Raw genomic sequence first — 57,671 nt, forward strand, 5'->3', positions numbered from 1 at the left:
ATTTCAACGGGGAATTTAAAGGGAACATTGTAACTTTAGATGGGCATCTTGCTGAAAAACAAGAGCAAGAACATTGGTCAGCGGAAATTAGTTAATCCCTATATGTGGCAGAGTTAAGGTTTAAACTTTATCCAGCCCTGTTCCCTGAGTTATATAGCCTTCGCAACTCGGTTAGAATTTCATGAAGCTCGCCAACCAGTTCCTCTGCACTTGCATCTTCCAGGAGCTTCAGGAACCCGTACTCTTCTCCTACACTCAGAAGTTCGTCCTTCATCAATTCATCGAGCAGGTCATCGGCAACCAGCTTTTTAATCGGACTTTCCGAAGGTGGTGACAATACCGGGATTCCGGTGTCAGGCTCCTCGTTCTGAAGTTTTACTTCGGCTCCGAGAGTTTCCGGAAGGATTTCCGGGCCTTCGTCTGGAGCCAGTAATTTTTCGATCTCTGGATCTATTTTTTTCTTTCTCTTTATCACCATAATTATTTTTTTAAGCAGATTCATTCAATCACCTCTAATTGCCCGGTCACCTCCCAGAAAGGCCAGAAACCAGACCCTCATATCTCAAATATAAAAACCTTTGATACCACAAAAGGCACGCATATCAGCACAATACCCGAAAGTACGAACATCACAGCCCCGTAAAAAAAAAGCTTGTAGTTTCCACCTCCATCTGTTACTTTTACGGCTATTGCATCTGAAAGAGTTAAAATAAAAACGGCTGCAAGGGTAAACATGTGTAATAATTCAATATCTTCCCCTACCCCGAAGAGGTTCATCGGTATCCCGATAGAACCCATGTTCTCATCAGCCATATCCAAGAGATGAGAACTGTACATTTCATCCATTATCATGGAAAAAAAATTTATGATTTCAAAGATAAAGACCAGAAGCCCGCTCATTACCGTGTGGAGCACAAAGATCATGCCTGTAAAACCGGTACCGATCAGCTTTCGTTTCATCCGGAGCAGCACGATAGCAAGGCTCGAGGAAGAAACGATCTGCCCTACATCCGCGGGGTTTCCTCCAAGGTCTATTGCGTCATTGAAAATCCTTGAAGACCTGTTTATCAGTTCCGAACCGCTTTCTCCGATGAAACTTTCCCAGCAAAAAACCGGTTTAAGGTCAAGGGACAGGCTCACGTAAAGTTTTTCAACAAGAGGCTCCAGAAACCCCACGGTTTCCTTATCAAGCTTTTTCATTGCACTCGATGTTGTAATCCCCATGGTGCCTGCAAGCGAGCCCAGGGTTTTTATGAATACAGGAAAATTTGCATCCCTTTTATCGATATTTCTGTCATTAATCAAGGCATAGATCCCGGAAGGGAGCATAAACACCGCAAGGGTCAGGAAGAGATACCCGATCTCGACGCCCTTGACAAAAAGCAGAACTGTTATGACTCCTCCGGCAGGGAGCAGGATTCTTGCCAGGAATTCGCTTTTCTTCTGTTCTTTTGATTTGTGTTTCAGGCGATGGGTTTTTTCTTCACATGGAGCTGAGCAGTATAAAGCAAAAATCCCGATTCCGCAGATAGCGGACAGCAGAAGCAGGACCATAAAACACATTATGCGGAGGTTGCCCATCGGGTATATCATTGAGGAGATGAGGATGATCGTTACCACGAGGGTCGTTGAGATAAGAAGAGCAGTGTACCCATCCGTCCATGTTTTAAGTTCTTCGATATTTCTTTCGTACTGGTTGGAGAAAATTTCCCCTCCCACCTTCATCTCGTTTTTAAGAAACTCCTTTTCGGGCTCCCCGGAGGCCAGAGCTGTTGCCATCCGCCCGAGAAGATCCGATAACCCCTCATCCTTTACTTTTTTAGAGACATACTTGCAGGCCCGAGAATACTCATAGCCCCACTTTGAAGCCAGGACGTATACCTGTCTGAAATATATGGAGATCGGGTACCCCTTTTGCTCCGAAGTATACCTGAAAATCCTGTCCCTTTCAATATCGGTCGTTGAGATGGAAGCCATATAAGTGAGCAGAAACAGGAGATCATAACTGTTTTTCTTCTCTTCTCTCATTTTGTCAGGCCCTCCTCTCCTAAACGCACAATCATAGAGAACAGCTCATGAAAGCCTTTTATTCCGGCCTTATGGAGCTTTCTGAGAATTTTTTCCCGCTTCTGCAGCTCTGTATAGACTTTTCTCCGTTCGTTGTCAGGGATTCCCCATTTAGGAGCAATCTTGTTCTCGAGCAGGTAGGAATTCAGGTTTCCGGTAAAACTGAAGGTGTCAGTTGAGGGTTCCCAGCGAAAAACTTCGATGAAAGTGTAGGATTGAGAGAGGGGGTCGTACCCCACGATCTCGTTTATACTTGTGACCCGCCTTAGCATTCCCTTCTCGGGCAGATGCACGGCATTCTGGCAGATAACAAGGTTAAGGTTATCGATATATGCCCTCGGAACGTTGATCGGGTCGCCTGTCAGTCTCTGGATCAGCTTCTCAACGGAAGCCGCATGGAAAGTGGACATAACAGGGTGACCCGTCTGCATAGCCTGAAAAGCTATGTTTCCCTCCACACCACGGATTTCTCCGATGATAATCTCATTAGGGCGCTGCCTGAGAGCCGCTTTCAGAAGGTCGAACATGGATACCTCGGACCCGCTGTCATCCCTGGAACTCCTTGTGGCTTCCCTTGTCCAGTTTTTGAGAGGGACCTGGAGCTCCGGGGTATCCTCAATTGATACTACCTTTCCATCTGGGGGAAGAAAAGTTGTAATTGCATTGAGCGTGGTGGTTTTTCCGGAAGCCGTTTCCCCGGCAACGAAACAGTTCATGCCTTCCTTGATGAGGATCCAGAGGTATGCCGCAATCGTGTAGTCCAGGGTCCCTAATTCGAGCAATTCCAGGATAGACATCGGCGTACCCGCAAATTTTCGGATTGTAAAGTTGCTGCCCCTTCTGGAGATATCTTCTCCAAAGACGATGTTGATCCTGGAGCCGTCCGGAAGTGTAGCGTCCACTATGGGGTTACGGTAGGTGATAGGCTTTCCGATCTTTTCGGAGAGGCGGATGACAAAAGAGTCCAGATCGCTTATTTCCTTGAACGAAATTGTTGTCTTCAGACCCGAAAAGATCTTGTGCTCCACAAAAATCTGCCCGAGCCCACTGCAGGTGATATCCTCAATGTAAGGGTCGAGGAGCAGGGATTCGAGCACGCCCATCCCGACTTTGTCTCTCAGGATGAGATATCTGATTGCCCGGTATTCCTCAGAGGTTACATTTACGACCCTGTATTTTTTGGTTTTGAGGATGTTTTTTAGCTTTCCTAACAGCCTCGAAAGAAAGCCCAGCTTTGTGCCCTGCTTTTCCCCGTCTTTAATGACACAGATCCTTTTCAGGACCTCTTCCAGGAGTTTTTTCCTTTCATCGAGGTCGTCGGTTTTGATCTCAAGCATGTTGACAAGGTCTACAAGCAATTCTTCGACCTCCAGCAGGAGGTCGTCAATTTCCTGGAACAGGATGGGTTCCACAGGGATATAGTAATCGCGGATATCCTCCTCGTCCGGGAAAACATGAATTGAAATCCCATTTCCCACAGGATAGAGGAGGTTTGGGTGGTTTAGCTTTCTCAGGTCTCTTGTAAGCGTGGAGTAAAAGGTAGGGACCCCGATTTTTTCAAGGGGGATCATGTGCATGTAGGAAAGCACATGCTGGTTTTCAGTTTTGCTGATAAATTTTTTATACTCTTCCGGAAGCGTGCGGAAAAGGCCGCATTCCATAAGGTCACTGCCGTGGGTATGCACGGTTTTCGGAGTGAAGGGGAGGTATTCCATTCACTTGCCTCAGGCTTTTGCTCGTGAAACAGGGATAATCCTGAGGCCAAACCCGGGTTCGACATCAAAACTGATTATATTTCCTGTAGTCTTCTGGGCGCCTCTGATCTTTGCGACTTCCATCGTTTTGACAAGCTGGTCTCCCACCTGCTCGATTTTCAGGTGGAGATGGGTGTCACAGATCGAACGGATCCGGATCATGAGCATTTCCGAAAAAGCATAACTGTGCACGGTGATCAGGATCGTTTTTCCTTCATCGCTCAGTTTTTTGCATTCTGCGAAGAAGTTCAGGATTTCATGTTCTGTGGAGTTGACTACAAAAACAGTAAGAGAGTCAATAATGATTATGTCTTCTTTGCGGCTGGAAAGGCTTCTAAGCATCAACTTAAGCATGTTTTCAGCTGCCTCCCCTTTTGATTCTATAAGTTTTTCATGGATAGGAAAAATCGTTGAATTTCCGATAATAAAATAGTCAGAAATGTCAAGGGAAAGGCTCTCCATCTGTTTTAAGAGGCTTTGTATAGTGTTTTCTGTTGTGAAGGTGAGCACTGTTCTGTTTTGCTGCATGGCTCCCCACATGATCTGCTGGACCAGCACTGACTTCCCACTGTCATTTACCCCTTCCAGCAGGCAGAGGGAACCTGCAGGAATTCCACCGCCCATTTTTCGGTCTATTTCAGAGTTTCCAGAGGATATGATCTTTTTCTGTAAACGAGTTTTTTCGGTTCGTTTTTTTTCTTCGGCCATGTATTTGTTTGCGTCCTCTGTGTTCGCAACTTCTGGCACATCTATATCTGGAACTGTACTCATCCCTGCAATTCTCCGTTTTCTTTACACTGTTCATTTTTCCAATAATGCCGTGCCCCACTGAATCACCATTTCCGATACTGCGGGGAAAATCTACCTTACTCTGGAATTACCCGTCAAAATATTTCGATGTGCTGACCCCATTCGGAGTTGTGACCTGAAGCCAGTTGTTCTGGCTCCCTGTTTTCACGGGCCTGCTCACTTTTATCCATATGCTAAGTTTTTCATCCGGGTCAAGCACCCCGGGATTTATATTGTCCGGGCTTATCCCCGCTACTGTCCATTCATCATCACTCGGGGAGGATTCAGTATACTGTAGCCTGCCCGGAAGCTCCAGGATGCCGGAGGGACTGTAGTAGCGGACAAATACGTCCATGCTCGGATAATCCCTGAGTTTTTCGTGCCCGGTATTCTCAAGGGTCACGTAAATGTTTACACCATCGGGGACAACATCGACGATCCCAATTTCGGTTCTCAGAAATCCGGCTTTTTCGTTTTGAATGTCCCGGGTTGAGGTCGTTAAAGTATCAGCCGTATAAAAAGCCCCTATTACAAAGATATAAGAGGCGACCATTATACCAGCAACTGCAACGAGCGCGGCAATGATATTTCCGAACCCCATCATCACACCGTGAAATAGTCATCAGTTGAGATGCCATTATACGATATAAACTTGACAAAATATTCCGATCCTGACGAAAGTGGGACATGCACCGTGATCCTGAGGGTCTCACCTATGTCCCACGTACTGTCATCCCCGGTTTCGAGCGTGTAGGTCCAGGTATTGGAAGCACCTGTGGCATTGTAAGGCACTCGCAGGAAATTTCCATTTTCCCCAAAGAAGAGGTCCGAGTTCATGATCTGGGATTCAAAAATCCTGTTTGTTCCGACACTCTTCACCCAAATGTATACTTCGGAGTCACCGGAGTTATACTCTTCATGAATTATCTTGACTTCTGTTTTTATCCTGTCACTGAGCGCATCCGTAGAGCTTATCACCGGGGTGCTTGAACCCAGGATAGGAGGAAATACTGCTGCAACGAACGCCGTAGCACATATAACAGAAGCTATAGTAATTATGGCAGCGCTGATTGTCTCCCCGCTCATGCCCCCTTCCTCTGTGCATATTCAGGGTCTTTCTCATTTCTGTTGTTTTCCCATGGCATCATGTCCTAGCCGCGGGACAAAACTTTCCCGGAAAAAAAGGCTTCTTCGCCTTTACTTTCAACTTTTCTCCAGGGCATTCCCTCGTAGATAAAATGCATGAGCTGGGGGTCAAATTTCCCTGGATTCAGGATCGTGTTCAACTGAGCCAGTGCGGTGATGTAATCCTTCATAGAGGTCCTGTATTCGTGCTCAGGATCTTCGTCCGAGAGTTTGACAATTTTCAGGACAACGTCTTTAATTCTTTCTTGAAGATGGCCAGTAAGCTCATAGAATTCCAGGGCCTCTTTCAATTTTTCCCTCTCTATGGTCCTGAGTGTATAATCAGTCCACCTCATCAGTTCAATCAGCGTAAAGAGATCAATTTTTTCTAGAGAAGCTGTTGCCGGAGAAAAAGTTTCAGGGGGATTTTCGGGACTTATCTGAACCTTTTTTTCCGGAGATGCAACCGGGGACAGACCCGCATATTTTCTTAACAGGACCATAAGATCCGGGTTTCCTTCAAGCTCTGCGGAGTTCGCTTTGGGACCTTCAGGACCCTGGCCCTGGGATAATCCGGGACTGCAGCCAGGCAGGGGAGTATCTGCCCTGTTATCTTTGGAAGTAATTTCCTCTTTTTCTTCAGCGACCAGGGATTCTGCTCTGACCGGGACTACTTCAGAGGATCTACTGAGCAGTGCAGAAGCATTCCCCGTATAAAACGGATTCTCGGAATTGTTCATCATCTCCCTGAGATCCAAGAGTAGCTTTTTAATCTCGCCCTTCACAATTCTGAACTCAGACTCCAGAGATATTATTTTTTTCTCAAGCTCCATACTCACCACTTCAAAAAAGGATAAAATGAATACCTGCAGAAGAAATTAACTGCAGGTGAAAAATTATAATTATTAATTATTCAGTTCAGCAGCATGACTGCGTCAACCTGAGGGGGAATTGTCCTTGTGATAGGAAGAGTTGCCCCTACAGAGGGTTTTATTTGAAGGTTAAATTCCTTGTTTGATGCATCCGAACTATTGATATTTGATCCAGTCGGAACGTCGATTGTTAGTTCTACTTTCTCAAACTCTTCTAACAGAGCATCAGTGTCGGAGTTTCCAATGAAAGAAGATTGCCAAGTGGTGTTCGCTGTGTAGAGTGCACTGTCCTGATAAGAGATCACCATTTTGTTAGCAGAGGAATTGAGCCCAATGTCGACAGGGGTACCACCTGCAGTCAACTGAAGGGTTACAAGAATCTGCGTGACATTCGCACCACTAGTTCCCTTGGCAACTACATCACCACAGAGTTCTACGGAAGAAGTTGCCTGCTTCACACCTGTGTGAATTGTCTCTTTTGCAGTGTCAGACGTGAAAAAGCCAGCCCCGAGGACCACATATGAAAAAACTGCCGCGACCACAACGAAAGCAGTTAACACGATTGCGGCTTCCAGACCGGTGAACGCGTTCTCATCTTTTTTGAATAAGGTTAAAATTTTATTTTTCAAGATAACCACCTTTTCAAGTATAGAGAAGATCAAATCCTTTTTAGTAACTATTCAGATACCAAATAATCAGTATCAATAATAGGAAGGAGTTTGAATCGTCACTTATTTTATTTATTTAATAACTATATATGAAATATCTTATTAATATATTAAACTTAGCATAGAAGTTTAAAAATATTTGATAGTTGAAATGTAGCTACTAATACAGTTTTAACGGTATAATAATATATTAATAATCTAATTCAATAATATATTAACAATCAAATTCTCTTCTAATGCAAAGATAAAATTTTAAGTGAAACACATATAAAACAGATTTATTTTTTTAAGTTTTGAACTGAGATATTATATTGCAATATTATTTTAACAGTCATGTGAATTTATTAGTCGTCCGGAATTTCCAGATTGATGTGTTATCAAACTCCCGAAGACCAGATAGTTGAATGAACTAAGAAAAATCCAAATTTGGAAAAGAGTCTTTTTAATTTTTTCTGGTTTTTCTTCAATTTCAAAAATAATCATAAAATTTCATCCGAATTTGAGTAAACCAATCTACACATCTTGGAAAAGTTGATCCATTCAGATGCACAGTTTTAAACATTTTTCAATTATGGACTGATTATTGTGGGATTTTTCAATAGCTACGACTAGAAGACTTCAAGTTTAGGTTCTAAGTTTCCATTTTTCCTTTACTTTTATCCATATTGGAATCTTGCCCTCATTAAGGGTGAGAATCCTTTCCATTTACCAGTACTGAAACACCGTTTGTTGAAATAAGTAAATAAATTATAACAAAAATTAGTTAGGCCACTATCGGTTTTAAATGATCTTGCTTTGTCTACGATATCACATATCAAAGAAAATATCTGTTCCATTGTATTATCCGTCTCAGGTGTAAAACCTTTTTTCAAGAAGCTTACATTCTTCTTGAAAATCTCTTCTGCATAAGAAATCGCTTTATGAGACGCTTCTGAAAGTTCCAGATTAGAGTCAAATTCTCGTATCTTTTGAATATATGCAACAGCACTGATGGTCGTATCAGAACGGATCAACTGACAGATCTCATTGTACACAACCCTGTCATTATCTGAGATCTCTTCAATAGAGTTGAATTCCTCATAATATCTCTTGCTAACGTTTTTTAATTGATGAAACACGCAAAAAGAATGAGCCACTTCAGGGAACACCCTCTTTACGGCTCCAATGATTGCTTTGTCCTCATCAGAAACAATCTTTTGTATTTTGCCTTCGGGAAATCGATTCTTTATTCGTATGAAAAGAGGCATTAGAGCTTCAATTGTTGGTAATCTGTCAGTTACCTCAAAATCTAAAATTACCTTTTCTTCGGTAGCAACAACGTAAACAGATTAATATCACATCTTCTTCCATTCTTTCTTTGAAATCTCTCTTCCCAATAGATTTTCAAACTTTTTTTTCCAGCCTTTTTTGATCCAATCTCCATCAACATACAATGTTTCGCGAAAGGCAACTTTTTGATCCAAAAGTTCTTGCTTTGAAAGTTCTGCTAGTTTTTGTTCATATAACCATAGTGAAGTTGCACAAGGAGCTCTTCCACAGAAGGCTATCAAGCCTTATGTATATGTTTCTCCAATTCTTCGAGAATTGTGTAGACTACATCGTCCATCATATCTAACATTCATTTGTTTATCTGAATATTCAGAACTGTAATTCGCAGAACCAGGAACGCCAATAATCTGATCATGAAAAGGTTTCTTACAAGCAGGACAAAACCAGTATCTAACATTGCGAGCTATAGTGCCGTAACTTGATAGAATAAAGCGAGTGTAGTGAGAGTTCACATGTAATTTACTGCCACAATCATTACAATGAGTAGGAGAACATATGGAGAACATAGGATAGTATCGATTTTCAACCAAAACATTTGGTAAAGGAATTATTATTTTCCCGTCAACCACCGTTTTTATCATTGACTTGTCTATTACGATGTTACCTTTTCCCATTCACAAATGTATTATCTCAATATAATTAAAATTTTATTGTTTTTCATGATGAGAGAAGAAAACAAGAAGACCAGAAAATAATAAAAAGTCTCACAATTCTTGTGATAAAACTTTTAGATCGAAGTCTTTAGATATCGAATATTGATTTTGATTAAAGACCGGATTTTTCTTGCAAGACCGGATTTTTCTTGCGAATTCAGAATTTCAATCAAGAAATGCAAAAATCACTAGATTTTGGAACAGAGTTTATATAATATAGATGATACTAGAAGAAATAGATCATCTAAAATATGGATGATACTATAAGAGATATACCATCTGAAAATACATTATATATTAGAGCCTGTCTAAATTGGCTCTTCGCTGTTTTGTATGGGCTGAAAAAATTTATTAGTTAGAAGTTTATCCAGCTAAAAAGAGAAACATTGAGCTTGATTTTGATTCTTGACAACAGGTGCTTCTGAATTTTATGCATGTTATTTCCATATTTAGGAAATGGATGAAATTACCCACTCGAAACAGCGAAGAGCCGAAAAATTCAACTAAAAATATAATAAATTTGTCTCATTATTTTTTTCCATCAGTCTTCAAGATAAGTGCAGTAGATGCGAACCATAGGAGGATTTGATATTCTTAGGGAAAACACGAATCCAAATCTCGATTTTTTATTGAGTATCCCAACCTGTCGACACCTCATTTCCATATATAACGATGTGGAAGAGCAGACCGAACTACTCACTTCTTATTTTAAAACGGGTATTGGCAAAAATGAGTACTGCTTATGGATTGCATCTGATGCATCAACTGCTGAAAAGGTAAATAAGGAACTTGTTAACACCGGAATCAATGTTAACTCCCGAATACGGTCAACCTAGCTTGAAGTAATACAGGAAGGCGGCATGCAGGAAGAAGAGCTGTCTCCTTCGGGAGTTGCACGATTCCTGAAGAAGAAATATGATCAGGTACTTTCAAAAGGGTTTCCCGGGCTTCGGGTAAGCCTCGATCTCAAGATTAGCAAAGGGTCCGCACTTTCAAGCATTGAAAATTACGAGAAAGTTCTCAATGACATTATTCCTGGAATAAATATAACTGCTTTGCTTTGCCTTCCTTTTCAAAATTTATCTCTTCAGGAAACGTTCGACCTGACAAGCAGCCGGGAAGATACTATAATCAAAATAGATGGGAAATGGACGTCCCCTAAAAAGCCTGCAAATGGGAAGTTATGCAATCCTTCAGGGGACCTTGCCAAATTTATGAATACGGACAAAGAACTTGAATCAATTTACCAGAACAGCCCTGTAATTGCTTTTATATGGAGAGCAGATAAAGGTTTTTCTGTTGAATGTGTGTCAAAAAATATTATCCTGTTGGGGTACACTCCAGAAGATTTTACCTCTGGAAAGTTTCGATTTGAGGACATCATACATCCTGATGACCTTGGAGATTTACTCAAACCATTTTTAACACACAATGGAAAAAAGGATCCTTATTTTCAGAGGGAGTACCGAATCCTGGCCAGATCCGGAGATGTAAGATGGGTTGATGAAAGATCCCTGATCAAACGCATTGAAGATGGTAAAATAACTCATTATCAGGGTATAATAGTTGATATTACCAGCCAGAAAAAAGCACATGAAGCCCTACAAAATTCAGAACAAAAGTTTCGAAATATCTTTGACAACACTAATGATGCGATCCTTATCTATGACATGAGGGGTAGGATTCTGGAGGTAAATCGGGTTACCTGTGAACTCATGGATTATAGCCGGGATAAAATCCTCCAAATGTCAATTATGGACCTGAATGTCCCAGGCACCACACCAGAGATAACAGATCAGATAAACAAGCTGCGGCAATCGGGACATGCTGCATTTGAGATTGGATCTCTTCGAAGGGACGGCTCAATTGTTCCTTTAGAAGTCAGCAACCGTATAATTGAATATGAAGGCAAACAAGCTGTGCTTTCAATTGGCAGGGATATCAAAGAGCGCAAAAAAGCAGAGCAGGCTTTGCACGATTCCGATAAGAAATATCGGATGCTTTTTGAGGGGTCCCCTGTTGGAATTATTCACTTTGACCAGAACGGGGTCATTACTCACTGCAACGAAAGTTTCGCAGTCATTGTAGGGGGCAGAAAAACAGACATAATTGGCTTGAATTTCAGGAAGGCTTTAAAGAATGACAAAATGAAAAAAGCTCTTGAATCGGCCCTTTCCAGGGAATCAGGCTATTATGAGGGTGACTATTGTTCCGTTACGGGCAATAAAGCCATAACAGTTAAAGTAAATTATAGTCCTCTGATCTCGGATGAAGGCGCCCTGCTGGGCGGCATTGGGATTTTCGAAGATATCACCGAACGCAAGAAAGCAGAAGAAGCCTGGAAGGCCTCGGAAAAAAAGTACTCAACCCTTGTCGAAAAGGGAAGTGACGGAATTCTTATTGTCCAGGACCAGCGGATAAAGTTTGCAAATCAAAAAATGCTTGAAATGGCAGGCTACTCTGAAAAAGAAGCAATTGGAGAGCCCTTTACAAAATTTATAGCTGGAGAGTACAGGGACATATTACTTGAGAGATGTGAAAAGAGATTTAAAAAGGATCCGACTCTTTCCCAGAGATATGAACTGGAATTCTTAACGAAAAATAAGAGAAGGATCCAGGTTGAACTAAATCCTTCTCTCATAGAATATGAAGAAAAGCCTGCCTTGATGGCTATTGTTCGGGATATCACTGACCGTAAACGTGTAGAGGCCCTGCAGCAGGAAAAAACACGTTTCCTGCAAAACCTTGTTAATTCTATCCCTGCGCCGGTTTACTATAAAAACAAAAAAGGATTTTATGTGGGCTGTAACAGAGCTTTTGAAAAATTCATGGGAATGGGAAAAAAGGATATTGTCGGAAAGCCAGGTTACGATTTTATTCCGAAACAGGAAACTGACGTGCATTATCCATCAGATCTGGAATTGATTGACAAAAAAGGCAACCTGATCTATGAAATCCCTCTTGGGGCAGCGGATAGTAGAATACACCACATGATTTTGCACAAAGTAGTATTCAGCGGCTTATCTGAAGAAGATTCGGTATTACTTGGAGTTATGTGGGATATCACTGAATATAAGCAGTTAGAAAAAAACCTCCTCAAAGCAAAAGAGGACGCTGAAGCTGCCAGCCGTGCCAAGAGCGAATTCATAGCCAACACGAGCCATGAACTACGTACCCCACTGAATGCCATCATAGGCTTTTCGGATCTCCTGCTTGAAGAGGTCTTCGGAGCTATCAATCCGACGCAAAAAAAGTACGTCAATAACGTTTCAAAAAGTGGAAAACATCTCCTGGAGATTGTTAACAATTTACTGGACCTCTCAATAATTGAGTGTGGGGAACTCAAACTTCAATACGAAGCCGTATCCGTCAACATAATTGTTGAGGAAGTAAAAGTAGCGTTATCTTCCATCACTTCAGGAAAAAATATAAGCATAGAGTTCAACCTTGACTCCAGGTTGAAATACATATTGGCAGACAGGGGCCGGATCATACAAATCCTGTACAACCTCCTGAACAATGCCGTTAAATTTACCCCCGCAGGTGGACTTGTAACCGTCAAGACCCGCAAACTAAAGGGTATGACAGAGATCAGTGTCAAAGATACCGGAATTGGCATATCCAAAGAGCATCTGGAGAAAATCTTCCAGCCTTTTATACAGATTGATTCATCCACATCCAGGAAATATGAAGGCGCAGGCATTGGACTTTCCATCGTCAAGAAGTTTGTGGAACTCCACGGCGGGGAAATCCGGGTGGAATCCGAACCTGGAAAAGGGAGCACATTTACGTTTACCCTTCCCTGCCAAACATAATGTACTTCTTTCTCTATCTTTAGCATATCTATGAACTTGCTATCTTTGTGTTCTGATTCCCAGGGTGATGTATCCTTCGTTACGTTTCAGGTCGTATATGCCATGTGGAATTACAACACCATTTGAAAATGTATTGAAGTCGTGGTCATATACCTTTACTGCCTGGGTACAATATCCTTTGCCATCACGGTAGAAATTGCCTATGAATTCTTTTTTTTCACATCTGAGCTTATGCCATTTTCTTTAAAATTACTTATTTTTCAATAATATTCACTAATAAGTCTTATTTTGTCAAAAATTTATTTTTAATCAACTTTTAGTCTATTTAAAGCTATAATATTTCATTATTTCTAATTATATTTGTTTTTATTTCTTAAATAATTGAATAATGGGTTTATAGATTTTTAATATTTTCTGAGAAATAATACACGGATCAATTTATAAGTTAAAATTCAAATTCTATCATATGTTTTTTACTAAATATCTTATTTATTATGTATTTTAGTGAAATTATACTTAATAATTCGTGGAGTAGTGTTTTTTAAAGGCTCTAAACGTAATTTTTAGACTAAATAAGCATTTATGTGTCATTTTTTGGGTTTTAAAGCATTTTTGAAGTTTTTGGCATAAGCTCATCTATATTGATAATCGGATTTTCGTTTTCAGAGTACTCTTCTTTCAACTCGTTAATCCTCTCAAATTGCTCATTTCTGTCTTCACAATCTTTCATTGCAACGGTTTTTTGCATTTTTCTCTTTACAAAACCATGTTTCTTCAAAAGCTGCTTTACTACATGAGGTGTTACATTCATACCCCTCAATTTAAAAGCATTTGAAATTTCTTTGTGATTCAGGTTTGTCCATTTGATTTTTTCATCCACAGGACTTCCAGCAGTATGGTCTTTTAAGACCTCAAAGAAAATTTCATCGATATTTTCCACAGTGTCGATGATTTTCTTTTTGCCCCCTCCAGGCTTTCGAATCCTGTCCTCTGGTGTTTCTGTACCATTAGTGAGTTCAGCAATTCCAGCCATGACAGTCTGAAAATGGCAGCTCAGCACATTACTTATGTAGTTTTGTCCCCCATGACCTAATTTCATTGCTTCTATAGCTGCATATCTTCTTCTGTCTTTCTCGTTCAATGAATCATAAAATGCTTTCATTTGCTTTTCAATTTCTTCCGAATATTTTGTGCGCAGCATCAAATTCAATTTCCGTTTTCATTTGTAATCGAGTTGAACCAGAATTATATATTGGGAATAAAAATACTCGGTATTATATATTTATTATTCCTAACGTCATGAAGTGTCCCCTCAATCTTGCCTGGGGATGCCTTCCAAAAATAAAAAAAGAGTGCTTTTCAGATAGCCTTAATTCGGTTTTATACACTTAAGATTCTTTCTGTTGTTTTTACTTTTCGAGCCAGGAATTGATTTCCTGCCATAAAAGCATCAACCATGTAAGGTAGACAACCAGCTTGCATTAAAACTTGATAACTTCAGCCAAATGGAATTTCAAAAAACTCGGGCTCTATAATCGGCCTTTTACATTATAAATTTTTTGAGGGGATCGGATTTAGATCTTATTATAGTTAAAAAGTAACTGCATGCTTCCAAGCTGCGATAGAATTATCTAAATAATTTACAGGTCTAAAGATCCTGTCATTTTCCGAAGGGATGAACAAAATTATTTAAATAAAGTAAAAAAATGTGTATACCCTTGTTTTCAATGTGAAACTTTATATACATCCAGGTAATCTGTTTCAGAAAAGTATTGTTCAGACCTGGGGTTCTTATGACAAAAGTCGAAAAGGTATTACTGCTACTCAAAAATATGGTGTACGAAAGCACCAGCCCGCAGGAAACTCTCAAGTTCGCGAAGTATTATAGAAGTAAAGGGCTCGACGTTCTGGTAATTCTGTGGGGACCTATGGGAGTATTGCTTGCAAAGAAAGATAAAACAAGAGGGTCACCCAAGTACGATGCCTCTGTTCAGGAATGCATCGAGATGGGAGTAGAATTCCGATGCTGTCAGCTTGCCTCAGATATGATCGGCCTTAAGAAGGAAGAATTGATCCCGGGAATTGAGTTTATTTGCTCAAAAGACGTGGCTGAACTTTTTCTGACGTACAGCGAGGAAAACCAGCTGATTATAAACTTCTGAATCTGGCAGTTTAGTCGAAAATCAACTTTAAAGAATGGTTAAAATTCCTTTAAAATATATTTTAAAATAATTATCTAAAGTTGTATTTTGATAACTGTCTTTTTAGATCACCTTTTTAGATCACCTTTTTAGATCACCTTTTTAGAAATATTTTAAAATTTGATTAAAAACTATTGTTCCATTGTAATGAGATTTCTCTCAACGATCTAATTCTCGAATGTCCTGATCTTTGAGTGATCCACCGTTGAACAATTTAGCACTTTATCTCGGACCTCTCATTCAATATTATTTATACTATATTGGCTATTTTTTCATTAATTTTAAGGAATTTTATCTTCAGTTCGTACCGGGATCCTTTATAGGATGCTTTATAGATGTTTTATAGATGCTTTATAGGATGCTTTATAGATGCTTTATAGGATGCTTTATATTAACCTGCAATATTCCGAAGATTTTATGCTTGAGATTACCGAGTGAACTACCATGTCAGGTACAGATTCTACAAATAATAACTGACAGGAAAAAATAATTATTAAGCTATTTTTGTAAACGGCTGCTACAAAACAGACAAGAATTTTTATGCTTTCCAATATATCTTGATTGACTTTGTGAGGTAGTCTGAAAACTACTTTTGAGGAATGAATTATATGCTAATATGCAGATATTTAAGGTAAAAATGGACCTTAATACAAAGGCCATATTCAAACGAGCAAAACATTCGAATTAGCGTATCTTACTGTAACACTATAAAATATTAATATTAAGTAAGAAAATAAAAATATCAACTGGTGGTTTCATGTTTTTAAAAGATTATGAACTTAGTGAGGAAGAAAAGCTTCTTTTACAGAAGGTTCTCGACGGAGATATAGCCTTTCGTAAGATTGAAGAGTTTGCAGACCCGTTAACAGCCGTAAAAATCCGGAGACTTGCCATTCAGGAGTACGCAAAACTCGAATTTGAACACATCCAGAACTTCTCTTTAGACGTGGAAACTGTAACAAAGAAGAATATTGAAAACATGATAGGGGTAGTTCAGATTCCTCTTGGGGTTGCCGGACTTCTGAAGGTAAACGGAGAATATGCGGACGCTGAATACTATATACCTCTGGCTACAACGGAAGGTGCCCTTGTTGCCAGTGTAAACCGCGGCTGTTCAGCCATCACAAAGTCAGGTGGGGCAAATGTCAGAGTTTTTGAAGATGAAATGACCAGGGCACCAGTCTTTAAGCTTGAGAGCCTCGACAGAACCAAAAAATTTTATGATTGGGTGAAGCGTCCTGAAATTTTTGAGCAGATGAAAGAAGTTGCTGAAAAGACGACCAGATTTGGAAAACTGCTCTCTGTAAAGCCCTTCGTGACCGGAACGTATGTTTATCTCAGGTTTTCCTATGACACAAAAGATGCAATGGGCATGAATATGGCAACCATAGCCACAGATGCGGTGATGCACCTCATAGAAGACGAGTTTGGCGCACATCCTGTTACCCTTTCGGGAAATATGTGCACTGACAAAAAACCTGCATCCATAAGTACCATTCTTGGGAGAGGAAAGACTGTAGTTGCCGAAGTAACCATTCCTGAAGAGGTAGTCGAAAAAACCCTCAAGTGTACTCCAGACTCAATGTTTGAAGTAAATTACAGTAAAAACCTGCTTGGTTCGGCAAGAGCAGGAGCCATGGGATTTAATGCCCATGCTGCAAACATTATCGCTGCCGTTTACCTTGCCTGCGGGCAGGATGCGGCCCATGTTGTCGAAGGCAGCACCGCAATTACGAGTATGGAACTTACAAAATATGGGGAGATTCACTGTTCAGTCACCCTGCCAGCCCTTCCTGTAGGTACAGTCGGAGGAGGCACTGGCCTTGGAACCCAGAGAGATTGCCTGAACATACTTGGCGTGGCAGGAGCAGGAGATGTCCCCGGGATAAATTCCAGAAAGTTTGCAGAGATTGTAGCCTCTGCCGTACTTGCAGGAGAAATTTCCCTTATAGGAGCACAGGCTGCCGGACACCTCGCCCGCGCACATGCCCAGCTCGGTCGTGGAAAATTCTAAAGCTGCGAAATGAAAGATACAGAGAAAAACTTAGTCCGATAGGGAAAACTTAGTCCGATCCGCTCGGAAAAATAAAAACATACTCTGACTCTGCACTAAAGCAAGAAATCCCCTTCCTTAATGAAAGCAGCAGGGAGGGGAGTTACATTTTTCGTTTTGCTTACCGCTTTAGAGATTCAGGTTACTTCTTAAGGTCTTCAGGCTACTTTTCAAAACTCAGGTGACCTTTTAAGTAATTCAGGTCACGATTAAGCATTTCAACTATTTTTGGTTAAAGAGTTATTTCCGAAATATTATACTTTAGAATATTATTAAATTTTTATTCAAAGTAGAAATGCTTATCATGATGTGAATTTATAAACTTGATACGGAGGCAGGCATGAGCAATCCAGTGGATATTCTGGCCTGTGCGGTCACTTCAATAATTTGTTTTTTTATATTATACACTGTACTTCAGTCGGATATACTTATACTGGGGATTGTTTTGATAGGCTGTATTCTTTTGGGGAAGCTACTTTACCTGTTTTAAAAAATTGAATATCTGAGTTTTTCCAGCCGGGACAATTACCGTATTTTCATCTTTTATTCACTTTTGTGTATCTCACTCCTGTCGATTATCTCCACCAATCTCATTTTCATCGACCTTTGCCCCGGGCAGTTCTCTCCCGATTACTTCATCTTCACTTTCCTCTTCGTTTTCAATAACATAATCACTCATCGTGAGAAAAACGATCCCAATAGTCACTGTAACCAGGCCCAGGATTTTGTGAACCGTAAACAAAACAGCTCCCAGGAAGATCAGGGGAAACCCCAGTAAAACGCCCCTACCTTTAATAAAAAAATTTTTTACTGCCTCTATAATTGCCATTTTAACTGATTCTCCTTGCAAACCGCCTTACCTGTACTTTCTTCTTTACATCCCGGAGTTCACGAATAATTTTGCGTCACAGTTCCAGAAGAGTATCGGTTCTTTCCTTATTTCCCCAATGTATGACTGTCCCTGTACTGTCCCTATACTGTCCCTGTACTATCCCTGTACTGTCCCTGTACTGTCCCTATACTGTCCCTATACTGTCCCTCTGGATATGTGAACTTCTTCCAGGTACTTGAAATCACTTTTTACTTAGCAGTATATCACATCTTTTTAGTATTGACTTTTTCCATATTAGATCAGGCGTGGAGGCAAGAGTATAGCAGAGTATATAAGGTTTAATTATAATACAACCTTAGGGGACTGAGAAAAGAAAAGATAAGGAATAGCCGGATAGAATTAAAGTGTTAGAATTTATTATTTTGTATAAGTTTTCGAATAATATACAAGCCTTGTTCCGGCGTGATCTATTTAAAATATTTAGTCAGTATTTTAGTCAGTATAAACCTGAGATAATAATAGATAACAAACTGAGTTGTTTAAATTGAAAATTCTCAATACCTACTTAAATTAAGGAACGCTGAGCTTTCAAACTGTAAATCTGTCCGGACAGATACAAAAAAGGAAAGAAATTAAGGGGGTTTAATTTCTGGACTATACACTTCGAGTAGGAGGAGAAGCCGGGCAGGGGCTACAAACGATAGGAGGAGCCCTTGCAAAGATCTTTTCCAGAACAGGATACCAGGTATTCACGCACCAGGACTATATGTCCAGGATCCGCGGCGGGCACAACTTTTACCAGATCCGTTTTTCCGACCAGGAGGTATCAGCCTCCAGGGATATGGTCGATATTCTTCTCGCCCTTGACCTGAACACGATCGAAATTCACAAAAAAAGCGTAAGGGACGATGGTTTTATCCTTTATGACTCCAGGACTATCAAGAAGAAATTTGAAGGGCCTGAGTTTATAGACGTTCCCTTCAAAAAAATCGCCCTTGAGGTCGGAAAAAGCAGTATCATGGCAAATACCGTAGCAATCGGGGCAGTGCTTGGCCTGCTGGACCTCGGGCTCAAGACCCTGACAGAAATCCTGAAAAGCACTTTCAAGAAAAAAGGAGAAGAGGTAATTGAGAAAAACGTAGCCTGTGCCGAGGCAGGGTACAATTACGTCATCTCAAACTGTTCCCGCTGCGAGACCGTTAAAATCCGGGAGCCGGAAGAAAAAAAACTTCTGCTTATAGACGGACTTCAGGCAATCGGGATGGGAGCTCTCATATCCGGCTGCAAATTTTATTCTGCATATCCCATGACGCCTTCAACAGGGATTCTGAATTACCTTGCCTCAAAAGCAGAAGAATATGGCCTTGTTGTAGAACAGGCTGAAGACGAAATTGCAGCCATTAACATGGCAATAGGAGCCTCTTTTGCAGGCGTGAGGGCAATGACCGGAAGTTCGGGAGGAGGGTTTGCCCTTATGGGAGAAGGCCTCTCCCTGGCAGGGATAACCGAAACCCCGATTGTGATCGCCGAAGTGCAGCGTCCGGGGCCAGCTACGGGTTTACCCACACGCACCGAACAGGCGGATCTGCTTTTCATTTTGTACGCAGGGCACGGAGAGTTTCCAAGGGTAATCTTTGAGCCGGGGACCCCAAAACAGGCTTTTTACCTCACTAACAGGGCTTTTGAACTTGCAGAGAAGTACCAGATCCCCGTATTTATCCAGTCCGACCAGTACCTGGGGGATTCCGAGTGGACCTTTGAAAACTTCGATTTCGAGCACTTGATCTACAATGATTATCGTTTGAGGGAAAAAGACCTGGAAGAGGTAGAGGAGTACAAACGCTACAAATACTCGGATACGGGGATTTCCCTACTTGCAGTTCCCGGAGAATCTGGAGAGCACCTTGTCGTAGCTGACAGCGACGAACATGATGAAGAAGGGCACATTATAGAGAACGCCGAAACCCGCATCAAAATGACCCGGAAAAGACTGCAAAAAAAACTGCCGCTTATAAAATCAGAAATCGAAGCTCCGTTGCTGTACGGAGACCCTTCTCCTGAAATAGTGCTTCTGGGACATGGCTCGACTTACGGTGTGATTAAAGAGATGGTGGATATCCTCTCAAAAGACAGGAAGATTGCCATGATGCATTTCAGCCAGGTCTACCCACTCCCCGAACGGGACAGATTCGATTACATTGAGCTTCTCGAAAATGCAAAGCTTGCCATCTCCATAGAAAATAATGCCACGGGCCAGTTTGCAAAGCTTATAAGAGCCGAAACGGGATTTGAATTTACCCATCAGATCTTAAAGTTCGATGGAAGGCCGTTTACCATTGAGAACCTGAAGGAGGAAGTAGATGCCTACCTCTGAAGATTATGAAGGCCAGGTCCCTGCCTGGTGTCCCGGATGTGGAAACTTCCAGATTCTCTCAACCCTCAAGCAGGCACTTGTTGAACTTGGGATCGAACCGTGGGAAGTCCTGCTGGTTTCGGGAATAGGCCAGAGTGGAAAACTGCCCCACTACATGAAGTGCCACACCTTCAACGGGCTGCACGGAAGGACCCTGCCTGTTGTCACGGCTGCAAAACTTGCCAACTATTCCCTGCACGTGATTGCAGTTGCCGGGGACGGAGACTGTTACGGGGAAGGAGGAAACCATTTCCTTCATGCTATCCGCAAAAACCCGAATATCACCCTTTTAGTGCACGACAACCAGATCTATGGGCTTACCAAAGGGCAGGCCTCGCCTACAACAGCCAGGGGAACTCACACAAAAATCCAGCCTTACGGGGTCCCTGCTGAGCCCCTGAACCCTCTTGCTATGGCAATCTCCCTTGACTGCAGCTTTGTAGCCAGAGGTTTTGCAGGAGACCGGGAGCACTTAAAAGAGCTGATGAAAGCTGCCATAACACACAAAGGCTTTTCTCTGCTTGATATTCTTCAGCCCTGTGTCACTTTTAATAAAGTGAATACCTTCAAGTGGTACCGGGACAGAGTTTACAAACTCGAAGATAACTATGACCCTTACAACCGCATAAAAGCTTTCGAAAGGTCTCTTGAATGGGGAGACAAAATCCCTAACGGCATATTTTACAAAAACGATAAGAAAACACTGGAAGAAATGGTGCCGACAATTCATAAAGAGCCCCTTGTGAGGCAAAAGTTTTCAATCGAAGACGTGAAGCGCGAGATTGAGAAATTTTATTAAAAAACCTCACTTACTTTCTTTTTAGGATATAAAATCAGTATGAGATTCTTTACATCAAATCATTTAAACTCAGTCTGGGAATCTTTCGATTAAGTATTGAAACTCAGTCCGATATTCTAATTTTTACCTCAAAATACTCTGCCCGAATATCTGTGATTCTCTAAATAACCTCAAAAATTTAAATAGACACTAATATAAAAACTGTATAATTTATTGGCAAAAGTTAATAAATTAGAAGGGGAATAGTATCTGTTGTAAAATTATAAGTATGTGTATGGGGGGTCAGTTAACTGGGAACCATAAGTATCAGCTCCTGAGCAGATAGCTACTATAACAAATTACAATAAGAAATGTAGAATATCGGGCGCTGGGGAATGGAGCCTTTTGACTTTTCTATATACTTTTCATAGGGAAATAAAGTATGGAGTGAAAACAGAATGAAAGGGATTTTTAGCATATTCAGGAAAGATGAGAAAGCCTTTACAGGGCTGGAATCCGCAATAGTGCTGACCGCTTTCGTAGTGGTGGCAGCAGTATTCTCCTATGTAGTTCTTGGGGCCGGGTTTACCACCTCCGATACCGCCAAGAAAACCATTGACGAGGGTGTCAAACAGACTACTTCTTCCGTTGAGCTTGCAGGCGATGTGATCGCAAAAGGTAGTATTACTGCCCCTGGGGCGGTAGAAAACCTAACTGTTACCCTTCAACTCACAGCAGGCCAGTCCCCGGTGGATATAGGAGCAACCAATACTTCAGGATTGATGATTGTATCCTACACTGACAACGCGACCTATGTTCCGGACGTAAGTTGGACATCGACCTTCATCGGGGCAAGCGACGGAGATAATTTGCTGGAACATCACGAAAAAGTGCAACTCACCATCATTGTCCCAGAAGGCTCAATGCTGAACGGGGGAACTGCAACTCAAGTGGTTAACAGAGAGTTCAGGATTGAACTGAAACCGAGTGTCGGTGCAATCGTGCCTGTCACCAGAATTACGCCTCCACAGATAGATGCTGTAATGAACCTGAGGTAACCCCTAAATCTTTAGGGGATACTTCCCCTTCTTTTACTGTTACGAAAACGGGAAAATTTATCTTCGTTTTCAGGTGGTCAGTATGGAACTGGACAAAAGAGTAAACGAAATAGAAACCGAACTGAAAATAATGAAAGGGGAGATTAAGGAGTTACTCGTGGACATAAGGGACCTGGTGAATAAAAATGAAAATCCTTTCTGCAGCATCCCGAGCCTTGAAGCACTGAAGATTGAGGTGCCGGAAAAAGGGGAGGCAGTAGATAACCAGTTAACTGAGACTGGCAATGGAGAAAACGGACTCAAGCCCAATGAAGAAGTTTCGGATTTAGGGGATCAAAGTGTAAAAAACAATGAAAGCTTCTTGAAATCCGCCAGGTCCAGCCAGGAAAATCCTGTACAGAATATCCCGATAAAAGAAATGAACAGGCCTGAACCTGAAAAATTCAGAAAAATTGACACATTCATGCTTGTCGAGCTTATGCGGTGGGTGGATTATGCTGTCAGAACAATAGGACACAGCAACCTCGAAGGACTGCTGAACCTCTATGCTATTACCGGACAGCTCCCTGAAGAAACAAAAGGGATTATTGAAAACATTGCAAATCTTTCAATCGAAGAGCCCGCAGAAGAAGACAGGATTAGCATGAAGGACAACATCATGGTGCTTTCGCAGTTAAGCGCAATCCTGAGCCCGGAAGATTTCAGAAAGAATATTCCACCGCTTTATGAAACCTCCTCAGGCTGGAAAGAGAAAGAAAAAGAGAAGAAAGAAAGACTTGTCTTCAACTGAATTTGAAACTGAGAAGTTGAAACTAACTGCTTCCAGATAATCTGAAACAATATCACCTTCATTAACAGCATCATTTGACATCATTAACAGCATCATTTGACATCATTAACAGTATCATTTGACATCATTAACAGTATCATTTGACAGTATAACATTTGATGTAACTCAATATCATAATACATTAACCAGTTTGATAAACTGCTTAATTAGAAATCAACATCAAATAAACATCAATTTATCCGGTTTGAAAAAACTGGAAAGTAAAGCGGGGGTCGAAAAATGAGTGGGGAATCGATAAGCTCTGCGATTCTAACAATAGCATCCGTTATCTGTGCATTTGGGTTTGCTTCAGCCGTGTACCCCTCGGTCATCTCTGCAGGAGACCCGATAATGAGCCGTTCGGACTCTATGGGAGACCAGATCCTGACAGATATAGAAATCCTGCATGAAACAACTGGGGCTGAAGGTACCGAGATTCATGTATGGATAAAGAATGTGGGATGCAAGGAAATATCTTCAGGTATAATCCCCGATTCTGACCTCTTTTTTGGAGAGGCAGGAAACTTTGAGCGCATACCCTATGATGAAAACGGAAGTATGACTCCGGGGTGGAGCTACCTGATCGAACAGAATGGGGACGAGAACTGGGATAAAGGGGAGACTCTACGCATAAAAATTAAACCTGTAGATTTGCCTGTGAGCGGAAAGAAATACTTCATCAAGTTCAGTACATACAACGGGGTTTCCGAAGAGGCCTATTTCACGGTGTAATAATGGGGTTCGGGTCAATAATTGCAGCAATGATCTCGGTTGCAACCATCCTCCTGGCATCGTATGTCTGCTCGAAGGGAGGGTTCTACATGGCAGACGGACTCGCTAATTCAGTCATTGAGATGCAGGAAAATAAGAACGAGATGTTAAAAACAGAAATCGAGGTTACAGATGCCTCCATTGACACGGCAAATATTTCGGTCTTCCTGCAGAACACAGGCTCGACAAAACTCGGGGACTTCGCTTACATGGACGTGATCGTTACCTATCAAAATGAATCAGGTGACATGAAGACTGTCTGGATTCCCTACCAGGAAAGCGAAATTATTTCAGAGGACAGGTGGAAGTGGACAAAAATGGATATTGTTCCTGACCTGATAAACCCGGGAGTCTTTGACCCGGGAGAGAAAATGAAACTGCAGGTCAGGCTGGATCCCTCAGACCCACCTGGGAACTCCAGCGCAAACTGGCTTCTGGTAGCTGCCCCCAATGGGATAAAGGCTTCACGGTATTTCAGTGAGTAATATTTCAGTGGATAATATTCAGTGGATAATATTCAGTGGATAATTACGTATCAAGGAAGATCCTGATAAGCAAATAAACCGGAACAAATGGATCAGGATGCTACAAGAATTCAGGGATTTGTGGGGAAATCCCGGAGAAGGGGGGGAGAGAAATGGAAGGAAGTAAGGATGAGGGAGCACTGTTTGAAAAAGAGTCGCTCGATGAAGAAATATTCAGCGACCTGAAAGAGGAAGAAAAAGCATTACTGGAGTTCATATCTACCGGAAACATGGAAATCGACAGGAAACTGGAGGGAGGAGTTCCTGTAGGTTCACTTTGCCTTCTAGAAGGAGGAAACGATAGTGGGAAGTCTATTTTACTACAGCAAATAATGTGGGGAGCCCTGAACCAGGATAAAAGAGTTCTTGCTTTAACAACGGAAAAGACCTCAAAAGAACTTCTAAACCAGATGGAGAGCCTGAAGCTCGGGATTTCGGAATATTTCATAATAGGGAGATCAAAAATATTTGAGATTAATGCAAGCTATGTTGAGGAAAATCCCCAGTTGAGCGAGAGCCTGCTTCAGGTACTTCTGGAATGTATAAAAAAATGCGAAGAAGAACTGATCCTTATAGATTCCCTGACGATCTTTGCGGTGAACGCTTCGGAAAATGCAGTGTTAAACTTCTTTACTGAATGCGTAAAGCTGTGTGACAGGGGAAAGACCATTCTCATTAGTGTGCACGGGTATGCATTTTCCCAGGTGGTGCTTTACAGGCTAAGGTCAGTTTGCAGTGCCTGCCTTGAACTCAGGATAGAGCAGGTTGGGGACCAGAGAGTAAAAACTATGGAAATCCAGAAACTGAGGGGGGCCAGGAAAATTACCGGAAATATGGTGAGTTTTAATGTGGACAGTGAGTTTGGACTGAAGATCATTCCGGTTTCAAAGGTTAAAGCCTGAAAAAAGAAAAAGCCGGAAAGATGGCAATCAGAAAAAAAAGCCGGAAAGATGGCAATCGGAGAAAAAACCCGAATGAGGATTCAAGATGGAAGCTCTGCCTTTTGATCCGTTGCCTTCTCCGGAGAATGGGGGGCGTTCCAGAGAAGAGATGTACTCCAGCCTTTCTTTAGAAATGCAGGAGTTCGTTGGCAGAGAAGAAAACCATCATATCCTTGATTATGTCTGCAGGCTCCCGACGGAAGAAATAGGATTTCCGGAATTTTATCCAAGAATTTCGAGATCCATGAAAAGCATCAAACGCCCTAACCTGATCTATCCTACAGGAAAAGGGCTTGCCGTTCATATATATCCGGATAAAGAAGACGTAAGAAACTATTACATTCCCATAGAGCCCTGCCTTTTCCAGAAACTGGACAGCAAACTAGAGGAAGTTGAGAAGTTACTCATTGACGTGATATATGATCAGGATATCACCACAAAAGATCCTGAAGAAAAAAAGAAGCTCCTCGAGAAAGCTCTTGAAAAAATCTGTGAAGTAAGAGAGGATTTAAAGGAAAAATCGGGGGTAGAGGAAGGAAAAAGCAGGGGAAAGAAAAAAGTTTCAGATAAGGAAAAAACTTCCCTTAGAGAGGGGAATAACAGCGAAAAAAACGAAAAATCCGGAATTCTTGGAAACCTGAAGGAAGCCGGTAAAGCATTCAAGATAAGAAAACTGCAGAAAATTTCCTTAACACCCGAGGAATTCAGTGCAATCAAATACCTGATGCTAAGGGACAAGGTGGGGATGGGAGTGCTCGAACCTTTACTTCTCGACTCAAATATAGAAGACATCAGCTGCAGCGGGCTTGGCAGGATCTTTGTTGAGCATAAGGTGTTCTCATCTCTTAAAACAACAATCTCGTTTGAGGAAAACGAAGAACTCAATTCTTTTGTCATACAGATGTCCGAAAAAGTAGGAAAGCCAATTACCTACAGGGACCCGATAGTCGATACTGCTCTTCCGGACGGGTCAAGGATTAATATCGTGTTCGGAGAAGATGTGTCAAAGCAGGGGAGCAATTTTACCATCAGGAAATTTATGGGAACCCCTATTTCAATCCTCGAACTTATCGAGTTCGGGACAATTGACTACACAATGGCTGCATACATGTGGATGATGCTCAGGGCAGGAATGAACTGCTTCGTTTCAGGGGAAACAGCCTCCGGAAAGACCACAATGATGAATGCAGTGACTACTTTTCTTCCACCTGAGTCCAAAATCGTCTCTATTGAAGACACCCCGGAACTGCAGGTCCCCCATAAGAACTGGACCCGGGAGGTTACAAGGAGTACAAGGGAGGACAGCGGGTCTGATATCTCTATGTTTGACCTGTTAAAGGCAGCCCTGCGCCAGCGTCCGAATGAGATTATGATAGGAGAAATCCGTGGGGTTGAAGGAAATATCGCTTTTCAGGCAATGCAGACCGGACACCCTGTAATGTCCACGTTCCATGCAGCTTCAGTTGAGAAACTGATCCAGAGACTGACAGGCGACCCGATAAATGTCCCCAGAAATTATGTGGATAACCTGAATGTGGTTATTATCCAGAGTGCTGTAAACGTTCCGGGAAAAGGGCTTGGAAGGAGAATCCTGAGCATAAACGAAATCGTAGGCTACGATTCAGAGAGCCAGTCTTTTAATTTTATGGACATCTTCAAATGGGACCCTGTTACGGATACATTCAAGTTCACCGGAAAAAACAACTCTTATCTGCTGGAACATAGAATTGCCCCACGCATGGGGATTCCTGAAAACCAGGTTAGAAAAATTTATTCGGAACTTGACAGAAGGGCAAAAATACTCAGGAAGATCCACCAGGCAAAGATTACCAATTTTTACGACCTGTTCAACACCCTGATCCGGCTTGAGGAGGCGGGGCTAACATCATGACTTTCGTGCAGATAGTTCCGAACTTAAAACTGAATGCTGCAAAACAGGGAATGGAAGGATACTTTAACCTCGCCAGAAAACTGAAAAACACTAAAGTTGTTGATAGAGTCAATGATGATATGCTCTTTCTGCTAACATATATGGCTGCGATTTCAACTGCGGATATCGAAAGGAACAGGATCTTTGATTATGCAGGGCGACAGAAGGAATATGAAGCTTCGAAATACTTTAAACAGATCTATATCCTTGCCTCAAAATGGGGCTATGAGTATGCAAAAGCCTGCAAGTATATTTCTCAAAAATTGAAGGATGCCTACCTTTCAAAACTATTTGGCAGAATGGCAAATATCCTCTCTTCCGGAGAGCCTGAGAAAAACTTTCTGAAACAGGAGAAAATCACAAGGGAGGAGATCTACTCTAATGAGTACGAGAGATGTGTTGAATCCCTGAAAAAATGGACTGACGGCTATACTGCCCTGATGGTATCCGTAAACCTCGTTGTTACCATAATCCTTGTTTCGGTCATGATCTATAATATAGCAAATATAGAAACAATTGCATTCCTGATTGTATTATTAACTCTTACCATATGCGGGCTTGCCCTTTACATTATATACAAGTCAGCTCCTGCCGAAAAAAAGGTACATGCCCTTGGCCGTAAATCAAAGGAACAGGAGCAAATCAGGTTTCTGAGCCGGGTTCTGCTCCCCCTCGGTGCGGTTTCTCTTATTGCTCTCATTTTGCTCGGGACAAGGCCGGAATTTATCCTGCTGGGAGTGACCTTCTTTACGCTTCCGATAGGCGTCCTTGCTATAATTGACGACCGGAAAATCAGTGAAAGAGACAGCAGTTTTCCTGCTTTTGTAAAAACGTTGGGGACCCTTGCAGGAACAACGGGAATCACTATAAGGAGTGCAATGGAAAACCTTGACATGGAAACTATCGGCTGTCTCAAGCCCGGAGTTGAAGAGCTGCACATGGGCCTTTCTATGGGGCTTAAGTCCAGGCTTTGCTGGGATAAATTCATAGGGGAAACAGGCTCCGAGCTGATCAACAGGTGCTCAAGGATCTTTACCGACGCAGTCGAACTGGGAGGAGATCCGGCTGAGATAGGGGACATAGTTTCAAGCTCAAGCCTGGCAATTGTCCTCCTGAGAATGAAACGGCAGCTGGTCAGTTCCGGCTTCAAGGGGCTTGCAATAATCCTGCATGCTGTAATGGTTGGGCTTCTGATCTTTGTACTGGAGATAATTTCCAAATTCAGTGGGCTCGTCTCCGAGATGAGTGAATCTTACATGTCCATGGAAGGGGGAATGAATGGGATGTCCGGAATAGGAATGAGCATGTTCAATGTAACCGAAAGTTTACCCATACTCTACAAATTAACTTTTTCCGTGATAATTATTCTTACGATTTCAAACACTCTCGTAGTAAAGATTGTGGAGGGCGGAGGAAATTATAAACTTTTTTTCTATGGGGGCCTGATGTCCGGAATTTCAGGGCTTTGTATGATTCTCATCCCTCCGGTCGTATCGAGGGTATTCACATTTGAGATATGAAAGATATTTTCAGTTGAAAAAGATGTTTTCAGTTGAGTCATAAAGAAAGGTGTCGGAAGAAAATTTTGAAACCAGAATAAATCAGGTTTTGTGGGAGGTAATTGGATGAACAGTTTAACAGATATAAAGATAGGCGGATTAAAGGGCCTGAGAGTGAGTAGCTTAAAGGATTTAATACTCAAGCCGAAAACAGCTGATGTAAATCTTGAAGATATGGAGGATTTGACAAAAAGTAGAGACCAGGTTAAGAAAAAAATAATAAAGCTAATAAAAGAAAAAAAAGAGATTGAAGCCCGCATTGATCTGATCCGGAAAGCAGAAAAAGAAAAAAACGAAGAAATACCGGAAATATCAGAATTTCCCTGGCGGGAAGAAATTTTCCCCCCGCTCCCCAGAAAAGTACGTGTAAAAACATCCGGCCCTCTGGAAGTCAAAAACGATTCTTTGAATGCGAAAGATGCCGGATTGACAGAGGTAAAAGTTAGTGGAATGGAGATAGAGGTTAAAGGAATAGACGAAAAATCTGATGATAAAAAACCTGAAGATAAAAAACCTGAAGGAAAAATATCTGAAGATATAATACCCAACACTCGCAAAAATATTAGAGAAAGTGATGCCGAAGAAGCAGACCCAAAAAGCGGAGCCGGAGAAAAAAAAGAGGGAAAGGCTTTTGTGGAGAATGCAGAAAAAATAAAAACCACAGATCTTTTCTCAATAGAGGAAGTGAACGAAAATAAAGTTTCCAGTGGGAATTCCGGCGAAAGTTCCATTGAGAAAAGCAAGCCTGAAAGTAAAAATGGCCCTACAGCCAGTCTTTTTGGAGATAGCCTGATTGAAGAGCTGCTGAATAGTGAGGACCTGAACCCTGAAGAAGAGCAGGGTTTTATGAAATATCTGGAAGAACAGGAAGTGGGAGAGCTAATTACGGATTTAAAAAATGTAAGGGCTCTCCTGGCCCGGGCAGAACATGCAGGGTAAATTAGTGAGAAAATATGGCCAGTAAGACAGAGACAAACTAAAGCCAGTAAGATAGAGACAGACTAAAGCCAATAAGACAGAGACAAAGTAAAAAGAAAAGAAAAGAAAAAAGGTGACAGGCACAAGCCCGACACATAAATAATTAAGAGTTAGTTATGGGCATTTATCCATTACAGTTATTTGTGGCTGTGGAGATGGAAAAGCCCTTCCCTTGCTTTGTCAAGGAGTTTATTTGCTTCCTCAACTTTGCTGGCAGCCTCAAGGATATCTTCAGAGGCTTCGAGAAAACCGTCTTTTTTGGCTTTCTGGGCCCATTCTCTAAAACTCTTTATATGGCTATCGTTATGCTCGATCCAGTGCTCAATCAAATGTGAAAGGTTATCGTGATTAAGTTCTTCTGTCATAGCTATTCCCTCCTTTTTAAGAGTATAGAATTCATGGTATAAATTTTAGGTGGATTTAAGATGAATTTTCACATTGTTAATACGGAAAATGAAACCGAAAATAAAAATAAAGAGAAAGAAAATAAAAAATAAAAAAGAAGAAAAGGAAAAAAGAAAAGAATGTCGGTTTTCAAACTGTCCTCGGATCAGTTATTTCACCTGTCAGTGCCGAGGCTGCTGCGGTTGCAGGGGATGCAAGGTAGATGAAACCGTCTTTTCCCATCCTCCCTTTGAAGTTCCTGTTTGCGGTTGAAACGCAGACCTCTCCTTCCCCGAGCACGCCCTGATGAGCGCCGAGACAGGGCCCGCAGCCAGGGGTTGCAGGGGTCACACCGGCTTTCAGCAGTGTTTCCATGGTCCCGTTTTCTATTGCTGCAAGAAGGGTAGTGCGGGAGGCAGGAATCACAATTGTCCTGACTGCAACCTTTTTTCCTTTCAGGACTGCTGCTGCTACCTCAAGGTCTTCAAGCCTTCCGTTCGTGCACGTCCCGATAAAGACCTGGTCTATGTGAGTGCCTTCAACCTCTCCTACGGGCTTTACATTATCCACCTGATGCGGGCAGGCAACCTGAGGTTCGATATCTCCGGCATCGTATGTGAACTCTTTCAGATAAGCAGCATCAGAGTCGGCATAGACGGGCTCATAAGGCGCAACTGCCCTGTTTTTCAGGAAATCGAAGGTCTTTTTGTCCGGTGGGACAATGCCGGTCTTTGCCCCCATCTCAATTGCCATATTACAGAGAGTCATCCTGCCAGCAACCGAAAGTTCGCTGATCGCCTGCCCGTAAAACTCAACTGCTTTGTAGGTTGCCCCGGCAATCCCGGTCTTTCCGACCAGGTAAAGAGTAAGGTCCTTTGCGTAGACGCCTTTCTGAAGGCTGCCTTCAACAGTCATCCTGAAGCTTTCCGGAACCTTAAACCAGAGCTTTCCCGTAGCAAAGATTTCAGCCATGTCGGTAGCCCCTACCCCTGTTGCAAAAGCCCCGAAAGCCCCGTAAGTGCAGGAATGCGAGTCAGCCCCAACAATCAGCTTTCCGGGCATTGCAAAGCCGTTTTCAGGAAGGACCTGGTGACAGACCCCTTCTCCAACCTCATAGAAGTTAGGTATTCGCTGCTCCTTTATCCATTCCCTGATCTCCTTCTGCAGGGTAGCTGAAGTCTCAGTATTCGCAGGTGCGATATGATCAAAAGGAATTACGATCCTTGAAGGGTCCCAGACCTTTTCCAGCTCCATTTCCTTAAAAGCATTTACTGCAAGCACCGACGTGCCATCATGCGCCATTGCATAATCCACATCTGCAAGCACAAAATCGTTAGCCTTTGCCTCGGTTCCCGCGGTCCGGGAAAATATTTTTTCGCTGATTGTTCCCAAAAGTAAGCCTCCTTTCCGAGAATAAAGTGATAATGAATGAAATGTACGCTGAAGAATTAAGGTTTCAGAACTCACTATAACGAAATATATATACTTAATGGATTTGTGGGCTAAAAGTTCTATTAGAGGAAGAGGGTTGTAAAATATTTTTCTAGAGACAGGCATGGTTCAGGACATTTTGTTCGCAAGGTAGAAGTCGAAAAATTATACCACAGTATGGTAGCCGTATGGCACATTAGTTAAGAAATTAATTTATTAAGAGTTAGTTTAATATACTAACGTTAGATTATAGATAGAAGAATATATTAGTGAAGTTTAACGCGGGGGAAAATTAAGATGAGAGTTAAATATATTTCATTTGCTGTTTGTTTTTTATCCTTACTTTTGCTTGCGGGGAGTGCCTCATCAGCCGGGGCCATTCCGGCAGAGCAGTGGAACAGAACTTTTGGGAACATCGAATATGACTGCGGAAATTCTGTCAGGCAGACTCAGGACGGAGGATACATACTGGCAGGAGAGACCGTGGTTAATTATGATGAAGCTAACGCTGATGCCCTCCTGATGAAATTAAACCCGGATGGAATTGAAGAATGGAGCAGGACTTTTGGGGGCCCTGCATATGATTGTGCATACTCGGTCCAGCAAACGGCAGATGGAGGATACGTACTTGCAGGCTATCTTGAAAAGGGGGAAGAAATAGATTCAAGAGACCCGGATTCAAGAGACCCGGATGCCTGGCTGATTAAAACAGACTCCAACGGAACAGAAGAATGGAATTTTACTTTTGGCGGGAATAAAACAGACCTTATATTTTCGGTCGAGAAGGCCATCGATGGAGGATACTTACTCGCCGGATATACGGAATCTTTCGGGGCAGGAGCATCTGATGCCTGGCTGATTAAAACTGACTCCAACGGGACCGAACAGTGGAATAAGACCTTTGGAGGAATAAATGAGGACTACGCATCTTCTGTCAACCAGAGCAAAGACGGAGGATACGTAATATCAGGGTTCACCAACTCCTCAGCAGGCGAAAATGAAGCCTGGCTGATTAAAACCGACTCCAACGGAACAGAAGAATGGAACAAAACCTTTGGCGGGGAAAGCTATGATTATGCATACTCTGTCCAGGAGCTCGAGGACGGAGGATACATACTGGCAGGAACTACGGAATCCTTCGGGACCGGGAGAACTGACGGCTGGATGATAAAAACAGATTCAAACGGGACTGAACAGTGGAATAAGACCTTTGGAGGCCCGTATACAGATAATTTCTATTCGGTTCGGAAAACCACAGATAAAGGCTTTTTACTTGCAGGCATCACCCAGCCGAGCAGTGATTATAACAATACCCAGGCCTGGCTGATGAAAACCGATTCCGAAGGGCAGAAAGAATGGGAGATGAACTTTGGAGGTCAGGATGACGATTCCGCAGCTTTTGCCCAGGAAACCCGTGAGGGAGAATACATACTCGCAGGACGCACTTCCTCGTATGGGATGGTCTCTGATGTCTGGCTTATCAAAGTCGGCTCGGATAAAAATATGACAGCTGAGCTTGATAACACCACAGTCGGGTTTTAAGAAACAGCATCAAAAAGCCTCAATTAAACTGAAGTAATCTGCCATGGGGCTGAAACCTCCGCGGCTTTCTTTCTCTTTTTTTTCATTTATTCCTTTCTCTGAACCCTGAGCCCCTGAGTATAAGTTTTTAAAGCCCTGGACATAACGAGGCCGCCGCAATAGATCAATGATTGGAGACACTCAAGGACGGTACTCAAGAACGGTACTCAAGGACGAAACTCAAGGACGAAACTCAAGGACTCTAGACTGATCGTCCATCTATAAAGAAAATGGATTACGATTGAATTCTTTTTTACCAATTAAATAATATGATATTATCAATAAAAAGTATGTATTGACACAAAACTACAAAAATGTGTTAATTTTTAACATAATTTTATAATAACATATTAACATTTAAATAGTAGATCATCATTGATATATACGCTAACAAAAAAGTTAGGTTTCCTTCAGAAGCTTCAAAAAATATCGATTTTCCTGCAAAGAAGGAAGATGTTGTTAAACGCTAAGGATAGTAACACCAGGAACGACATGCTGCGGAATACAAATAATCTCCGGAAAAGGAGTAGACAAACGCTGCAGATGTCGAGGAAATTTAAAGGAACCTGAACAAAAGTAAAGGGGAATATCATGGAAACTGAAAGTAAAAGCAGATTTATTGCAGAACTTCCTGTGGAAACTCAGAAGATATTGAAAAATATAGATTTTTCTATAAAAAGGAACGACATTATTGAACAAGCAAGGAAGAGTGGAGCAATCCCGGACATACTTCAGGAACTTGGCATGCTTCCGGACAAGAAATACAATAGCACTGAGGATGTCGCCGAGGAACTTCACAGAATTTATATGGGGATTCCCGCCTAAAAAACGTAACTTACTTTTTTTTCATTTTTTTAGGAACCGATGATCAATTCAATCCTTTTTTATTTCTTTTTTAAATGTACCCTGTGAAACCTGGAAAACAGATATTTCTCATGCCGAGCCGGTCAAGAAGAAGCTCTCAAACCTCCTGACCTTTATCCATTTTCTCCGTTTTCTTCCCCCTTCCTTTTTCCCGACACCTGTCTCCTTTTCTTCCTTTCACCTATTTGAAAACACTTCGTATCAATCAAGCGAAGTTTTAAGCATACTTACGACTCATATTTATCGCAGCTTGCACAGTAATAAAGCTCTTTTCCGGGCAGTACTTTCGGACCAGGCGGCCTGCTCCTTCAATATTTCAGGGGAAGAGCGAGAAAATAAGTTTGTGATAGGGGATTTAATATGACGTCAAAATTGATGGACTACTTTAACAAGCAACCGAGAATTGGGGTTCTCAGCACAGCGAGTAAAGACGGAAAGGTAGATTCGGCTGTTTTCGGTTCACCTCAGATGACCGATGAAAAGACCGTTGTAGTTGCAACAGGGAAAAACCGCACGTTTGCAAACCTTCAGGAAAACCCTTACGCAATGTTCCTGATAATGGAACCGGGAGCAGATATTATGGCATGGAAAGGGATCAGGGTTTATATGAAGTTGAAAGAATCTGCGACTTCCGGCGAGATGCTTGATATGATCAAAAGCCAGATCGCAAAAATAGCCGGTGAGGAAGCGGGAAAGATGATATACGCAACTGCCACCTTCGAGATCATTGAGCTGAGACCTCTCGTGGATATGGGACAGGGCTGGGAGAATTCAATCTGAATATTCAGAAGTTATGGAAATCAGAATGAAAAATCAAGAAGTTATGGAAAAAAATAATAGTAAAAAAAATCAAAATGAAAGAAAAATCAAAGTAAAAAATCAAAATAAAAAAGATGACCGGTTCAACTTTAAAACGGGATTTTATATTATACCGGTCTTCTCTAAAAATCCTTCCAGAGGCACGGAGTGAGTCTGGAAACCGCATACTTTGTAGGGGTCTGCGCCCATTGAAAGAGCCATGAACTGGGCAATATTCATGTGCACCAGGTCGTATTTTACCCCGTACTCTTTTTCAATAACAGGCTGGTAGCGGTCATACTGGATATGGCAGTTCGGGCACATATGGAGCATTAACTCCACTCCGGCTCTCTGAAGACTGTCGAGTATGGTTTTGGTAAACTGAAGAGAGGTGCTTTTTTGAGGCGGAGCTGGGAAAAGCCCATTCCACAGGTAAGGTTACGGGCGGTATTTTATCAGAATTTGTCTAAAAAGAGAGGATTTAATTTTTGGAGATGCTTGTCAAAGTTTAGAAGATTCACTGACTCTACAGGCTCACATGAAATACAAACACAGAGACTTTTGCGGTAATACTGTAAGCAGTCCACAAAGATCCTCGTATATGAGTATAGATGTGAATTTTTACATTTGGATATCAACTCTTGAATATATGCCAAGGATATATGCTTATACATATACTTATTGGCCAGATCATCAAACTATCGCAGATTCAGAATAATTGCAAACCCAAAACAGGTATGAAAAACGGATAGTTCGATGGAATGGCCGGAAAACTTATAAGGAGTTAGATAAGAGGAATTTATGGAGTTCAGAAGTGCTTTCCAGGTACCACCCGAACTCCACAAAACACGCCCTAAAGGCATGAGTTATGTTAGCTTTGTCTGTATTTAAGGCTTAGCTTGCCTGATTCTGCCTCCTGGTTATAAGATACACAGGAGGAGATTAAAGTATGAACCGTAATAAAATTGGAGTAAGTATACTTGTTTTAGCAACACTGCTGGTTGGTATGGTGTTAATACCGGCAGTAAGTGCACAGGAAGAAAAAGATTATTTTGTAACTGCTGAGGAAGCTTTTAAGCATGCCAATGCGAACATGATAAGTTTCATAGCAGCCGATGCACCAGGCTTTGAAAACTGGACAGGGGCATTTATTGATCCCAATCCACTAGAGTTTTACGACATAAATAGTAAGAAATTATTTTATCAATTCTCAGTATATAAAGAAAATATATTAATAGGTAGAATAGACGTTTGTGCCGATAAAACGCTTGGGGCATCAGTAAACAACATTGAATTCGATCCGGAACCCTTTAAAGCAGCCGAAGCTATGGAAAGGTCAATAGAAATCACCAAAAGTGAATATCCAGATGGGAAAATCAAATCAACCAATATGGTTGTATACAGCTATCCTAAGATTGGTGCGATGACTGTCGTAAAAGACAAGACAACAGGAGATGAGTATCGGATATTTGTAGATGGATACACCCTTGAAGGGGTAGAGGATAAACCTGCAACTGAAACCGAGCCTGGTGTTTGGTCGATGTATGACCATCTTTTAAAGAATGGAAAGGACAACAATTTAAAGGAATGGGAAAAAAGTGACCAACTTACAAACTCTATAGAGCAAGCAGCAACTAATAAAGGGGTCAATATTAATGCCTCAGTCACTGAAGAAAATATGAGTAAACTAAGTACTGATGCAGCAACAAGATTAATCACAAGTAAATCACTTTCTGTTCCCTTATATGGACAAGAAAATAGCGTTTACTGTGGTCCGGCAAGTTGTCAAATGATTGGTAAATACATATGTAACATATATCGGACCCAAAATTACATCTATGATTTTCAAGGATGGCATGACCATAATAATCTGAATGGAGGGATCTCAGATAGCGACGCTAAAGATTATTGTTACTATACTCAGCAACAGGGGGGATTAGGGCAGCGTGGCACAGTTATTAGTACTACTATGAGTTTTACGACCGCTAAGACTGAGATCAACAACAACAGACCTTTTTTCAGTATGGTTCCAGGGCATTTTAGAGTTTGTTATGGATACTCAGATACTGGTTACGGATTATATTATATATATATTAATGATCCATTGCCTATTGGATCTGGTCACCAAACGGTGGAAGTCAATGGTGCTCAAGAAACTAAACGTATATATGTGAGGCCGTCTTAAAATTCCTTAGAGGAGTTCGATAAATCTCTGGTTTCAATGGTTGCTTATATATCCTTTATGCAAACAGCCAGTCTATAAGGTTTATCGAATCTTCTTCATTTTTGAGGTGTTGGTATGAGCAAAATCAATAAGGAAATCGCTATTTTTATTGTTTTTCTAACTCTCGTAGCGATTTGGGGGTTACTTGTAAAAGTGCCGGTAGAGGATGCGAAAACACCAGATCCTGAATCGCAAGTAGCTGGTATGACTATTCAATTTAAAGATGGAATTTCTGAGTCAGAAGTACAAGTCATTCTTCAAAACTACAATATGACTCGGAACTATAGGATGACATATGACACTAATTATCCAGAAAAATATTACATAATGGCGGACAAAGATAATTGGAGTGACATAAGACGCGAGCTTGTAAAAGAGATGAAGGAAGATAAAAAAGATTGGACTATATCTTCTCCTGCTGATGTTACCCGAAAAGGAGATTATTACGTTCTTCCGGTCTCTGAACAAGCGATCCAGGACGAAAAATTTCTTGCAATACTGGACAAATATGATATTGGGGCGAAAAAGTTTACATGGTGTGATATTCGTTTTCTTTTTAATGATGGACCTCTGACATATTGGATTCCGGAAGAAGATGCGATAAGGATAAAAAATGAGCTTGAACAAAATGAAAATATATTTACTGTACAGCTTAGTTACCTTTATCCCCCATCTGATCCCACGACCTAAGAGGCTGTATTAGAGCCTATCCAAAAAGTGATTACCTGTTATAACTTTTATAAGATGCAATATGCAAAACCGGAACGGATACTCTAATATTATAGACTTATAACTTTCACAACATGCCATTATTGACTTTTCGGACAGTCTCAATCTGGAAAAAGTCCGCCTTAAGATAAACGCATCTAAGGTAAATTTGTTTGTTATACATTTTAAAGTTAGAAAACAACTTTCAACAAAGCCAAAAAATTAATTGGGAAAAATCAAAACAAAAAAGGTGACCGGTTCAACTTTAAAACGGGATTTTATATTATACCGGCCTTTTCAAGAAAACCTTCCAGAGGCACGGAGTGAGTCTGGAAACCGCATACTTTGTAGGGGTCCGCTCCCATTGAAAGAGCCACGAACTGGGCAATATTCATATGCACCATATCGTATTTTACCCCGAACTCTTTTTCAATTACAGGCTGGTAGCGGTCATACTGGATATGGCAGTTCGGGCACATATGGATCATTAACTCCACTCCATTTCTCTGAAGGCTGTCAAGTTTGGTTTTGGTAACCTGGAGAGAGGTGTTTTTGTTAAGGTGAAGCTGGGAAAAGCCCATTCCGCAGGTAAGAGTGCGGTCTTCGTACCAGCGAACAGGGGATGCCCCGCAGGCTTCAGCTATTGTGTCTATAAGCTGGGGGTTTTCAGGGCTTCCAACTACATCGAGGTACTTGACTTTATAATAGTGACAGGCATGATGAGAGGCTGTTTTAACGCCTGAGAAATCGAATTGTTTCTTTTCCTTTATCTGGTCGACTTTACTCAGGAGGATCTCGACTGCATGATAGAAGTTGGTTCGGGAGTCCATATCGCCCTTTTCATAGACAAGGTCGTCGAAGCCCTTTTCTCTGAAGATGGAGTTGACTTTTTCCCGGACCTCAGTATTGGTGTTAAGGAGTTCACATGCGTCCTTGTTAATGGCATAACAGGTTGAACAGAGGCAGGTTATGTTGGGATACCCGCTCCTTCTGGCGATTGCAAAGTTCCGGGCTGCAATAGCTGCTGTTGTGAGGCCTTCAAAGATATCGGTGTAGTGCCCTATCCCCGTGCAGCAGGACTGCTCATCGTTTATACCGTAATCTACCCCGAGCCGGTCAAACACGTAACTTGTAGCCGTTTCTATCCCAGGATATTCCTGCCCGACCATGCAGCTCTTAAACAGTAAGAGCTTGCTGTCCGGTATACTCTCTATCGCTTTCAAAGCCAAACTCTCCGCTCTTTTTTTCGTTTTCAACACGGTCTGTTGTCAGGAACCCGTGAATTCTTTTTTCCTGTATCCTTGCTTTGATCCATTTTTCCCTTTCAAAATAGCCAGTGCTCTCAAGAATAGCCTGAACTTCTCCATTGGTGTTCCTGACATCCCTGGCGCTAAGCCCCAGTTCAGAACGGATGGGCTCCAGATTCCTTTTCATTCCAATCCAGCGCTCTCCAAGGTCTCTTTCCATGTTCTTGACACCAGCGCCCGGGACCTTGCTGGCTCCGTTTTCGGCAAGGTACTCTCCGATCTCAAGGAAATAGGCAAGCTTTTCAACCCCAATTCCTTCGTTGATAGCGATCTGTCTGAGCACCTGCACGATTGTTACAGGGCTGTTGTTCCTGGGACAGCGCACATTACAGGAATAGCAGTAGAAGCAGGACCAGATCATTTCAGATTCAAGCACACTACGATCATTTTCGAGCACCTTTTTTACGATCTGCCGCGGGCTGTAGTCCGTAAACCGGGCTGCAGGACAGGAAGCGGTGCAGGCTCCGCACTGGATACAGCGATCCAATCCCATGGCTTCAGGGGTTCGGATACTTTTTTTTGCGGTCTCTGCAAGAGTTTTACACTCCGGGGTATCGTATTTATTTACATATGGCATCATCTGATCACCTCTCCTTCCCGGGCAAGGCGGGTAAAAGTTCCTGCAAGCCCTTTTGTGTTCGGAACATAGGTTTTTTTGAAATAGATCCGGTTTCCTGAATCTCCAAGTTCTTCTTTGAGTTTTTCAACGTGCCTGGTAGTAAGAGGGTATATTATCTCGGCTCTCGGGCTGTCAGGTGGGTCTTCCACAAAAAGGACAGAGGACGCCCCATGTTTTAAGGCATGCAGCACCAGTTCTCTGTCCACTACCAGGCATGTAGGGACCTTGATTAATTTAACATTTGAAGGGTATGTGAGCACACTGTTACCTATATTATCGCAGGTAAGGGAAGCAATCCCGGAATTTACAAAGCCAAGCACATCTCCTTCTTCGAGCACACCCTCCATCTCGGCTTTTAACTGGGATTTCGTAAAGCCTGCGATCTGGATGGCCCCATCCTTGCAGAGCTCGGTACAGTATCCGCAGCCCGTGCAGATCAGAGGGTCAAGAACAACCCTTCCGCTCTCATTCAGGGAGAGGGCCTCGAACGGGCATTTAAGGCATTCTCCACAGCGCGTGCAGAGCAGCTGGTTGACGGCTGCAATTTCGTTATCCAGCATTTTCGGGCTGTCCGTAATGAAAGTCCTTGCCCTTATGGCTGCAAGTCCGGACTGGGCAATGGTATCTGTAACATCTTTAGGGCTCTGGGCAGTACCGCAAACAAAGATTCCGTCAAGGGAACTGTCTACTGGTTTTAGCTTGGAGTGCCTTTCCTTAATAAAGCCGCTTTCATCCTGGCTCAGATTCAGCACACTGGCAATTTTCCTGGTCCCCGGAGAAGGTATCATGGCCGCGGAAAGTACAACAAGATCAGCAGGAAGTTCTCTCATTTTCTGGTTAAGGGTATCTTCGACCCTTACAACAAGGCTCTTGTCCGGCTTTTCAACAACTTCGGCAGGCCTTCCCCGAACAAATTTGACTCCGGTATCCTGAACTGCACGGTAATAGTTTTCATAAAAACCAAAAGCCCTTATATCAATATAGCAAATCGTGATTTCTATTTCAGGATATTTTTTCTTAATCAGGCTTGCGTGTTTCAGAGCTGCCATACAGCAGTATCTTGAGCAGTAACGATTTCCGCCCTCTTTTTCGTCTCTTGAGCCCACGCACTGGATCATGACAATTCTTTTTGGCGTTTCGGCATCAGAGGACGGGGCAGAGGAACTTTCGCACCTTGAAGTACAGCTTGCAGGAGTTGAAACAGCAGAAGCTTTACTGAAATCGGAAATCCTCAGAAGTTCCCCTTTTGTAGGGCCATTGATGCCGAGGACTCGGGCAAGTTCCATCTGTGTCAGCACATTTTCAAAAATTCCGTATCCGCACTGGGGTTTCTGGGAGACGTCATACTCCTCAAAACCGGTGGCAACAACAACTGCACCTACGTTAAGTTCAACAATTTCTTCCTTCTGGGAAAAATCAATTGCTCCGGTTTTACAGGCATCTGCACATTTTCCGCAGGCTTCCCCCTTTAACTGGAGGCAATAATCGGGATCAATACAGTAGATCTTGGGGACTGACTGGGAGAAGCGAAGAGAAATTGCCTTTTTGTCCATATAGCCGCAGTTGAACTCGTCTTCAACCGGGGTAGGACAGACACGGCTGCACCTTCCGCATGCTGTGCAGCTGTCTTTCACATATCTTGGCTTCTTCTTTAACCTGACAGTAAAGTTTCCTGCGCTTCCGCTCAGGCTTTCAACTTCGGTCCAGGTCAAAAGTGTAATTTTCGGGTGGGCTGCAACTTCGTTCATCAGAGGGCTGAGTGAGCACATTGCACACTCTTCCGCAAGCTTATCAGGGGAAAAGATCTTCCCTATTTTCGCCATCTGCCCGCCTATGCTTGAATTTTTCTCCACAAGGAAGGTGGAAATCCCATTATCTGCAAGGTTCAGCGCAGCTGTGATTCCTGCTATCCCCCCACCTATAACAAGGGCCTGCTGAGCAATATCCACTTTTATTTCTTCCAGGGGCTCTATGTGTTCCAGGCGTTTTAGCTTGGCCTGCAGGAGGGAAATAGCTTTTTCAGTAGCTCCTGTTTTGTCAGGATGCACCCAGGCGCACTGTTCCCTTAGATTTGCAATTTCAAGCCCGGCTCTATTCAATCCGGTTTCCTGGATGCACTTTCTAAAGAGAGTGCCATGCTTGGAAGGAGTACACGAACCTATTACTACCCTGTTCAGATTCCCTTCCAGAATTTTATTTTTTATCAGGGACTGCCCCTGGCTTGAGCACAGGTACTCATAATCAAAAACCGAGATCCCTTCTGCCTTAAGGGTCTTTTTTACGGCATCTACATCAACGTGTTCGGAAATGTTCCCGCTGCAGTGGCAGATAAATACAGCAGCTTTGTCCAGCCCATCAGTCGTCCCAGCAGTCATTATACTAAATCTTTCAGGGATTTGTATTTAAAGATTGCCGAAAAAATAGGATAAGTGGCCCAATGAGGACAATTGAACGATAGAAATTGCAAAATTGGGACATATATTTGAAAAAATGGAGATTTTAGCGTTTATCTGCTTCAGTTGTACCCTGGTTAGCGTCCTCAGATTGGAGAAGATATACTATCAAAGGTTTTAATCCTATATATACCTGAATGAAGAACTGCAAAAGATCATGTTGACTGCAAAAGATCATGTTGCCCAGCTTATTCCTTACTCTGTAGCTCCATAGATTTCGCAAATAAAAGTTACTATGGCGCACCCCGCAGCACGGTGGGGGTATTCGACTGAAATATATTTAGTGCCTCTTATTGTCAGAAAGTTTTTATATGCATATAATTATATATAGGGAGATCATTATTATATAAATTAACTGAGATGCCAGATTTGTTGGGTACTTCCTCAGATTTTAACTTTTAATAAATACAGATATATTAAGTGAAAAAATAAAAATTCAAAAAAAACCATTTGGAATTAACCATTTAAAAGCAACCATTTGAAATAATTAAGTGAGATAATTCATTAAGTTAATTCATTAAAGCTAATTCATTAAAGCTAATTCATTAAAGTTAATTCATTAAAGTTAATTCATTAAAGTTGTTCGTTTGAAAATAATAAATTTCCATGATCTGATGATACTGGATAAAACATGATACTGAGACCAATGTAAGGTGCTCTACGGTATAAACGGCAGATGATAGTTGTGGCAGATAATGGGCTAATATCAGAAGACAATAATATTAAAATGGGAGAGATTGAGTACGAAATGGTCGAGCTTTTGAGGAGGCTTAATATAAACAGACCTGTCGCCTTAACTCTTGCATGCCTCTCAAAAGGAGAAGAGATCTCTTCCCAGTGTATAGAAATGGTATCAGGTCTTAGACAGCCAGAAGTCAGCATTGCGATGCGCTACCTTCGTGAAAATGACTGGGTAGACATGAGGGAAGAAAAGAAGAACCAGGGCAAGGGCAGGCCGGTAAAGCTATACAAACTGACAGTTCATATGGAAAAAATTATTGACACAATAGAAGAAAACATCATTGCTGAGAGTAATACCATACGCCAGAACATAGAACGTCTCAAGAACCTTTCCTGAAGAATTGGCGAAAAAAATTGAGATTAACGCGGTTTTTCTCTTACAATCTCAAATGTAAAAAGTTCATTCGTGAACTACCCCTCCCTGCTTTCTGATGAAAGCGAGGAAGGGGCTTCTTGCTTCATCCCTCGAACTACTGTTCGCAAGTCCACAAGCCCATCCCCTGCGTTCCGCAGGTGTCAGATAACTATAAGATTTTGATCTTGAAGAGAGAATTTTTTGATATTGATTGCAGCATTTATGTCTCTGTCATGCTGCAACTGCAAGATAATTAATGCCTACATCAACACCCATGAAAGTAGATGCGTCCTCTATTTTCTTATCAGGTAATTCCTGAGAAACGGTTAGATGGAAATAATAATCTCCGTCTTTATGTTTCACTACTTTAGACGCTTCAAATTTCCACGGTTCTTTAAAAAACGGTAATGCGTATTCGTAGTTCTGGATTTGGTATGTTTTTCTACCGTGACTGAATGTAGTAAGACTAACTGAATTTTCAGTTATCGTGTAATCTCTCTTGTATGATAATGTCATAGATGTTGGAGAATACATTACTTTCTGCCAATAACTCATACCTATTTTTGCCAGTTCTACTATTGTTTTGTACGTCCCTGCTACCTGTCTTGGTATGTTACAACTAACCTGAGATTTCAATCCAATGTTTTCTCTGAGATAAGGATATACCATTTTTTGTAATTTCATAGCAGGTATTGTTCTGCCATGTTCGAAAACGATGTTAGATGTGTAATTCATGCCGTTTGTGTATTTTTGCATGGTTTCTACTAAATCAAAATCTGGATTTAGAATTTTCAGTTGTATTGTTTTAGTAGATTCCATAGTATATCATATTCACATAAAATTAGTTATAGATTTAGTATGAATATTGAACATAAACAGGGGTTGCGAAGATTACGCATTCCTCCCGCCACTAAAGTAACGGGAATCCTGCTTAAGGCTCTTGAATCAGCTGCCACAATAAATTGTTAAAAATATTATATTTATTGCATTTCTATTCAGGAAGTGACTATAAAATTACCCCCATGAAATAGCGAAGAGCCACAATTATTTAAAGAAGAGGCAAGTCAGGGCACTTCATACCGTTTATTAAGAAGAATGCCCCAAAAAAGTTAACCGCAGCAAAATAAGCAAAACGAGATCATGAGCCTGATTGAGGGGAATGTTAACCAGAGTAACATTTTGAAATATAAATATAGATTAACATATATTAAAATTAAAACATAAGTAAATATTTATATTAATTCACTCTATAATGCTTCTTCGGGTGATTAAATGGTAGATGAAAGTGGTTTAGCTATAGAAACTACTGACATAACGAATGAGATTCCCTTATCCATGGGATCAAGCGAATATGAAATGATAGAATTATTTAGAAAGATCAATATCAGCAGGCCAATTGCTCTTACCCTTGCCTGCCTTGCAAAAGGAAGGGAAATCTCTTCCCAGAGCATCGAAATGGTATCTGGTCTTAGACAGCCGGAAGTCAGTGTTGCAATGCGGTACCTCCGCGAAAACGACTGGATTAACATCCGGGAAGAAAAGAAATCAAAAGGTAAAGGCAGACCGATCAAGCTGTACAGGCTAACGGTTCCAATGGACCGCATTGTTAGCAAGATCGAAGACGAAATCATAGCCGAAAGCAGACTTGTGCTGAGGAATATTGAACGCCTGAAGCACATTGCCTGAAATTTATGATAGGGAACAGAATGACCTGAAGTCAGGGGCAGGATTTCATACCGCAAATTGCCTGGACTTCTACTATCCAGAAGCCGTTCTGTCTTAAAGGGGATTACCCCCACCCTAACTTTTTTTCTTACCAACAACTTTTCTATTACAATTATTCTTACTAACCCCTAGTTGCGCCACCCGAATTGCGCCCCGGGATCTCAGGAAATCGCAGATTTTCTTGGAGTTGCACTGCAAGTGCAACAGTACGCAGTCCGTTTCAGCAGAGTTGCGACTCTGCAGTAAGCTGCCCTTTTCGCTGCGCTCAAGAGGGCTAATCTATGGGTTTTAGCAGTGAGCTCCGCTCGCTCAAGCAGACTAATTTAGAGTTTATCACAGTGATCTTCTATCAAGGGAACTAAATTACAAATATGGGCCAGAGCTTTTCCTTTTTCCGCGCATTCCGTATTTCATACCTTCCTTATTTCATACCTTGTTGGAAATGAGTGAGAGAATTGTGGAAATTGATTATAAATATTATAAATAATACACGAAAGAGGATTCTATTTTTGGATATTCCAGAAGATTGAAAAAAAGGTAATCAGGTTGGTAAAGCTCACATAAAATTGAAAAAATGGAATTAGAATAGAGTTATTGATTGAAAGAAGATGTAGGGAAAACAAACAAAAGATAAACAAAAGATAAACAAAAGATAAACAAAAGATAAACAAAAAAGAGTAGAACATCAAAAAGTTAAGAGAAAGTATGGTGGGCCCGCTGCGATTCGAACGCAGGACCTCACGGTTATCAGCCGTGCGCTCCACCAAGCTAAGCTACGGGCCCTCAATGAAGGAATTCAGTTTAGAAAACCTGAAAGTTCTCTGAGAAGATATTGTTGGATTGTGGTGGGCCCGCTGCGATTCGAACGCAGGACCTCACGGTTATCAGCCGTGCGCTCCACCAGGCTAAGCTACGGGCCCAGATGTCAGGTTTATTCTATAATTATCAGAGTTGAAAGGCTTTTTTAGGGAAAGCATCCCAATCCGACAACACTTCTAATACTCGAATTACTACTTATACCTTTTGCTCGGATAGTAGGAATTTCCCAGATCCTAAATTTTATTTACAGGAAGCAGAGCATGTATGCCGACAGTTATATATACGATACTGAGTGTATGTGGGAGTGCTGACAAAGCAAAACACAACATGGGCCGGTAGATCAGGGGTAGATCGCTACCTTGGCATGGTAGAGGCCTCGGGTTCAATTCCCGACCGGTCCATTCTCTTTTTTAATTAAATGGGTAATTAAGCAGAAACCTTTATAATTTTTAATCCCACGATCTCTCTTAAGATTTAAGAGCTTGATTCCTGGATATGAGGATTTTATGACAAAACCGATTTACTGGCTTATTTGAGGATCAACCTTTCCTCGCAAAAAAGATAAAAAATGAAACGCCATGAAGCGTTCCATTTTCATGTTTTCATTTTGGGACCTGTCTATAAATGATCGCACATATCAGGCCTAAAAAGAGCAGCCCTATTATGCCATAGACCGAAGGGATGCCAGAGAATTTTGTGCTCTCACTCTGTTCTGAATCCGTGTCCAACCCTGTACTTTCATTACCTTCTCCTTGCAGAGACCGGGTTTCAAGCGAAGTCCCTTTTTCGGTTACTTTTTCAGGAGTACCTTGTGCCTCACCTGTTATCGCAAAAGAGGCAAATCCCGGGGTTTCAGCTGTGAAATACAGGTATTTTTTATCTTCACCTGACAGTCTGGCTGGCAGCTGCGTCCAGACTTTTTCATCATACCTGTTCAGGGTGATCGAGTCCTGTTCTATTAGCCTATCCTGAATCCAGGCCTTTTCAACTTTGAAGCTCAGGATGGGGTTTTCGATGTTTTTTGAGGTTGCATATCCGGCATTTCCTACCCAGACATTGAAGGACTTGTAGACCTCACCTGCAGGCATCTTCGAGACAAGGGCTGACTTTTTCTTTAACTGCTCAACAATGGTTGTGGTCTTGCCTACGTTCTTGATCGCATCGAAGCCCACAGACACAACACAGGTGGCGTTCTTCGTGAACTCGAACTTTACAGCCTTACCGTTTGTAATGAAGACCTGGGCAAGTTCCTTGACCTCTACATTCTTTGCAGGCTCAGGAGATCCTCCGCCTCCGCCTCCGCCTCCACCACCGCTGCTGCTTCCGCCACTGCTTTTCTTATCTACAGCTATCAGAGTAGTTTTTGTATCAGTGCCTTTTGCATTGATCGCAATCAGCTTAACGGTATACGTTCCTGTGGCAGGATACACATAAACAAAGCTTGCCGCATTTGAGTCCTCGACTCCGTCATTGTTAACGTCCCAACTTCTCGATGTTGCGTTTTGTGAAAGATCAGTAAAGAGAACGACGAGGGGGGCATAGCCGCTGGTGACATTTGTGCTGAAGTCTGCTGTCGGAAGTATTTCAATTTCTTTTTTCAGCACAGTTATAACAGCAGTTTTTGAATCCGTGCCGTTCTGGTTGCTTACTTTCAGATTAACGGTATAAGTTCCTGCCAGGGAATAAGAATGAGTTGGATTCCTCTCAGTTGAAGTAACTCCGTCTCCAAAGTCCCAGGTCCTTGATGTTGCATCTTGTGAAAGGTCGGTAAAGAGGACAGAAAGAGGGGCATTCCCGCTGGTTGTATTTGCCTTGAAATTTGCTACAGGAAGAATATCAACTTCTTTTTCCAGCACAGTTATAACAGCAGTTTTTGAGACTGTATCATTTGTGTTTACTGCAGTCAGCTTAACAGTATACTTCCCTGGAACTTCATACACATGAACTTCGCTTTTAGCTGTAGAATCAATATTTCCATCATTATCAAAGTCCCAGCTTCTCGATATCGCATTTTGTGAAAGGTCAGTAAAAAGAACAGAAAGAGGAGCAGGGCCCTGGGTGATATTTGCCTTGAAATCTGCGACAGGGGGTACAGGTACAGGCTCCGTCCTGGGGGTTACCAGAGGCAGATAATCAATATTCTGCTCGTTTAGAGAGTAAGGTTTCTCCGCAAACCCGTCACCGTTCGCATCCAAATGAGTCTGGGAGAATCCATCTTCTGCAGGAGATCCCCAGAAGTTACCTCCGATATAAGGACCGTCTATTATGTTCAGGCCAGGCGTCTTTGGGACGCTGAACGACCCTCCGGGGTTTCCGTCCTCAATCATCAGGTTAACGTCATTCAAAAAATAGTTATTATATACCGACGCAGAGTCCCTGATGATATAAAGACCGATACCACAATTTTTGAAAATGTTACCAGTTACAATATGACCACCCGCGCCGTATGTGAGTGTGATACCGACATCACATTCTCTGAAAGTGTTTCCTATTATTTTGTTGTCAATACTGTCATATGTAGATACACCAGTCGGGCTGCCCGTAAAGAGGTTATTCATTATGGTTTGGTTCCCGTACATGTAACTGGTGCCCATACTGACACCGCAGCCGTTGAACCGGTTGTTTCGAATTGTGCAGGAAACCCCACCCTCGGAGAAGTCAACGCCTTTTGTGATTGTGAGCCCCTCTATTCTGGAGTGGCTGAGAAGAGCAAAACCACCGACAGAAGGGTATCCAGCTCCAGCTGCTCCTTTGATAGTCACTGATTTATTTACGAATATGGTTTCATCAGGGTACGTTCCAGGGCTAACCAGAATGACATCTCCATCAACCGCATCGTTCAGGGCAGCCTGGATTGTAGTATAATTACCAGGCCCGTCGTCATCAACATAAAACGTAGTCGCAGCTGCGCACCCGGCAATAACCTGAAGTGTGAGAGCCACTGTAAATAAAATCGATAATACTCTTTTTATTTGCCACACAAGAAAAACCCCTACAAACTATTTTAGAATCTCAATATCAATAGTTACCTCAAATCCCCATTTTTGACTGTACAGGATACACTGGTATGGCTGAGGCGTTGTCTTAAAAGGACATAAAAACGTCTTAAGTCACACTTATTGAGTTTTAAAATGAATTTATTTTACGAAATTGGCAATGTTATATCAAATTAACTAAATTGTCCTAATTTTTAATGAGGGCGCGTCATTTTTTAGGCAGATTGTTAATAGGAAGGGAAGATTGTTTTAGAATATTCACATACAGTTATTGAGATTGTCTTTTGAGTTGCGTACGTCCCGGTTTTCTGTGTACAGGGAAGATTAAAAATAAAGATGCGCAGGGGCGTTCAAAAACGAATATTAAGCGGCTATGACGCATGGCCCATGTGTGACTGAACACAGCATAGAACATTAGAAGAGAAATAAATACTCATTGATTTATATAATCTCCAATATATAATAGATAGCGGAGATTAACCTTTTTACCTGACTGAGTCACAGTGCACAGAAGAATCGGGAAACTTCATACTTCAGGTAAGAGGTTTGTTTTTGATACCTGTACATTTTATTGGGGTAGCCGACAGCATCAAATTTTCTACGTAAAGCAACTCTGGAGGTAAGTATATGGAACAAACAGCTGCAGAATACCGCACTGTGGAATATGAAGTAATGCAGGTCCCCTGGTGGCTGGTTGTACTGGAAGGAATCTTTGCCGTAATCATAGGCTTATTTCTGTTGTTTTCACCTGTAGTAACCACCATAACCTTAGTCCAGATACTCGGAATCTTCTGGTTTCTGGGCGGAGTTATTTCAATCGTTTCACTGCTGATGGACAGAGAGAACATGGGATGGAAATTGCTCTCCGGTGTTATGGGCATTCTTATCGGGATTGTGGTATTTGTATACCCGTACAGTCCCTTTGTAATTCTGGCACTTCTTGTAATCATAATAGGAATCTGGAGTATTATATACGGCGTAATCAGACTTGTCTGGGCGCTCAAAGGAGGCGGACTGGGAATGGCGATCCTCGGGCTCCTGACAATTGCCCTCGGGATACTCCTGCTGGTTAACCCCCTGGCAGGTGCCGTTGTCCTGCCCTGGATATATGGAATTTCCCTTGTAATAGGCGGGATTGCAGCACTGATTGGCGGGTTTAGAATGAAGTCCGGGAAAACCGTCTCAGACTCAGGTTAAGGTTTTCAGAAAACTTGAAGGTCGATAAGCATTCCCACTCATATATGCAGTGACAGATACAGTGACAGATGCAGTGACAGATACAGTGTCGGGTCCGTAGCCAGTCCATTAGCGTTGGCAGACCCATAAGTACTCCACATTTTTAAATATTTGAAACATCTAAAGAATTTACATGCGAAAAGCTACAGTAGCAATAACAGGACTGGTTCTTCTTTCTTTTATCCTATCAATCTATTTTTACCCGCAGGTACCTGAACAGATGGCAACTCACTGGAACTCACAGGGAGAAGTAGACGGCTATATGTCGAAACTCTGGGGGCTCTTTTTCATGCCGTTAGTGATAACGGGTCTTGTAATTATGTTCCTGGTAATTCCGAGAATTGACCCGCTGAAAGAAAATATAGCAAAATTCAGGAAATATTATGACGGGTTTATAGCGATAATGGTTTTGTTTATGGTCGGTGTCCATCTCCAGATACTGCTCTGGAACACAGGAATTCAGATCAGCCCCAATGCCGTAATTCCTGTAGGGATAGGGCTTCTGTTTTATTATATAGGGATACTTACGGAAAATGCAGAGCAGAACTGGTTCATCGGAATCAGGACACCCTGGACTCTCAGCAGCGAGAGGGTGTGGAAAAGAACTAACCGGCTTGGAGGGAAACTATTCAAGATAGCAGGAATAGCAGCAATCTTCGGGGCTTTTTTTCCGGAACTTGCAATATACTTCATCCTTGTGCCCGTAATTTTTGTAGCCGGGATTACTGTTGTTTACTCATATATTGACTATCAAAAGGAACTTAAAGAAAATGAAAGAAAATGAAAGAAGATTAAAGAAGTAGGTGAAAAAAGCTAAAAGGACTGGAAAAAGGAATGAAAGAAAATGAACAGGGCTAAAAGAAAGAACTAACAGAAATCGAAATTTGAAATCAAAACTTAAAAAATAAGGTTTAAAGCTTCCTGTGTTTCATATTTCCGGGAATCATTTTAACCGGTTTCTGACACCTTATTTATCATTATGTTTATCTAACATGCTCTCATTTTGTCATATTGATTATTATGACTGAAGAGATAAGTAAAAATTTAAACAAACCAGTCGAAAACGGAGATAGTATTTCCGTTGATTATGTGGGAAAACTGGAAGATGGCACAGTTTTCGATACATCGGAAAAGGAAGCTGCCGCTGAGGCAGGGATATACAACGAAATGAGAGACTACAATCCTCTGACATTCACCGTGGGAGCGGGGCAGATGATTAAAGGCTTTGACGAGGGCGTGGTCGGAATGAAAGTGGGAGACGAAAAAACCATTACAATTCCTCCCGAGGAAGCGTACGGAGAATATATGAAAGAGTACGCAAGGGAACTGCCACGTAATGCTGTAGATTTTACTCCGGAAGTAGGGATGCAGCTGGCCACGGAAACCGGACTCCGGGGCACTATCACAGAGGTAAGCGAGGAAAACTTCATTGTGGACTTCAACCATGAGCTCGCAGGCAAGACCCTGATATTCAAAATAAAAGTTGTTTCGATGGAGGCATAAAAAATGAGGGCGGGGAGGGGGGAAACTTTTTTAATATCCATTCTACTCCTTGGGAGTATCCTTTTCGGAAGCGGATGCACTGACAGTGGAAATAGTAGCATTGTAAAAGTCGGAAACACTATTCAGGTGGACTACACTGGAAAGTTCGAAAACGGTACTGTTTTTGATACCTCCGTAGAAGAAATCGCAAAAGAGGCAGGCATATACACAGAACAGAGAACCTATGTCCCCCTGACCGTTAAGGTTGGTTCGGGCCAGTTGATCCAGGGTTTTGACGAAGGCGTAATCGGGATGAAAAAAGGAGAAGAAAAGACTCTGACAATTCCCCCCGAAAAAGCTTACGGAGAATATGATGACGCAAAAATTCAGGCAGTCTCCCTTGAGGATCTGAACCTATCAGTGAAACCTGAAATCGGACAGATATTCAGCAGTATGTACGGGGACCAGTTCAGAGTCATTGATGTAAATGAAACGCATGTTACTTTTGACTCTAACCACAAACTCGCAGGCAAGACTCTTATTTTCGATATAAAGCTTATTTCAATAGAATGAAGCTTACGTCAGTTAAACCGATTTAAAACCGGCTTATATTTCTTTAAAAAAGATGCACCCCTCTGGTAACCAGGAAAAAAATCAGGATTACCGAAAAAGCTGTAAAGAAAAAAAATAACAGGAGAAGGAAAAATGGAGAACTCTCGTACTGTGGAAAAGGGAGATTATCTCCTTATTGATTATACCGGAAAGCTTGAGAATGGAACAGTATTCGATACCACCTTAAAAGAAAAAGCTCTTGAAGCTGGGATATATGATGAAGAAAAAGAATACACACCTTTATTTTTCAGGACATACACCGGTCAGGTGATAAAAGGTATCGATGACGGGGTTCTTGGAATGCGAGAAGGAGAAGAAAAAACCCTTGAAATCGTGCCTGAAGACGCCTACGGAGAATCTAAAAGTTATCTCGTTCAGAAAATTCCTCTTTCAAGACTTGAACTAAAGGACCCTCCGGAGGCAGGAAAAAAAATAATAACGCCTGGGGGAAGTGAAGTTAAAGTGCTCGATTCCACGGAAACTTACGCAACCCTTGACTTCAACCATGAACTTGCAGGCAAAACCCTGATCCTTGAAATAAAACTTGTCTCCATTGTGAACGGATCTGGAAATGTAAGCTGGTCTTAAAATAAATTTATATCGTCGATCCTTGAAATAAATTTATATAGTTGATCCCTGAAATAAATTCATATAGTTGACCCTTGAAATAAATTCATATCGTTGATCCTTGAGATAAATTTATTCAAGATAATTCACTATAAGATAATTTTAGGACCCACAAACTGGAAAGTGGTGGAAGATGGAAAAGGAAGAGAAAGTCGTGGTAGTGCTGCTCGTGATGGCATTGTTCTCTCTTTCGACAGCGTACCTGCTCTTCGGGCAGGAACTTGCAGGAGCCGAACAACAGTCAGGAGGAAAAGCCCTGAAGTACACCCACGAATCCGAAGTTGGGGAAAAAGTGTCTCTTGATGCTGAGGTTTTGAGTAAACGATTTACTTATACCGGAGATCACCTGCTTTTAGAAGTGAACTTTGACTCCGAAGTCCTTAGCGTATTTATCCCGAAGACAGCAGGGGCCGAAGCCCTGGACGGATCAATCAAGGAAGGAAACTTCATAAGCATAACAGGCATTATTTCTGAGTATAAGGGGAAGAAAGAGATAAGGGTCGAACGAAAAGAGGATATTACTCTAAAATAATCGTCATCAATAAGCTTTGAAACGGAAAGAACAGATCGTTAACAATATATCTATAGAGTAACATTTGAGAAAATATGAAAGCATGTATCATGTGCGGAGGCACAGGGACAAGGCTCAGGCCACTGACCTTCAAACACCCGAAACCTAGCATACCGATTCTCAATAAACCATCAGTCCTGCACCTGATAGAGCACCTTTCGAGGGAAGGGTTCAATGAAATAGTCATGACCCTGGGATATATGGGAGAACGCATAGAGGAACAGCTCGGAGACGGGCACATGTTCGGAGTACACATCGATTATGTGTATGAGAAAGAGAAGATGGGGACAGCAGGCGGGGTAAAAAATGCTGAAAAGTACCTGAAAAATGAGCCTTTCATCGTGCTTGGGGGAGATCACGTCCTTAACCTCGACCTGAGGGAGATGTACCGCTTCCATGAAACAAACGATGCTCTGGTAACTATAGGACTCCTTTCCATTGATGACCCGAGGGAATTCGGGATTGCTGATATGGATATAAACAACCGGATCCACCGCTTCCTGGAAAAACCCAAATCCGGCCAGATATTCAGCAACCTTGCAAGTACAGGCATTTACATCTGTGACCCTGAAATTTTTGACTGGATACCTGAAAATAAAAAGTATGATTTTGCAAAAGACCTTTTCCCTGCCCTGCTTGCGGCAGATAAGAGAATTAACGGCATGCTTGTCAGGGGAAAATGGACTGATGTAGGGAGTTCGGCAGCCTACAGGCAGGCCCAGCGCTGGATGCTGGATGCCCTTCCAGGGACCACAATAGAAGGAAACTTCACAACAAGAAACGCAAGAATACGAGGCCCCTTATCCATAGGAAACAATGTCTCGATCGGTTCGAATTCTTCACTCGTTGGGCCCATTGTCATAGGGGAAAACACTGTAATTGGCGATAATGTCCTTATCGGACCTTACAGCGTGATAGGTGCAAACTGCACTATCGATAATAATGCAAAGATTCTTTCTTCGTACCTTTTTGATGATGTATGCATAGGTAAAAACTCCAATATCTCCGGAGCTGTAGTTGCAGATGAAACTGCTGTAGGAGATGAGTGCAGCCTGGAGAATGGGACAGTAATCGGGCATAAAGTCGTTATAGGAAACAATTCGACCATACATTCGGGAGTAAAGATCTGGCCTGAAGTTGTGATCGAGAAGAATTCCAGCATAAAGGAAATTGTCATCAATTCGGACTATGATACTACATATGAAGGCTCCTGAAATACAGGATTTAAAGAAAGGTTAAAACCGATCAAAAATCAAGAGTATATAAGAAAATCTAAAATCAAAAGAGTATATCAAAAATTAAGAGTGAGTATAATAGAGAATCTGCATTGAGAATCTAAATCGGAACCCGTATTCCAGGTCAAAAGGTATGCTCCGGATTTATCCGGACCCTAATAAAAAGTATTCATAGCCTGAGAATACGGGTTTCTTGCAAATTCAAATTGAGTTTTCAATATTGACCCGAATTTTTGCTTTTGTAATCTTTCACAGGCTCTCTGCCGGATTTTTGTCCGATTATTATCATTTCGGCACTCCCTTTTTTAATTGGTTGGTTTAGTCAGAAATACCCGTATATGAAGTCTCAATCCTTTTTTCAATTCGCCGCTCAAGGCTTGAGCCCACCTGCGTACAGTAGTAGAGAAAAACAAAAGTATTAGACGGGCTGGAAACCTTATGCCAAATCTCAACCGTGTACCTGGGGACAACCATCATTTCTGATACAGATAATTTCTTTCTGATACACAGATAATTTTCATATTCTTATTTTTTAGTACAGATTTCTTAAGAAACAGGAACTTTTAAGAAATACAATCGCTTAGTAGACATAAATCTGTTAAGAATAAGTAAGGATCTTATAAGAACGGTGCAGACCTTTTAAAATTGGATTCCAGATTAAAGAAAACAGTTCACTCTGACATATCGAACTTCTCTTGTGCCGTTCATTATATATTGGAGAAAGAAGTTTCCTTAAATAAGATAATACCTATACTAAAGAATAAAATTAAGAGATTTCAATGACCAGGTATAAAAAATGGCTTATTGGGTCGCTGGTTATCAGCGCTGTATCAATTGCCCTGGTTACATGCTTGACTTTTAACTCGGAGACTATTGAAGCCCTGAAAAGGATCAAGCTGGAGTACATCCTGGCAGCTGCCCTCCTTCATATTAGCTCATACTTTATCTGGGGGCTGCGGACCCGGGCTCTCTGCAAAGCCCTAGGATACAGGATAAGTGTCCTGAAAGTGACAGAGATAGTTATCTCAGGTACTTTTGTGGCTGGAATTACTCCTTCTTCTGCAGGCGGAGAGATACTGAGAGTCCACGGCCTGACCAGGAACAAAATTCCTCTCGGCAAGGCTACTGCAATCGTTGTAGGGGAACGCCTTCTTGATGCCATTTTCATATTTTCCTGTCTGCCTTTTGCCTTTTACGTTCTTGGGGACATTCTTTCAAATTATGAATTTGATGCAGCTTTCTTAACAGTAAATTTCCTTGTCTTTGTACTTCTCGTCTTTTTTGTTTACGGCGTCTGGAAACCCGAAAAAGTAAAATACGTAACTCACAGGCTAACAGGCAGGCTTGCTCCTTTTTTTGGAAAAAAGACCGATGCTGCAGTTTCACACTTAATGGAACAGATTGACAGGGAAATAGACCATTTTCATGACAGTGTAAGGGTCTTTTTTTCAGAAGGAAAAAGAGGGCTGCTCTGGGGAATTGCCTACACTGTTATTTTCTGGACCGTAGAATTTTCACTGCTCGTCCTGATCCTGATGGGCCTTTCGCGGACACCTTCAATTATCACCGTCTTTGCAGCTCAGGTGCTCCTGGCTGTTATAATGGTAATACCCGCAACTCCCGGAGCAAGCGGAGTTGCTGAATTAGGAGCAGCGTCCATCTTCTCTATTTTTGTAGATTCATCCATTCTGGGAATTACCGTACTTGCCTGGAGAACCCTGACATACCATATGAACCTTTTAATAGGAGGGTTAATGAGTCTGAAAATAATTAAAGACATGAATATGATTAAAAAACTAATCGGAGACTCTCCCGAACCCCCACATAGCGCCTGAAAAAGTATTTTGAACCGGAAAATCACCATACAGCAGAGGAAAGCCGGGAAAAATACCAGAAGAAAGCCGGGGAAAATACAAGAAGAAAGCCGGGGAAAATGTTAGAGGAAATGTTAGAGAAAAGCCAGAGAAATACTGGAGAGATAAATCCTCAAATCCGGTTTTCAAAACTCTTTTTTGAAAGATATTTAATTTCAAGAAATCCGACTGCAAAGAAATCCGGGTTTCTCCAAGCCCACCGACCAGTATAGATTTATATTTTATTCTCACAAAACTTTATGCCATGCCCTCCAGAGAAATCATCTTTGAAGTCCTGAGAAAAAGTGTACATATGGTCTCAGTCCTGATAGTGCTCATCTACGAATTTTTCGGGAAAGAGACAATTCTCTGGGTGCTCATGCTTTTCCTGATAATTGTCCTTTTCCTGGAATACCTCCGGCTCGAACAGGGCATGAAAATTCCCATTTTCCATACGATGTACAGGGAGCATGAAGCCGATAGCTGCGGAGGGCACATCTTCTTCGCCCTGGGTGCAATTGCGGCAATCTCCCTCTTCAGCAAGGAAATCGCTTATGCTGCAGTCCTCATGACCACCTTCGGAGACCTGGCTGCAGCCCTTATAGGAAAATTCTACGGAAAAAAAAGAATTTTCAAAAAAATCTTTAAAAACGATAAATCTCTTGAAGGTTCAACTTCCGAATTCATAATTGATCTGTTGATCGGACTCGTCATAGTTGGAGACCCCTTAGTATCCCTCGTCATGGCTTTTTTTGCAACCATTACGGAAACCGCAGTAAACCAGATAGACGATAACCTTGTGATACCTGTTTTTTCCGGCTTCTTCGGGCAGATGACCCTGCTTCTACTGATGTATTTATGATAAGCCTCTTGAGCAAAAAGAAAAGGGTAGTATACCCTCTGGACGCAATTCAGGAAGGAAAAGCCGTGATACTATAAATTAGTCCGCTTGAGCGAGCGGAGCGAGTGAAACGGACCGCGTGCTCCCGAAGCGCAATTCGGGCAGAGCAACTTGGGGAGCGGGCAGGGAGAAGTCAAGCTGCTGCTTCTTCGGCTCCTGTTTCAGTTTCACCCTGGGCTTGTTTAAGCCTTCTCATCTCCCTTATGCGCC

51 protein-coding genes, 3 tRNA genes and 1 pseudogene (1 of these 55 only partly in view) are annotated in these 57,671 nt (G+C 41.9%); 31 read left to right on the forward strand and 24 right to left on the reverse strand.

Translation table 11 applies throughout. The features are described from left to right. Positions 1-127 precede the first annotated feature (127 nt). The 10 genes from EO93_RS14230 to EO93_RS18315 all read right to left on the reverse strand — a co-directional run bounded on the left by EO93_RS14230 (position 128) and on the right by EO93_RS18315 (position 8,825). The gene (locus tag EO93_RS14230; RefSeq protein WP_048163211.1) at positions 128-502 is read right to left on the reverse strand and encodes a hypothetical protein; all 375 of its coding nucleotides are present in this window, start codon (positions 500-502) and stop codon (positions 128-130) included. A 53-nt stretch (positions 503-555) separates the two neighbouring features. Then, positions 556-2,028, reverse strand: a complete 1,473-nt coding sequence (locus tag EO93_RS14235; RefSeq protein ID WP_052735470.1) for an archaellar assembly protein FlaJ — start codon at positions 2,026-2,028, stop codon at positions 556-558. Continuing rightward, complete coding sequence (locus tag EO93_RS14240; protein WP_048163213.1) at positions 2,025-3,782, reverse strand: type II/IV secretion system ATPase subunit; 1,758 nt, start codon at positions 3,780-3,782, stop codon at positions 2,025-2,027. Before EO93_RS14240 ends, EO93_RS14235 begins: the two co-directional genes overlap by 4 nt. Before the next feature lie 9 nt (positions 3,783-3,791). Beyond that, positions 3,792-4,592: an ATPase domain-containing protein gene (locus EO93_RS14245; protein WP_235284282.1), complete on the reverse strand. Its 801-nt coding sequence runs from the start codon at positions 4,590-4,592 to the stop codon at positions 3,792-3,794. A 106-nt stretch (positions 4,593-4,698) separates the two neighbouring features. Then, positions 4,699-5,211, reverse strand: coding sequence for a hypothetical protein (locus EO93_RS14250; RefSeq protein WP_048163214.1), 513 nt, complete (start codon positions 5,209-5,211; stop codon positions 4,699-4,701). A gap of 2 nt (positions 5,212-5,213) precedes the next feature. After that, complete coding sequence (locus EO93_RS14255) at positions 5,214-5,696, reverse strand: hypothetical protein (protein ID WP_048163216.1); 483 nt, start codon at positions 5,694-5,696, stop codon at positions 5,214-5,216. Positions 5,697-5,761: 65 nt separating this feature from the next. Continuing rightward, on the reverse strand, positions 5,762-6,568 hold the full coding sequence (locus EO93_RS14260) for a hypothetical protein (RefSeq protein ID WP_048163217.1): 807 nt from the start codon (positions 6,566-6,568) through the stop codon (positions 5,762-5,764). 80 nt (positions 6,569-6,648) lie between these two features. Then, positions 6,649-7,236, reverse strand: a complete 588-nt coding sequence (locus EO93_RS14265; RefSeq protein ID WP_235284283.1) for an archaellin/type IV pilin N-terminal domain-containing protein — start codon at positions 7,234-7,236, stop codon at positions 6,649-6,651. 695 nt (positions 7,237-7,931) lie between these two features. Next, on the reverse strand, positions 7,932-8,522 hold the full coding sequence (locus EO93_RS18310) for a transposase (protein WP_048163219.1): 591 nt from the start codon (positions 8,520-8,522) through the stop codon (positions 7,932-7,934). Between the two features lie 87 nt (positions 8,523-8,609). Next, a complete protein-coding gene (locus tag EO93_RS18315; protein WP_048163220.1) occupies positions 8,610-8,825 on the reverse strand; it encodes a hypothetical protein in 216 nt (71 codons plus the stop codon). A gap of 998 nt (positions 8,826-9,823) precedes the next feature. Here EO93_RS18315 and EO93_RS18695 point away from each other — a divergent pair. After that, positions 9,824-10,093 carry an MEDS domain-containing protein gene (locus EO93_RS18695; protein WP_082107669.1) on the forward strand — a complete coding sequence of 90 codons (270 nt, stop codon included), beginning with the start codon at positions 9,824-9,826 and terminating at the stop codon, positions 10,091-10,093. A 24-nt stretch (positions 10,094-10,117) separates the two neighbouring features. Then, positions 10,118-13,072, forward strand: a complete 2,955-nt coding sequence (locus EO93_RS14280) for a PAS domain S-box protein (protein ID WP_052735471.1) — start codon at positions 10,118-10,120, stop codon at positions 13,070-13,072. Between the two features lie 39 nt (positions 13,073-13,111). Here EO93_RS14280 and EO93_RS18700 read toward each other — a convergent pair. Together EO93_RS18700 and EO93_RS14285 are read right to left on the reverse strand one after the other, a co-directional pair. Further along, positions 13,112-13,282 (reverse strand): annotated as a pseudogene (locus EO93_RS18700) (ISAzo13 family transposase); the annotation flags it as partial. Positions 13,283-13,673: 391 nt separating this feature from the next. Further along, positions 13,674-14,273: a hypothetical protein gene (locus EO93_RS14285; RefSeq protein WP_052735472.1), complete on the reverse strand. Its 600-nt coding sequence runs from the start codon at positions 14,271-14,273 to the stop codon at positions 13,674-13,676. A gap of 592 nt (positions 14,274-14,865) precedes the next feature. Between EO93_RS14285 and EO93_RS14290 the strand changes: the two genes are divergently transcribed. Next, the gene (locus tag EO93_RS14290; protein ID WP_048135337.1) at positions 14,866-15,234 is read left to right on the forward strand and encodes a DsrE family protein; all 369 of its coding nucleotides are present in this window, start codon (positions 14,866-14,868) and stop codon (positions 15,232-15,234) included. A 796-nt stretch (positions 15,235-16,030) separates the two neighbouring features. Further along, positions 16,031-17,287 (forward strand): hydroxymethylglutaryl-CoA reductase (NADPH), encoded by a 1,257-nt coding sequence (gene hmgA / locus EO93_RS14295; protein ID WP_048163221.1) that lies wholly within the window; start codon positions 16,031-16,033, stop codon positions 17,285-17,287. Positions 17,288-17,888: 601 nt separating this feature from the next. On the opposite strand, the gene EO93_RS14300 is transcribed toward hmgA, so the two are convergent. Next, positions 17,889-18,155 (reverse strand): hypothetical protein, encoded by a 267-nt coding sequence (locus EO93_RS14300; protein ID WP_048163222.1) that lies wholly within the window; start codon positions 18,153-18,155, stop codon positions 17,889-17,891. Between the two features lie 652 nt (positions 18,156-18,807). On the opposite strand from EO93_RS14300, the gene EO93_RS14305 reads away from it, so the two are divergent. The 10 genes from EO93_RS14305 (at position 18,808) to EO93_RS14350 (ending at position 29,900) form a co-directional block, all read left to right on the forward strand. After that, positions 18,808-20,532, forward strand: coding sequence for a 2-oxoacid:acceptor oxidoreductase subunit alpha (locus tag EO93_RS14305; RefSeq protein WP_048163223.1), 1,725 nt, complete (start codon positions 18,808-18,810; stop codon positions 20,530-20,532). Continuing rightward, entirely contained in the window at positions 20,519-21,370 is an 852-nt protein-coding gene (locus EO93_RS14310; RefSeq protein ID WP_048163224.1) for a 2-oxoacid:ferredoxin oxidoreductase subunit beta, read from the forward strand. Before EO93_RS14305 ends, EO93_RS14310 begins: the two co-directional genes overlap by 14 nt. Positions 21,371-21,807: 437 nt before the next feature. Continuing rightward, positions 21,808-22,407, forward strand: coding sequence for an archaellin/type IV pilin N-terminal domain-containing protein (locus EO93_RS14315; RefSeq protein ID WP_052735473.1), 600 nt, complete (start codon positions 21,808-21,810; stop codon positions 22,405-22,407). Between the two features lie 82 nt (positions 22,408-22,489). Then, positions 22,490-23,197: a hypothetical protein gene (locus tag EO93_RS14320; protein WP_156161340.1), complete on the forward strand. Its 708-nt coding sequence runs from the start codon at positions 22,490-22,492 to the stop codon at positions 23,195-23,197. Between the two features lie 279 nt (positions 23,198-23,476). Continuing rightward, positions 23,477-23,968, forward strand: a complete 492-nt coding sequence (locus EO93_RS14325) for a hypothetical protein (protein ID WP_048163226.1) — start codon at positions 23,477-23,479, stop codon at positions 23,966-23,968. Positions 23,969-23,970: 2 nt separating this feature from the next. Continuing rightward, entirely contained in the window at positions 23,971-24,492 is a 522-nt protein-coding gene (locus EO93_RS14330) for a hypothetical protein (protein WP_048163227.1), read from the forward strand. Positions 24,493-24,644: 152 nt separating this feature from the next. Then, the gene (locus EO93_RS14335; RefSeq protein WP_048136425.1) at positions 24,645-25,433 is read left to right on the forward strand and encodes an ATPase domain-containing protein; all 789 of its coding nucleotides are present in this window, start codon (positions 24,645-24,647) and stop codon (positions 25,431-25,433) included. Positions 25,434-25,518: 85 nt separating this feature from the next. Continuing rightward, positions 25,519-27,363 (forward strand): type II/IV secretion system ATPase subunit, encoded by a 1,845-nt coding sequence (locus tag EO93_RS14340; protein ID WP_048163229.1) that lies wholly within the window; start codon positions 25,519-25,521, stop codon positions 27,361-27,363. Next, complete coding sequence (gene flaJ, locus EO93_RS14345; RefSeq protein ID WP_048163230.1) at positions 27,360-28,922, forward strand: archaellar assembly protein FlaJ; 1,563 nt, start codon at positions 27,360-27,362, stop codon at positions 28,920-28,922. Before EO93_RS14340 ends, flaJ begins: the two co-directional genes overlap by 4 nt. A 105-nt stretch (positions 28,923-29,027) precedes the next feature. Beyond that, positions 29,028-29,900, forward strand: coding sequence for a hypothetical protein (locus tag EO93_RS14350; RefSeq protein ID WP_048163232.1), 873 nt, complete (start codon positions 29,028-29,030; stop codon positions 29,898-29,900). Positions 29,901-30,076: 176 nt separating this feature from the next. Here the strand turns inward: EO93_RS14350 and EO93_RS14355 are convergent, their stop codons facing one another. Beyond that, positions 30,077-30,304 (reverse strand): hypothetical protein, encoded by a 228-nt coding sequence (locus tag EO93_RS14355; RefSeq protein ID WP_235283375.1) that lies wholly within the window; start codon positions 30,302-30,304, stop codon positions 30,077-30,079. 169 nt (positions 30,305-30,473) lie between these two features. After that, the gene (hacA, locus tag EO93_RS14360) at positions 30,474-31,706 is read right to left on the reverse strand and encodes a homoaconitase large subunit (RefSeq protein ID WP_255350234.1); all 1,233 of its coding nucleotides are present in this window, start codon (positions 31,704-31,706) and stop codon (positions 30,474-30,476) included. A 345-nt stretch (positions 31,707-32,051) separates the two neighbouring features. Here hacA and EO93_RS14365 point away from each other — a divergent pair, with 345 nt between their 5' ends. The 3 genes from EO93_RS14365 to EO93_RS14375 all read left to right on the forward strand — a co-directional run bounded on the left by EO93_RS14365 (position 32,052) and on the right by EO93_RS14375 (position 34,979). Further along, positions 32,052-33,296 carry a hypothetical protein gene (locus tag EO93_RS14365; RefSeq protein ID WP_048163235.1) on the forward strand — a complete coding sequence of 415 codons (1,245 nt, stop codon included), beginning with the start codon at positions 32,052-32,054 and terminating at the stop codon, positions 33,294-33,296. A 630-nt stretch (positions 33,297-33,926) separates the two neighbouring features. Further along, on the forward strand, positions 33,927-34,160 hold the full coding sequence (locus tag EO93_RS14370) for a DUF2795 domain-containing protein (RefSeq protein WP_048163237.1): 234 nt from the start codon (positions 33,927-33,929) through the stop codon (positions 34,158-34,160). Between the two features lie 399 nt (positions 34,161-34,559). Next, positions 34,560-34,979, forward strand: a complete 420-nt coding sequence (locus EO93_RS14375; protein ID WP_048163239.1) for a pyridoxamine 5'-phosphate oxidase family protein — start codon at positions 34,560-34,562, stop codon at positions 34,977-34,979. A gap of 141 nt (positions 34,980-35,120) precedes the next feature. Here the strand turns inward: EO93_RS14375 and EO93_RS14380 are convergent, their stop codons facing one another. After that, positions 35,121-35,330: a hypothetical protein gene (locus EO93_RS14380; protein WP_048163240.1), complete on the reverse strand. Its 210-nt coding sequence runs from the start codon at positions 35,328-35,330 to the stop codon at positions 35,121-35,123. 616 nt (positions 35,331-35,946) lie between these two features. Here EO93_RS14380 and EO93_RS14385 point away from each other — a divergent pair. Together EO93_RS14385 and EO93_RS14390 are read left to right on the forward strand one after the other, a co-directional pair. Continuing rightward, entirely contained in the window at positions 35,947-37,182 is a 1,236-nt protein-coding gene (locus EO93_RS14385) for a C39 family peptidase (protein WP_048163242.1), read from the forward strand. A gap of 114 nt (positions 37,183-37,296) precedes the next feature. Then, the gene (locus EO93_RS14390; RefSeq protein WP_048133445.1) at positions 37,297-37,911 is read left to right on the forward strand and encodes a UPF0228 family protein; all 615 of its coding nucleotides are present in this window, start codon (positions 37,297-37,299) and stop codon (positions 37,909-37,911) included. A gap of 296 nt (positions 37,912-38,207) precedes the next feature. Here the strand turns inward: EO93_RS14390 and hdrB are convergent, their stop codons facing one another. Genes hdrB through hdrA form a run of 3 tightly spaced genes read right to left on the reverse strand, consistent with a single transcriptional unit; the run spans position 38,208 to position 42,230 of the window. Further along, the gene (hdrB, locus tag EO93_RS14395) at positions 38,208-39,152 is read right to left on the reverse strand and encodes a ferredoxin:CoB-CoM heterodisulfide reductase subunit HdrB (RefSeq protein ID WP_048163243.1); all 945 of its coding nucleotides are present in this window, start codon (positions 39,150-39,152) and stop codon (positions 38,208-38,210) included. Next, the gene (hdrC, locus tag EO93_RS14400; protein WP_048163244.1) at positions 39,106-39,816 is read right to left on the reverse strand and encodes a ferredoxin:CoB-CoM heterodisulfide reductase subunit HdrC; all 711 of its coding nucleotides are present in this window, start codon (positions 39,814-39,816) and stop codon (positions 39,106-39,108) included. Before hdrC ends, hdrB begins: the two co-directional genes overlap by 47 nt. Continuing rightward, positions 39,813-42,230, reverse strand: coding sequence for a ferredoxin:CoB-CoM heterodisulfide reductase subunit HdrA (hdrA, locus tag EO93_RS14405; protein ID WP_048163246.1), 2,418 nt, complete (start codon positions 42,228-42,230; stop codon positions 39,813-39,815). The genes hdrC and hdrA overlap by 4 nt, the downstream gene beginning before the upstream one ends. A gap of 754 nt (positions 42,231-42,984) precedes the next feature. On the opposite strand from hdrA, the gene EO93_RS14410 reads away from it, so the two are divergent. Then, positions 42,985-43,386 carry a transcriptional regulator gene (locus EO93_RS14410; RefSeq protein ID WP_048135520.1) on the forward strand — a complete coding sequence of 134 codons (402 nt, stop codon included), beginning with the start codon at positions 42,985-42,987 and terminating at the stop codon, positions 43,384-43,386. 249 nt (positions 43,387-43,635) lie between these two features. Here the strand turns inward: EO93_RS14410 and EO93_RS14415 are convergent, their stop codons facing one another. Beyond that, positions 43,636-44,223, reverse strand: coding sequence for a transposase (locus tag EO93_RS14415; RefSeq protein ID WP_048163280.1), 588 nt, complete (start codon positions 44,221-44,223; stop codon positions 43,636-43,638). A gap of 453 nt (positions 44,224-44,676) precedes the next feature. Here EO93_RS14415 and EO93_RS14420 point away from each other — a divergent pair, with 453 nt between their 5' ends. After that, on the forward strand, positions 44,677-45,090 hold the full coding sequence (locus EO93_RS14420; RefSeq protein ID WP_082098654.1) for a transcriptional regulator: 414 nt from the start codon (positions 44,677-44,679) through the stop codon (positions 45,088-45,090). A 745-nt stretch (positions 45,091-45,835) separates the two neighbouring features. Here the strand turns inward: EO93_RS14420 and EO93_RS14425 are convergent. Further along, positions 45,836-45,912 (reverse strand) — tRNA-Ile (locus EO93_RS14425). 60 nt (positions 45,913-45,972) lie between these two features. Then, a tRNA-Ile gene (locus EO93_RS14430) sits at positions 45,973-46,049 on the reverse strand. A gap of 228 nt (positions 46,050-46,277) precedes the next feature. Here EO93_RS14430 and EO93_RS14435 point away from each other — a divergent pair. Beyond that, a tRNA-Ala gene (locus EO93_RS14435) sits at positions 46,278-46,349 on the forward strand. A gap of 201 nt (positions 46,350-46,550) precedes the next feature. On the opposite strand, the gene EO93_RS14440 is transcribed toward EO93_RS14435, so the two are convergent. After that, positions 46,551-48,890 (reverse strand): PGF-pre-PGF domain-containing protein, encoded by a 2,340-nt coding sequence (locus tag EO93_RS14440; protein ID WP_048163248.1) that lies wholly within the window; start codon positions 48,888-48,890, stop codon positions 46,551-46,553. 681 nt (positions 48,891-49,571) lie between these two features. On the opposite strand from EO93_RS14440, the gene EO93_RS14445 reads away from it, so the two are divergent. The 9 genes from EO93_RS14445 (at position 49,572) to EO93_RS14485 (ending at position 57,422) form a co-directional block, all read left to right on the forward strand. Then, entirely contained in the window at positions 49,572-50,141 is a 570-nt protein-coding gene (locus EO93_RS14445; protein ID WP_048135526.1) for an HdeD family acid-resistance protein, read from the forward strand. 172 nt (positions 50,142-50,313) lie between these two features. Continuing rightward, positions 50,314-50,964, forward strand: a complete 651-nt coding sequence (locus tag EO93_RS14450) for an SdpI family protein (protein WP_048135529.1) — start codon at positions 50,314-50,316, stop codon at positions 50,962-50,964. 236 nt (positions 50,965-51,200) lie between these two features. Then, the gene (locus tag EO93_RS14455; RefSeq protein WP_048163249.1) at positions 51,201-51,683 is read left to right on the forward strand and encodes a peptidylprolyl isomerase; all 483 of its coding nucleotides are present in this window, start codon (positions 51,201-51,203) and stop codon (positions 51,681-51,683) included. Between the two features lie 3 nt (positions 51,684-51,686). Then, positions 51,687-52,235: a peptidylprolyl isomerase gene (locus EO93_RS14460; protein ID WP_048163251.1), complete on the forward strand. Its 549-nt coding sequence runs from the start codon at positions 51,687-51,689 to the stop codon at positions 52,233-52,235. A gap of 132 nt (positions 52,236-52,367) precedes the next feature. After that, positions 52,368-52,862, forward strand: coding sequence for a peptidylprolyl isomerase (locus EO93_RS14465; RefSeq protein ID WP_048163252.1), 495 nt, complete (start codon positions 52,368-52,370; stop codon positions 52,860-52,862). A 172-nt stretch (positions 52,863-53,034) separates the two neighbouring features. Continuing rightward, positions 53,035-53,433: a tRNA synthetase gene (locus EO93_RS14470; protein ID WP_048163254.1), complete on the forward strand. Its 399-nt coding sequence runs from the start codon at positions 53,035-53,037 to the stop codon at positions 53,431-53,433. 74 nt (positions 53,434-53,507) lie between these two features. Further along, on the forward strand, positions 53,508-54,686 hold the full coding sequence (locus EO93_RS14475; protein ID WP_048138184.1) for a sugar phosphate nucleotidyltransferase: 1,179 nt from the start codon (positions 53,508-53,510) through the stop codon (positions 54,684-54,686). 800 nt (positions 54,687-55,486) lie between these two features. Then, positions 55,487-56,542, forward strand: coding sequence for a flippase-like domain-containing protein (locus EO93_RS14480; RefSeq protein WP_048163255.1), 1,056 nt, complete (start codon positions 55,487-55,489; stop codon positions 56,540-56,542). Between the two features lie 283 nt (positions 56,543-56,825). Further along, positions 56,826-57,422 carry a diacylglycerol/polyprenol kinase family protein gene (locus tag EO93_RS14485; protein WP_048163257.1) on the forward strand — a complete coding sequence of 199 codons (597 nt, stop codon included), beginning with the start codon at positions 56,826-56,828 and terminating at the stop codon, positions 57,420-57,422. 172 nt (positions 57,423-57,594) lie between these two features. On the opposite strand, the gene EO93_RS14490 is transcribed toward EO93_RS14485, so the two are convergent. After that, positions 57,595-57,671, reverse strand: the 3' portion of a protein-coding gene (locus tag EO93_RS14490) for a hypothetical protein (protein WP_048163258.1). It continues 2,488 nt past the right edge of the window; the window shows 77 of its 2,565 coding nt (coding positions 2,489-2,565); the start codon falls outside the window, past its right edge — the gene reads right to left on this strand; it ends in the stop codon at positions 57,595-57,597.

The organism is Methanosarcina sp. 1.H.A.2.2, assembly GCF_000979975.1.
Classification (GTDB): domain Archaea; phylum Halobacteriota; class Methanosarcinia; order Methanosarcinales; family Methanosarcinaceae; genus Methanosarcina.

Excerpts from the sequence above, each read along its gene's own strand:
- EO93_RS14230 (WP_048163211.1), bottom strand. The coding sequence starts at position 502 with ATGAATCTGCTTAAAAAAATAATTATGGTGATAAAGAGAAAGAAAAAA.
- EO93_RS14235 (WP_052735470.1), bottom strand. The coding sequence starts at position 2,028 with ATGAGAGAAGAGAAGAAAAACAGTTATGATCTCCTGTTTCTGCTCACT.
- EO93_RS14240 (WP_048163213.1), bottom strand. The coding sequence starts at position 3,782 with ATGGAATACCTCCCCTTCACTCCGAAAACCGTGCATACCCACGGCAGT.
- EO93_RS14245 (WP_235284282.1), bottom strand. The coding sequence starts at position 4,592 with ATGAGTACAGTTCCAGATATAGATGTGCCAGAAGTTGCGAACACAGAG.
- EO93_RS14250 (WP_048163214.1), bottom strand. The coding sequence starts at position 5,211 with ATGGGGTTCGGAAATATCATTGCCGCGCTCGTTGCAGTTGCTGGTATA.
- EO93_RS14255 (WP_048163216.1), bottom strand. The coding sequence starts at position 5,696 with ATGAGCGGGGAGACAATCAGCGCTGCCATAATTACTATAGCTTCTGTT.
- EO93_RS14260 (WP_048163217.1), bottom strand. The coding sequence starts at position 6,568 with ATGGAGCTTGAGAAAAAAATAATATCTCTGGAGTCTGAGTTCAGAATT.
- EO93_RS18310 (WP_048163219.1), bottom strand. The coding sequence starts at position 8,522 with ATGCCTCTTTTCATACGAATAAAGAATCGATTTCCCGAAGGCAAAATA.
- EO93_RS18695 (WP_082107669.1), top strand. The coding sequence starts at position 9,824 with ATGCGAACCATAGGAGGATTTGATATTCTTAGGGAAAACACGAATCCA.
- EO93_RS14280 (WP_052735471.1), top strand. The coding sequence starts at position 10,118 with ATGCAGGAAGAAGAGCTGTCTCCTTCGGGAGTTGCACGATTCCTGAAG.
- EO93_RS14285 (WP_052735472.1), bottom strand. The coding sequence starts at position 14,273 with ATGCTGCGCACAAAATATTCGGAAGAAATTGAAAAGCAAATGAAAGCA.
- EO93_RS14290 (WP_048135337.1), top strand. The coding sequence starts at position 14,866 with ATGACAAAAGTCGAAAAGGTATTACTGCTACTCAAAAATATGGTGTAC.
- hmgA (WP_048163221.1), top strand. The coding sequence starts at position 16,031 with ATGTTTTTAAAAGATTATGAACTTAGTGAGGAAGAAAAGCTTCTTTTA.
- EO93_RS14300 (WP_048163222.1), bottom strand. The coding sequence starts at position 18,155 with ATGGCAATTATAGAGGCAGTAAAAAATTTTTTTATTAAAGGTAGGGGC.
- EO93_RS14310 (WP_048163224.1), top strand. The coding sequence starts at position 20,519 with ATGCCTACCTCTGAAGATTATGAAGGCCAGGTCCCTGCCTGGTGTCCC.
- EO93_RS14315 (WP_052735473.1), top strand. The coding sequence starts at position 21,808 with ATGAAAGGGATTTTTAGCATATTCAGGAAAGATGAGAAAGCCTTTACA.
- EO93_RS14320 (WP_156161340.1), top strand. The coding sequence starts at position 22,490 with ATGGAACTGGACAAAAGAGTAAACGAAATAGAAACCGAACTGAAAATA.
- EO93_RS14325 (WP_048163226.1), top strand. The coding sequence starts at position 23,477 with ATGAGTGGGGAATCGATAAGCTCTGCGATTCTAACAATAGCATCCGTT.
- EO93_RS14330 (WP_048163227.1), top strand. The coding sequence starts at position 23,971 with ATGGGGTTCGGGTCAATAATTGCAGCAATGATCTCGGTTGCAACCATC.
- EO93_RS14335 (WP_048136425.1), top strand. The coding sequence starts at position 24,645 with ATGGAAGGAAGTAAGGATGAGGGAGCACTGTTTGAAAAAGAGTCGCTC.
- EO93_RS14340 (WP_048163229.1), top strand. The coding sequence starts at position 25,519 with ATGGAAGCTCTGCCTTTTGATCCGTTGCCTTCTCCGGAGAATGGGGGG.
- flaJ (WP_048163230.1), top strand. The coding sequence starts at position 27,360 with ATGACTTTCGTGCAGATAGTTCCGAACTTAAAACTGAATGCTGCAAAA.
- EO93_RS14350 (WP_048163232.1), top strand. The coding sequence starts at position 29,028 with ATGAACAGTTTAACAGATATAAAGATAGGCGGATTAAAGGGCCTGAGA.
- EO93_RS14355 (WP_235283375.1), bottom strand. The coding sequence starts at position 30,304 with ATGACAGAAGAACTTAATCACGATAACCTTTCACATTTGATTGAGCAC.
- EO93_RS14365 (WP_048163235.1), top strand. The coding sequence starts at position 32,052 with ATGAGAGTTAAATATATTTCATTTGCTGTTTGTTTTTTATCCTTACTT.
- EO93_RS14370 (WP_048163237.1), top strand. The coding sequence starts at position 33,927 with ATGGAAACTGAAAGTAAAAGCAGATTTATTGCAGAACTTCCTGTGGAA.
- EO93_RS14375 (WP_048163239.1), top strand. The coding sequence starts at position 34,560 with ATGACGTCAAAATTGATGGACTACTTTAACAAGCAACCGAGAATTGGG.
- EO93_RS14380 (WP_048163240.1), bottom strand. The coding sequence starts at position 35,330 with ATGCTCCATATGTGCCCGAACTGCCATATCCAGTATGACCGCTACCAG.
- EO93_RS14385 (WP_048163242.1), top strand. The coding sequence starts at position 35,947 with ATGAACCGTAATAAAATTGGAGTAAGTATACTTGTTTTAGCAACACTG.
- EO93_RS14390 (WP_048133445.1), top strand. The coding sequence starts at position 37,297 with ATGAGCAAAATCAATAAGGAAATCGCTATTTTTATTGTTTTTCTAACT.
- hdrC (WP_048163244.1), bottom strand. The coding sequence starts at position 39,816 with ATGATGCCATATGTAAATAAATACGATACCCCGGAGTGTAAAACTCTT.
- hdrA (WP_048163246.1), bottom strand. The coding sequence starts at position 42,230 with ATGACTGCTGGGACGACTGATGGGCTGGACAAAGCTGCTGTATTTATC.
- EO93_RS14410 (WP_048135520.1), top strand. The coding sequence starts at position 42,985 with ATGATAGTTGTGGCAGATAATGGGCTAATATCAGAAGACAATAATATT.
- EO93_RS14415 (WP_048163280.1), bottom strand. The coding sequence starts at position 44,223 with ATGGAATCTACTAAAACAATACAACTGAAAATTCTAAATCCAGATTTT.
- EO93_RS14420 (WP_082098654.1), top strand. The coding sequence starts at position 44,677 with ATGGTAGATGAAAGTGGTTTAGCTATAGAAACTACTGACATAACGAAT.
- EO93_RS14445 (WP_048135526.1), top strand. The coding sequence starts at position 49,572 with ATGGAACAAACAGCTGCAGAATACCGCACTGTGGAATATGAAGTAATG.
- EO93_RS14450 (WP_048135529.1), top strand. The coding sequence starts at position 50,314 with ATGCGAAAAGCTACAGTAGCAATAACAGGACTGGTTCTTCTTTCTTTT.
- EO93_RS14455 (WP_048163249.1), top strand. The coding sequence starts at position 51,201 with ATGACTGAAGAGATAAGTAAAAATTTAAACAAACCAGTCGAAAACGGA.
- EO93_RS14460 (WP_048163251.1), top strand. The coding sequence starts at position 51,687 with ATGAGGGCGGGGAGGGGGGAAACTTTTTTAATATCCATTCTACTCCTT.
- EO93_RS14465 (WP_048163252.1), top strand. The coding sequence starts at position 52,368 with ATGGAGAACTCTCGTACTGTGGAAAAGGGAGATTATCTCCTTATTGAT.
- EO93_RS14470 (WP_048163254.1), top strand. The coding sequence starts at position 53,035 with ATGGAAAAGGAAGAGAAAGTCGTGGTAGTGCTGCTCGTGATGGCATTG.
- EO93_RS14475 (WP_048138184.1), top strand. The coding sequence starts at position 53,508 with ATGAAAGCATGTATCATGTGCGGAGGCACAGGGACAAGGCTCAGGCCA.
- EO93_RS14480 (WP_048163255.1), top strand. The coding sequence starts at position 55,487 with ATGACCAGGTATAAAAAATGGCTTATTGGGTCGCTGGTTATCAGCGCT.
- EO93_RS14485 (WP_048163257.1), top strand. The coding sequence starts at position 56,826 with ATGCCCTCCAGAGAAATCATCTTTGAAGTCCTGAGAAAAAGTGTACAT.